Annotated in this window: 36 protein-coding genes and 5 tRNA genes (1 of these 41 running past the window's edge); 16 read left to right on the plus strand and 25 right to left on the minus strand. The window is 70.4% G+C overall.

What is annotated here, in order from left to right:
* Positions 1-458, minus strand: partial view of an HIT family protein gene (locus ACIRL2_RS31935; protein ID WP_395872018.1) — the 5' portion only. The gene continues 103 nt to the left of window position 1, outside the view; 458 of the gene's 561 nt are visible here — the first part of the coding sequence; its start codon is at positions 456-458; its stop codon lies off the left edge, out of view.
* A 79-nt stretch (positions 459-537) separates the two neighbouring features.
* Positions 538-2,517, minus strand: coding sequence for a threonine--tRNA ligase (gene thrS, locus ACIRL2_RS31940; protein ID WP_395872020.1), 1,980 nt, complete (start codon positions 2,515-2,517; stop codon positions 538-540).
* Between the two features lie 250 nt (positions 2,518-2,767).
* Here thrS and ACIRL2_RS31945 point away from each other — a divergent pair, with 250 nt between their 5' ends.
* The 3 genes from ACIRL2_RS31945 to ACIRL2_RS31955 all read left to right on the plus strand — a co-directional run bounded on the left by ACIRL2_RS31945 (position 2,768) and on the right by ACIRL2_RS31955 (position 4,651).
* On the plus strand, positions 2,768-3,178 hold the full coding sequence (locus tag ACIRL2_RS31945) for a hypothetical protein (RefSeq protein WP_395872022.1): 411 nt from the start codon (positions 2,768-2,770) through the stop codon (positions 3,176-3,178).
* 61 nt (positions 3,179-3,239) lie between these two features.
* Positions 3,240-3,962, plus strand: a complete 723-nt coding sequence (locus tag ACIRL2_RS31950; protein ID WP_395872024.1) for a DUF3105 domain-containing protein — start codon at positions 3,240-3,242, stop codon at positions 3,960-3,962.
* Between the two features lie 20 nt (positions 3,963-3,982).
* Positions 3,983-4,651, plus strand: a complete 669-nt coding sequence (locus ACIRL2_RS31955; RefSeq protein ID WP_402236655.1) for a DUF305 domain-containing protein — start codon at positions 3,983-3,985, stop codon at positions 4,649-4,651.
* A gap of 117 nt (positions 4,652-4,768) precedes the next feature.
* Here ACIRL2_RS31955 and ACIRL2_RS31960 read toward each other — a convergent pair whose 3' ends face one another.
* From ACIRL2_RS31960 to ACIRL2_RS32000, 9 genes are all read right to left on the minus strand, one after another.
* Complete coding sequence (locus ACIRL2_RS31960; protein WP_395872028.1) at positions 4,769-5,398, minus strand: DedA family protein; 630 nt, start codon at positions 5,396-5,398, stop codon at positions 4,769-4,771.
* 400 nt (positions 5,399-5,798) lie between these two features.
* Positions 5,799-6,827, minus strand: coding sequence for a LacI family DNA-binding transcriptional regulator (locus tag ACIRL2_RS31965; protein WP_395872030.1), 1,029 nt, complete (start codon positions 6,825-6,827; stop codon positions 5,799-5,801).
* A complete protein-coding gene (locus tag ACIRL2_RS31970; protein WP_402236658.1) occupies positions 6,814-8,319 on the minus strand; it encodes a glycoside hydrolase family 1 protein in 1,506 nt (501 codons plus the stop codon). Before ACIRL2_RS31970 ends, ACIRL2_RS31965 begins: the two co-directional genes overlap by 14 nt.
* A 111-nt stretch (positions 8,320-8,430) precedes the next feature.
* Positions 8,431-9,369, minus strand: coding sequence for a carbohydrate ABC transporter permease (locus ACIRL2_RS31975; RefSeq protein ID WP_402236661.1), 939 nt, complete (start codon positions 9,367-9,369; stop codon positions 8,431-8,433).
* A 1-nt stretch (position 9,370) separates the two neighbouring features.
* Complete coding sequence (locus ACIRL2_RS31980; RefSeq protein ID WP_402236663.1) at positions 9,371-10,420, minus strand: carbohydrate ABC transporter permease; 1,050 nt, start codon at positions 10,418-10,420, stop codon at positions 9,371-9,373.
* Positions 10,421-10,759: 339 nt separating this feature from the next.
* Complete coding sequence (locus ACIRL2_RS31985) at positions 10,760-12,064, minus strand: extracellular solute-binding protein (RefSeq protein ID WP_395872038.1); 1,305 nt, start codon at positions 12,062-12,064, stop codon at positions 10,760-10,762.
* A gap of 336 nt (positions 12,065-12,400) precedes the next feature.
* Positions 12,401-12,580 carry a hypothetical protein gene (locus ACIRL2_RS31990; protein WP_402236666.1) on the minus strand — a complete coding sequence of 60 codons (180 nt, stop codon included), beginning with the start codon at positions 12,578-12,580 and terminating at the stop codon, positions 12,401-12,403.
* Between the two features lie 21 nt (positions 12,581-12,601).
* Positions 12,602-12,673: transfer RNA gene (locus ACIRL2_RS31995), tRNA-Val, on the minus strand.
* A gap of 113 nt (positions 12,674-12,786) precedes the next feature.
* Complete coding sequence (locus ACIRL2_RS32000) at positions 12,787-13,239, minus strand: TIGR02611 family protein (RefSeq protein WP_395872040.1); 453 nt, start codon at positions 13,237-13,239, stop codon at positions 12,787-12,789.
* Positions 13,240-13,584: 345 nt separating this feature from the next.
* Between ACIRL2_RS32000 and ACIRL2_RS32005 the strand changes: the two genes are divergently transcribed.
* The gene (locus ACIRL2_RS32005; protein ID WP_161356292.1) at positions 13,585-13,998 is read left to right on the plus strand and encodes an SsgA family sporulation/cell division regulator; all 414 of its coding nucleotides are present in this window, start codon (positions 13,585-13,587) and stop codon (positions 13,996-13,998) included.
* A gap of 421 nt (positions 13,999-14,419) precedes the next feature.
* Here the strand turns inward: ACIRL2_RS32005 and ACIRL2_RS32010 are convergent, their stop codons facing one another.
* From ACIRL2_RS32010 to ACIRL2_RS32025, 4 genes are all read right to left on the minus strand, one after another.
* On the minus strand, positions 14,420-14,917 hold the full coding sequence (locus ACIRL2_RS32010) for a hypothetical protein (RefSeq protein WP_395872042.1): 498 nt from the start codon (positions 14,915-14,917) through the stop codon (positions 14,420-14,422).
* Between the two features lie 232 nt (positions 14,918-15,149).
* The gene (locus ACIRL2_RS32015) at positions 15,150-15,878 is read right to left on the minus strand and encodes a GNAT family N-acetyltransferase (protein ID WP_402236670.1); all 729 of its coding nucleotides are present in this window, start codon (positions 15,876-15,878) and stop codon (positions 15,150-15,152) included.
* Between the two features lie 93 nt (positions 15,879-15,971).
* Complete coding sequence (locus ACIRL2_RS32020; RefSeq protein ID WP_395872046.1) at positions 15,972-16,796, minus strand: aminotransferase class IV; 825 nt, start codon at positions 16,794-16,796, stop codon at positions 15,972-15,974.
* A gap of 99 nt (positions 16,797-16,895) precedes the next feature.
* Positions 16,896-17,954: a chorismate-binding protein gene (locus ACIRL2_RS32025; RefSeq protein ID WP_402236673.1), complete on the minus strand. Its 1,059-nt coding sequence runs from the start codon at positions 17,952-17,954 to the stop codon at positions 16,896-16,898.
* Between the two features lie 450 nt (positions 17,955-18,404).
* Between ACIRL2_RS32025 and ACIRL2_RS32030 the strand changes: the two genes are divergently transcribed.
* From ACIRL2_RS32030 to ACIRL2_RS32050, 5 genes are all read left to right on the plus strand, one after another.
* Positions 18,405-20,339 carry a DUF4328 domain-containing protein gene (locus tag ACIRL2_RS32030; protein ID WP_402236675.1) on the plus strand — a complete coding sequence of 645 codons (1,935 nt, stop codon included), beginning with the start codon at positions 18,405-18,407 and terminating at the stop codon, positions 20,337-20,339.
* A 344-nt stretch (positions 20,340-20,683) separates the two neighbouring features.
* Positions 20,684-20,756: transfer RNA gene (locus tag ACIRL2_RS32035), tRNA-Gly, on the plus strand.
* A gap of 49 nt (positions 20,757-20,805) precedes the next feature.
* Positions 20,806-20,879: transfer RNA gene (locus ACIRL2_RS32040), tRNA-Cys, on the plus strand.
* A 37-nt stretch (positions 20,880-20,916) separates the two neighbouring features.
* Positions 20,917-20,988 (plus strand) — tRNA-Val (locus ACIRL2_RS32045).
* A gap of 59 nt (positions 20,989-21,047) precedes the next feature.
* Positions 21,048-21,122, plus strand: a tRNA-Val gene (locus tag ACIRL2_RS32050).
* A 68-nt stretch (positions 21,123-21,190) separates the two neighbouring features.
* On the opposite strand, the gene ACIRL2_RS32055 is transcribed toward ACIRL2_RS32050, so the two are convergent.
* The 4 genes from ACIRL2_RS32055 to ACIRL2_RS32070 form a co-directional block, all read right to left on the minus strand.
* The gene (locus tag ACIRL2_RS32055; protein WP_402236677.1) at positions 21,191-22,234 is read right to left on the minus strand and encodes a helix-turn-helix transcriptional regulator; all 1,044 of its coding nucleotides are present in this window, start codon (positions 22,232-22,234) and stop codon (positions 21,191-21,193) included.
* A 360-nt stretch (positions 22,235-22,594) separates the two neighbouring features.
* Entirely contained in the window at positions 22,595-24,556 is a 1,962-nt protein-coding gene (locus ACIRL2_RS32060) for an MDR family MFS transporter (protein ID WP_395872057.1), read from the minus strand.
* Entirely contained in the window at positions 24,553-24,993 is a 441-nt protein-coding gene (locus tag ACIRL2_RS32065; RefSeq protein ID WP_395872059.1) for a MarR family winged helix-turn-helix transcriptional regulator, read from the minus strand. The genes ACIRL2_RS32060 and ACIRL2_RS32065 overlap by 4 nt, the downstream gene beginning before the upstream one ends.
* Positions 24,994-25,385: 392 nt before the next feature.
* Entirely contained in the window at positions 25,386-26,120 is a 735-nt protein-coding gene (locus ACIRL2_RS32070; protein WP_402236680.1) for a hypothetical protein, read from the minus strand.
* Between the two features lie 344 nt (positions 26,121-26,464).
* Here ACIRL2_RS32070 and ACIRL2_RS32075 point away from each other — a divergent pair, with 344 nt between their 5' ends.
* The 4 genes from ACIRL2_RS32075 to ACIRL2_RS32090 all read left to right on the plus strand — a co-directional run bounded on the left by ACIRL2_RS32075 (position 26,465) and on the right by ACIRL2_RS32090 (position 32,358).
* The gene (locus ACIRL2_RS32075; RefSeq protein ID WP_402236683.1) at positions 26,465-27,721 is read left to right on the plus strand and encodes a CaiB/BaiF CoA transferase family protein; all 1,257 of its coding nucleotides are present in this window, start codon (positions 26,465-26,467) and stop codon (positions 27,719-27,721) included.
* Between the two features lie 104 nt (positions 27,722-27,825).
* Entirely contained in the window at positions 27,826-29,331 is a 1,506-nt protein-coding gene (locus ACIRL2_RS32080) for a hydroxymethylglutaryl-CoA synthase (protein WP_402236686.1), read from the plus strand.
* 2 nt (positions 29,332-29,333) lie between these two features.
* Positions 29,334-30,527, plus strand: a complete 1,194-nt coding sequence (locus ACIRL2_RS32085) for an acetyl-CoA acetyltransferase (protein WP_395872066.1) — start codon at positions 29,334-29,336, stop codon at positions 30,525-30,527.
* 235 nt (positions 30,528-30,762) lie between these two features.
* Positions 30,763-32,358, plus strand: a complete 1,596-nt coding sequence (locus ACIRL2_RS32090; protein WP_402236688.1) for a PP2C family protein-serine/threonine phosphatase — start codon at positions 30,763-30,765, stop codon at positions 32,356-32,358.
* A 51-nt stretch (positions 32,359-32,409) separates the two neighbouring features.
* On the opposite strand, the gene ACIRL2_RS32095 is transcribed toward ACIRL2_RS32090, so the two are convergent.
* A complete protein-coding gene (locus ACIRL2_RS32095) occupies positions 32,410-33,828 on the minus strand; it encodes a hypothetical protein (protein ID WP_395872072.1) in 1,419 nt (472 codons plus the stop codon).
* Positions 33,829-34,060: 232 nt separating this feature from the next.
* Positions 34,061-34,279, minus strand: coding sequence for a hypothetical protein (locus tag ACIRL2_RS32100; RefSeq protein ID WP_395872074.1), 219 nt, complete (start codon positions 34,277-34,279; stop codon positions 34,061-34,063).
* Here ACIRL2_RS32100 and ACIRL2_RS32105 point away from each other — a divergent pair.
* On the plus strand, positions 34,278-35,165 hold the full coding sequence (locus tag ACIRL2_RS32105; RefSeq protein ID WP_402236692.1) for a phosphotransferase: 888 nt from the start codon (positions 34,278-34,280) through the stop codon (positions 35,163-35,165). The two genes, ACIRL2_RS32100 and ACIRL2_RS32105, sit on opposite strands and share 2 nt — an antisense overlap.
* 889 nt (positions 35,166-36,054) lie before the next feature.
* On the opposite strand, the gene ACIRL2_RS32110 is transcribed toward ACIRL2_RS32105, so the two are convergent.
* The gene (locus ACIRL2_RS32110; RefSeq protein WP_402236695.1) at positions 36,055-36,537 is read right to left on the minus strand and encodes a hypothetical protein; all 483 of its coding nucleotides are present in this window, start codon (positions 36,535-36,537) and stop codon (positions 36,055-36,057) included.
* A 290-nt stretch (positions 36,538-36,827) separates the two neighbouring features.
* Positions 36,828-37,031: a cold-shock protein gene (locus ACIRL2_RS32115; RefSeq protein ID WP_020557813.1), complete on the minus strand. Its 204-nt coding sequence runs from the start codon at positions 37,029-37,031 to the stop codon at positions 36,828-36,830.
* Between the two features lie 684 nt (positions 37,032-37,715).
* Here ACIRL2_RS32115 and ACIRL2_RS32120 point away from each other — a divergent pair.
* Together ACIRL2_RS32120 and ACIRL2_RS32125 are read left to right on the plus strand one after the other, a co-directional pair.
* Positions 37,716-39,104 (plus strand): hypothetical protein, encoded by a 1,389-nt coding sequence (locus ACIRL2_RS32120; protein WP_402236698.1) that lies wholly within the window; start codon positions 37,716-37,718, stop codon positions 39,102-39,104.
* A 187-nt stretch (positions 39,105-39,291) separates the two neighbouring features.
* The gene (locus tag ACIRL2_RS32125) at positions 39,292-40,959 is read left to right on the plus strand and encodes an acyl-CoA synthetase (protein ID WP_395872083.1); all 1,668 of its coding nucleotides are present in this window, start codon (positions 39,292-39,294) and stop codon (positions 40,957-40,959) included.
* 90 nt (positions 40,960-41,049) lie between these two features.
* On the opposite strand, the gene ACIRL2_RS32130 is transcribed toward ACIRL2_RS32125, so the two are convergent.
* A complete protein-coding gene (locus ACIRL2_RS32130) occupies positions 41,050-42,591 on the minus strand; it encodes an acyl-CoA synthetase (protein WP_402236701.1) in 1,542 nt (513 codons plus the stop codon).
* Between the two features lie 87 nt (positions 42,592-42,678).
* Positions 42,679-43,665 carry an oxygenase MpaB family protein gene (locus ACIRL2_RS32135; RefSeq protein WP_402236704.1) on the minus strand — a complete coding sequence of 329 codons (987 nt, stop codon included), beginning with the start codon at positions 43,663-43,665 and terminating at the stop codon, positions 42,679-42,681.
* Between the last annotated feature and the right edge of the window lie 1,373 nt (positions 43,666-45,038).

The following is a 45,038-nucleotide window of genomic DNA, read 5'->3' on the forward strand; positions in this document are numbered from 1 at the left end:
CCCCAGCGCGGCACCAGGTGCTGGTGCAGGTGCGCGGCGATCCCGGCCCCGGCGACGTGGCCCTGGTTCATCCCGATGTTGAACCCCTGCGCGCCGGACACCTTGCGCAGCGTGGCCATCGCGAGCTTGGTGAACCGGGCGAGTTCGATGGTCTCCGCGTCGTCCAGGTCGGTGTAGTCCGCGACGTGCCGATAGGGCACCACCATCAGGTGACCACCGTTGTACGGGTACAGGTTCAGCACCGCGTAGACCTGCTCGCCCCGCGCGACGACGAGCCCGTCGACATCGCTCAGCGCCGGAATCCGGCAGAACGGGCACCCGTCGTCGGGGGTCGGCCCCGACGGCTTGTTCTCACCCTTGATGTACGCCATCCGATGGGGAGTCCACAGCCGGGCAAAGGCATCCGGCCCCCCAACCCCATCCTGGATCTCGGGCTCGCTCGTCATGCCAGGAAGCATATGCCGTGGGCCGGGAAGGGCCGCGACCCGGTAACCGCGCGCTGTCGCACGGTCCCGGGCCGCGGTCGGTGACACCACGTCAGATCTGGATGCGGTCCTGGACGGCCTTGACGATCTCGGCCACCGCGTCGTCGATCGCGACACCGTTGTTCTGCTCGCCGCTGCGGTAGCGGAAGCTCACCGCGCCGGCCTGCACGTCCTCGTCGCCCGCCAGGAGCATGTACGGGATCTTGAACTTGTTGGCGTTGCGGATCTTCTTCTGCATGCGGTCCGCCGAGTCGTCGATCTCGACCCGGATGCCGTGCGCCTTGAGCTTGGCCGCGACCTCTTCGAGGTAGGGCACGTGCTCCTCGGTGATCGGGATGCCGACCACCTGGACCGGCGCGAGCCACGGCGGCATCTTGCCCGCGTAGTGCTCGAGCAGCACCGCGAAGAAGCGCTCGATCGAGCCGAACAGCGCGCGGTGGATCATCACCGGCTGCTGCCGGGTGCCGTCGGAGGCGGTGTATTCGAGGTCGAACCTCTGCGGCAGATTGAAGTCGACCTGGATGGTCGACATCTGCCAGGTGCGGCCGATCGCGTCCTTGGTCTGGACCGAGATCTTCGGGCCGTAGAACGCGGCGCCGCCCGGGTCGTCGACGAGCTCCAGACCCTGCTTCTGCGCGGCCTGGCGCAGCGTCTCGGTGGCCTCGGTCCAGTTCTCATCGGTGCCGATCGACTTCTCCGGATCCCTGGTGGACAGCTCCAGGTAGAAGTCGTCGAGGCCGTAGTCGCGCAGCAGGTTCAGCACGAAGGTCAGCAGCGAGTCCAGCTCGTCCGCCATCTGCTCGCGCGTGCAGTAGATGTGCGCGTCGTCCTGGGTGAAGCCGCGTGCGCGGGTCAGCCCGTGCACCACGCCGGACTTCTCGTAGCGGTAGACCGTGCCGAACTCGAACAGCCGCAGCGGGAACTCGCGGTACGAGCGCCCCCGGGCCCGGTAGATCAGGTTGTGCATCGGGCAGTTCATCGGCTTGAGGTAGTAGCTCTGGCCCTCGTCCAGCTCCATCGGCGGGTACATGCCGTCGGCGTACCAGTCCAGGTGGCCGGACAGCTCGAAGAGCTTCCCCTTGGTCGCGTGCGGCGTGTAGACGAACTCGTAGCCCGCCTCCTCGTGCCGCCGCCGCGAGTAGTCCTCCATGGTGCGGCGGATGATGCCGCCCTTGGGGTGGAAGACGGCCAGGCCCGAGCCGATCTCCTCGGGGATGGAGAACAGGTCCAGCTCGGCGCCGAGCTTGCGGTGGTCGCGCTTCTCGGCCTCCTCGAGGAAGGTCGTGTAGGCCTTGAGCTCGTCCTTGCTCGGCCACGCGGTGCCGTAGATGCGCTGGAGCTGCTTGTTCTTCTCGCTGCCGCGCCAGTAGGCGGCGGCCGAGCGCATCAGCTTGAACGCGGGGATGTTTCGGGTGGTGGGCAGGTGCGGGCCTCGGCAGAGGTCCTTCCAGCACAGCTCGCCGGTCTTCGCGTTCAGGTTGTCGTAGATGGTCAGCTCGCCGGCGCCGACCTCGGCGGAGGCACCTTCGGCGGCCTCGGCGGCGGAGCCCTTGAGCCCGATCAGCTCCAGCTTGTACGGCTCGTCGGCCAGTTCGGCGCGCGCGTCCTCGTCGGTGGTGACCCGGCGGGCGAAGCGCTGCCCCTGCTTGATGATCTCCTGCATCTTCTTCTCGATGCGCTTGAGATCGTCCGGGTGGAACGGCGTCTCGACGTCGAAGTCGTAGTAGAAGCCGTCCTTGATCGGCGGACCGATGCCGAGCTTGGCTTCGGGGAACAGTTCCTGGACCGCCTGGGCCATCACGTGCGCGGCCGAGTGGCGCAGGATGTTCAGACCGTCCTCGGAGCCGATCTCGACCGGTTCGATCTCGTCGCCGTCGACCACGACGTACGCCAGGTCCACGAGCCGGCCGGCCACGCGCGCGGCGACCACCGAGCGGTCGCCTTCGAAGAGGTCGGCAGCCGTAGTGCCCGTGGTCACCACCCGCTCGTCCCGGTCCGGGTCGCGGCTGATGGTCACTCGGGCTTCGGACACCGTTCGTCTCCTGACGTGTGGTTGGCGTGTGCTGCAAGGCGAGCCGGCATCGCTCGCACACCGATGCTATCGAGCCGGGAGCGGGAACCTTGCCTCGGTTTCCCGCCCCCGGGCGGGACCCGGCCCGGGCCCGGCGCGCGTCGGTACGGCCGCCGGTGGAGACACCTGCACAGTCACGGCCCAGTCACGACGACGAAAGATCGCGCCCCGACTTCCCACAGGGTCACTCCTTCAGGTGACAATAGGGCCCGTGACGCAACGGATGGCCTCGCTGGCAGTCCCGCTGCGGCCGGTGATCCGGCTGTTGGCCGGGGCTGCTCTGGCGTGCGCCGCGCTGCTCGGCAGCGCGTTCCCGATCCACGCCGAGTCGGTGCCCTCGACCGCCACGATCCCGACGGTGTGCCCGTTCCACCACACCGCGCACCAGGACCGGGACAGTGGCGGTCCGGACGACAAGGGCGACGGCTCGGGGCAATGCGGCGACCGCACGCACGCGTGCGTACCCGCCACCGTTCCGCCGCTGCCGCCGGTGGTCGCGCCCGCGCCCAGTTCGATGCTCCCGCCGTGGTTGGCCGAACCGGACGCCCTCGGTATCGCGCTCGCGCCGACGCCCGCCAAGGACGCCCCCGATCTGACGGTGCTCTGCGTCAGTCGTACGTGATCCGCGCGGCACACCCTCGCACGGTCCACAAACGAATCCGGAATCGGAATAAGGCGGAGCCATGGGGCAACAGTCCCCCAACACCTCGAAGAAGCAGAGCAAGGCGCAGCGGTCCGCCCGGATGGCGGCGACCCGTGAGCGGGTGGCCGCTCAGCGCGAGCAGGAGCGCAAGGCCGCCAAGCGCCGCTCGGCGATCATCTTCACCGCGTCGGGCCTCGCGGTCATCGCCCTGGTGGCGGGGCTGACCGCCGTGGTCATGTCCTCCAGCGACGACGACGGCGACAAGTCGAGCGCTTCGAACGTCATCGCCGACGTCAAGCCGGACCCCAGCGTCAAGAGCGACATCGTCGGGGTCAGCGCGTACACGGCGTCGCAGGGGCACATCGCCAAGCCCAAGGACGTCACCTACAAGCAGATCCCGCCGGTCGGCGGCGAACACGACCCGGTCTGGCAGAACTGCGGGATCTACGACTCGCCGATACCGAACCGCAACGGCGTGCACTCGCTCGAGCACGGCACCGTGTGGCTCACCTACCAGTCCAACCTGCCCGCGGACCAGCTCGAGATCCTGAAGTCCAAGGTCAAGGGCAAGACGTACATGATGCTGAGCCCGTACGAGGGCCTGGACAAGCCGGTCGTCGCCTCGGCGTGGGGTCTGCAGCTCAAGCTGGACAACGCGAGCGACCCGCGTCTGGACCAGTTCATCAAGGCGTACAAGGAAGGCAAGCAGACCCCGGAGCCCGGCTCGCCGTGCACGGGTGGGGTCGGGAAGCCGACCTCGTGAGGCCCCGAGCACGGGTCGCGATGATCGTCGCGACCGGTCTGCTCGCGGTGCCGGCGCTGGCCGCGTGTTCGTCGGACGACTCGAACAAGCCTGCCACGGCGACCACGCCCACCCGATCCCTCGGTCCGGCGCCGGCCGCCGTGCCGAACCCGCCCGCCGACGACTCCGTCGACGCCGGGTTCGCGCGTGACATGCGCACGCACCACGCGCAGGCCGTGCAGATGGCGATGATGATCCGCGACCTGACGCAGGACGACGCGACGCGAAAGCTCGCGTACGACATCGCGCTGACCCAGCAGGAGCAGATCGGCCGGATGGCGTCCTGGCTCCAGATGTGGGGCCTGACACTCGGTTCGACCCGGCCGGTCATGCAATGGATGACGCCGGGCTCGATGCCGAACCACTCGGGGCACGGTACGCCGGCGGCCGGCGCGGACACCCAGTTGATGCCGGGCATGGCCACGCAGGCGCAGTTGGACCGGCTGGCGACGTTGCACGGCAAGGACGCCGAGGTGATGTTCCTCCAGCTGATGATCGCGCACCACGAGGCGGGAGTGGCGATGGCCCGCGAGGGTCAGACCCGCGCGCAGGTGCAGCAGGTCCGGGATCTGGCGAACACGATGGTGATGGGCCAGAGCTCGGAGATCGACCTGATGCGCTCGATGCTCACGGAGCGCGGGGCGGGGTAGTTCGAGCCGGGACGGTCGGGGCGGGACGGTCGCGGTGGAGCGAACCGGCCCCGAGACGAGTGGGGCGCGGGATCGATGGTGATCCCGCGCCCCGCTGTCGCTCGTCCCGCCGGCTTCTCAGACCTCGACGGTGGCGGCGGTCGTCTCGCCGGCGTGCCGCCGGCGGCGGAGCTCACGCACGACACGTGCCGGCACGCCCACGATCACCGGTACGGAGGCGCCCAACGCCATCCCGCCGAGGGCCACGAACAGCGGGCTGTCCTGGACGATGCGGCCGGCCAGCGTGCCGACGGTCATCGCGTACGACACCGAGATGGTCGCCCCGACCAGAGTCGCCGCGCGGAACTGCGGGCGCGGGTAGCCCAGTCGGCCGGCGAGCATGTTCACCGCGGTCCGCCCGCCGGGCAGGAAGCGGGCCGCGATCAGCGCGGACATCCCGCCCTTGGCCAGCGCGCTGCGGGCCAGATCCATCGCCTTCTGCCGGCGCGGCCCCAGCACGGCGTCGCCCCCGCGACGCAGCCGTGCGCGGCCCACCGCGTAGGCGCATTGATCCCCGATGAACGCGCCGACCCCGGCGGTCAGCAGTACCAGGACGATGTACCGGAGGTCACCGTCCGCGACCGCCGCGGCGGCCATCACGAGTTCGTCACCGGGCACGATCGGAAGCACGGCGTCGATGGAAACGATCAGCGGCATCGCCAGCCAAAGCCAGGGAGAGAACAGCAGTCCGGTCCCGGCGCCGGTCACTGGTGTACCCCCGTGCACGCGCAGCGGATCGGTAGACAGGTATCGGTCACCGGGAGATCATCGCGCGATCCCCCATCCGGCGGAACATCGGGTCCTGGTCACCACCGGTCACGTGACGTGATAAGACCTGAAAAAACACCCATCTCAGAGCCCATCCACCCGAAAATCTCACCCATCACCGTGTCGACTTCCCGACATCGACACCACACATTCGGCCCACACCCCAGCCAACCCCCAACTCGGCCCGGCCTGCCCACAACGCCAAAATCAGCCCGGCCGGCACTCGAGGCCAACCCAGCCCGGCCGGCGCTTGAGGCCACCCCAAGCCCACCAACACCCAAGCCCAGCCAAGAATCCAACCAGCCTGGCCGGCGCTTGAGGCCACCCCACCCGCGACGCTTCACGAGGAGCACCGCTCAACCAACGTCGTCGGCAACACCACAGACGCCGCGCCCACCCCACCCCCGATCCGATCCAGCAACAGCCGCGTCATCAACCGCCCTTGCTTCGCCACGTGTTGCCGCACCGTGGTCAGCGAAGGCTCCGCCCACCCCGCAACGTCCGCGTCATCGAATCCGACGACCGCCACGTCCTCCGGAATTCGCCGACCCGCCTCCCCCAACACCGCCATCGCCCCGACCGCCATCAGATCCGACGCCGCGAACACCGCGTCCAGGTCCGGATCCTCGGCCAACAGCGTGCGCATCGCCGCCGCCCCGCCCGCCCGACTGAAGTCGCCATGCGCCACGAGCGGGCGCCCCGGTACCGCGTCCAGGTAGCCGCGCAGCCGGTCCACCCCCGCACACATGTCCTGTGGTCCGGCAATGGTCGCGATCCGCCGCCGTCCACGCACGCTCAAATGCTCGATCGCCGCACGCGCACCGCCCACATTGTCCGCGTCGACGTAGACGAAGTCGGCGTCCGAACCCAACGGCCGCCCACCCACCACCACCGGCATCCCGGCACCGTGCAGCCGCCCCGCCAGCGAGTCGTCGCCGTGCAACGACACCAGCAGCGCCCCGTCCACGTGCCCGCCACGCAGGTACCGCTCCAGCCGATCCTGCTGCTCGATGGTGCGCACCATCATGAGCACCAACTGATGGTCCGTATCCGCCAGTTCCGCACCCACCGAACGCACGATCGCCGACAGGTACGGATCGCCGAACAACCGCGTCTCCGGCTCCTGGACGACCAGCGCCACCGAGTCGGTGCGCCGAGTGACCAGCGTGCGAGCCGCCCGGTTGGGCACGTATCCGGTCCGCGCGATCGCCGCCTCGACCACCTCGCGCACCCGCGGGCTGACCTTGGGCGAGCTGTTGATCACCCGCGAGACGGTGGCGCGGGACACCCCGGCCACCGCCGCCACCGTCTCCAGGGTCGGCGGCTCGGCCGCCGAGGCGGCCTTGCTCCGACCGTCAGTCCTGGTCAATGCTCCCCATTCCGTCCGAGGCCGGATCGGCCCCGAGCACCCGATTGTCGGCGATCACCGCCGCGTACCAGCGTGCGCTGCGCTTGGGTGTACGCCGACCGGTCGCGAAGTCCACGTGCACGATGCCGAAGCGCTTCGCGTATCCGTACGCCCACTCGAAATTGTCCAACAGGGACCACACGAAATAGCCCCGAACATCCACCCCGTCGTCGATCGCCCGGCCCACCTCCGCGACGTGCGCCGCGATGTAGGCCGTGCGTTCGACGTCCTCGATCGCGCCCGTCGCGTCCACCCGGTCCTCGTACGCCGCGCCGTTCTCGGTCACCATCAGCGGCAGCCCCGGCGCCTCGGCCCGCAAGCGGGTCAGCACGTCGTACAGCCCGCTCGGGTCGATCCCCCAGCCCATCGCGGTGCGTTCGCCCGGCGCCTGCGCGAACCGCACGTCCGCGCACGCGGGCCACGGTGAGTACGCGCTCGCGCCGTGGCCGTCGTCGCGAGGCGCGGCGGCTCGGCCGGCCTCGGTGGCACCGTCCTCGGCTCCGCCCACCAGCAGCGGCGTGTAGTAGTTCACCCCGAGCATGTCGATCGGCCGGGCGATCTCGGCGAGGTCGCCGTCCCGGACGAACGCCCAGTCGGTCACCGAGGCGGTGTCCCGAAGCACGTCCGTCGGATACTCGCCGCGCAGCAGCGGGCCGACCTGGATCCGGTTGGCCAGGCCGTCCACCCGGCGCACGGCGTCCAAGTCCGCCGGCCGGTCCGAAAGAGGCCGTACCGCCGCCGGGTTGAGGGTGATCCCGATCCGATGCCCGGTCGGCAGTTCGGCCCGCAGCGCCCCGACGCCGAGCCCGTGCGCGAGCAACAGGTGATGGTTCGCGCGCAGGGACAACTCCTGGTCGGTCGACCCCGGCGCGTGTACGCCCGATCCGTATCCCAGGAACGCGGAGCACCAGGGCTCGTTGAGCGTGGTCCAGTCGCGCACTCGGTCACCGAGCCGCGCCGCCACCACCCGCGCGTACTCGGCGAATCGGGCCGAGGTGTCACGCGCGCCCCACCCGCCCGTGTCCTGGAGCGCCTGGGGCAGGTCCCAGTGATAGAGCGTCGCGTACGGATCCACGCCGTGCGCGAGGAGTTCGTCCACGAGCCGGTCGTAGAAGTCCAGCCCGGCCGCGTTGGCCGGGCCGCTCCCGGTGGGCAGAACCCGAGCCCAGGCGATGGAGAACCGGTAGGCGCCCAGGCCGAGTTCGGCCATCAGGGCGACGTCCTCGCGATAGCGGTGATAGTGATCGGTGGCCACGTCGCCGGTGTCGCCGGCGTGTACCCGGCCGGGGATCCGGCTGAAGGTGTCCCAGATCGACGGTGCTCGACCGTCCTCGGCCGCGGCCCCCTCGATCTGATAGGCGGCGGTGGCGGCACCCCAGACGAATCCGGGTGGAAAGCCGCCGTCAAGGCGGGTCGACAGCGCCGGTCGGGCGGTCAGGGCGTGGTCGGTCATGATGGGAATTCCTTTCCTGATGGCTTCGTCGGCTCGATGGCTTCGTCGGCTCGACGGCCTCGTCGGCCCGACGGCCTCGTCGGCCCGGGGCCTCGATGGCGTCGGCTGTGGTCAGCCCTTGACCGCGCCCTGCATGATGCCGCCGACGATCTGCCGGCCGAGCAGGCCGAAGACCACCAGGACGGGCAGCGTTCCCAGCAACGTTCCGGCGAGGATGATCGACTGGTCGTGCACGTAACCCCCGCCGAGCGAGTTGATCGCGACCTGCACGGTCGGATTGCTCGACGACAACGCGATGATCGGCCAGAAGAAGTCGTTCCACGTGGTCATGAAGGTGAGCAGGCCGAGCACCGCCATCGCCGGGCGGGCGATCGGCACGACGATCGACCAGAAGATTCGCGCGTAGGACGCGCCGTCCACCCGGCCGGCCTCGATCAGTTCGTCGGGCAGCGCCTCCAGCAGGTACTGCCGCATGAAGAACACGCCGAACGCGGTAACCAACGTGGGCAGAATGACGGCTTGCAACTGGTTCACCCACTGCAACTTCGCCATGATCATGAACAGCGGAATCAGCCCGAGTTGCGGCGGGATCATCATCGTCGCGACCGTGATCCCGAGCAGGATGCCGCGCCCCCGGAACCGCAGCTTGGCGAAGGCGAATCCGGCCAGCGTCGAACACAGCACGGTGCCGGCGGCGACGGTGGCCGACACGATCGTCGAATTGATCAACGCCTGGACGATGTCGGCCTCGTCGAGCGCCTTGTCGAAGTTGGAGAGCAGGTTGCCACCCGGCGTGAGGGGCGGCGGTACGTGGTTGATGTCGGCATTACTGCGAGTGGCGGCGACGATCGACCAGTAGAAGGGGAACACCGAAAGCAGGGTCGCGAAGCCCAGGATCACGTACACGAGGGGCCCGCCGTGGAGCTGACGGGAGTGCTTGGATCGGCGAGTGCGGCCCCGCCCCGTCCGCGGCGCCGGCGTCGATGGACCGTCGGATTGCCGGCCGGTGGGGTGCGAGGGGGCGACGGGTGTACCTGTCGTACCTGCCATGTCAGCGGCCCTCCCGGGTCTCGCGGCGCGAACGACTCCTGGAGACGAGCGCGTTGACCCCGATGACCAGAAGAATGATCAGGAACGTCGTCCACGCGATCGCGGATGCCTTGCCGAGCGCGTAGTTGCTCCACCCGGTCTCGTACATGTAGAGCCCGATGGTCTGGTACTGGTGGGAGGCCCCACCGCGTACACCGATCGGTCCACCCTGAAGCAGCAACGGCTCGGCGAAGATCTGCATCGCGCCGATCGTCGAGACCACGACGGTGAACACGATCGTCGGCCGCAGTCCGGGAATGGTCACGTGCCGGAACTGGTGCCAGGACTTCGCCCCGTCCAGCGCGGCCGCCTCGTAACGATCGTGCGGAATGGCCTGCATCGCGGCGAGATAGATCAGCGTGTTGTAGCCGACCCAACGCCAGGTGACGATGGTGGAGATGGCGATCTGTGAGGTCCAAGTGCCGTTGTACCAGTCGACGTTGTCGACGCCGAACGGGCCGAGGAACCAGTTGACCATGCCGTAGTCACGCCCGAACAGGCCACCGAACACCAGCGTCGCGGCGGCTACGGACGTCGCGTAGGGCATCAAAATCGCGACCCGGAAGAAGGTCCGCCCGCGCAGCCGCCGGTTGAGCAGATGCGCCAGGCCGAGCGCCATGCACAGCTGCGGCACGGTCGAGATCACGCCGATGGTGAAGGTATTGCGCAGCGCCTTCCAGAAGAACCGGTCGTGCCAGAGGTTGGTGTAGTTCTCCAGGCCGAGCCAGGTCATCTCGTCCGGGTTCTGCAGGCGAACGCGGTGCAGCGAGATATAGCCCGTGTAGAGGAGCGGGAACAGCCCGAAGGCGATGAACAGGACGAAGAAGGGCGCGACGAAGGCGTAGGGCGACGCGGTGTTGGCGCGTCGTCGCCACATTTGACGGGGAGTCAGGAGGGAAGTGGGCGTTTGGGGAAGGGAGTCGGGCCGGGGGTCGGATGGGGGCTCGGGTCGGGATCGGGCCCTGGATCGAAGTCGGGATCGGGCTTCACGAGCGGGGGGTGGTGCCGCCATCGGGATCACTCCGGGCCGGGTGAGGTGGGTGGGCGGGCGTGGGGGTGACCCGACCGAGGAGGGACGGTCGGGCCACCGAAAGGGGCGGCCCGGAGGGGCGGGTCCGATACGGCGTCACGGACGCCGGCTGCCCTGCTGCCGGCACGGACCTTGGTGCGGACCTTGGTGCGGGCCGTGGCATGAGCCGTGGTGCGGGCCGTGGTGCGGTCCCGGGCCTGGTGCGTGGTTCGGCGCCCCGAGCGGGCGCCGCGGACCGTGGCCGGCGCGGCGCCGGAGGGCGTGCCCGGCACGGCGCCGGAGTCCGTAGCCGGCTGTCGGCTTCGTCGCGGGTGGTCGCCGTCAGCTTGCGAGGGCGTTCTTGACCGCGTCGCGCGCCTGCTTCCACGCATCGTCCGGCTTGACTCCCTGTGCCTCCACGGAAGTCAGCGCGGTGGTGATGTTCTCCTTGATGTCGTTGTGCCGAACTCCGGTGACCTGCACGGGCATCCGCTCCGCGGCCGTGCTGAAGATCGCGCCGATCGGCGCATTGTTGAAGTAGGGATCCGTGGTCGCCTTGACGCTCTCGATCGCGCCGGTCTTGGACGGGAAGTTCCCCTGCTTCTGGAACATCTTGGTCTGCTGCTCGGGCGCGGTGAGCCAGGCGACCAGTTCAGCGGCTTCCTTGTGGTGCTTGCCGCCCTTGGGAATGGCGAGGTACGAGCCACCCCAGTTGCCGGTGCCACCGGGGCCGGGAGCGACATCCCACTTGCCCTTGCCCGCGTCACCGGCCTGAGTCTTGATGTACCCGATCATCCATGCCGGGCAGGAGAGCGACGCGAAGCCGTCGGCCGCGAACGCCTGGTTCCAGTCGCTCTGGAACTGCTGCAACGTGGCGGACAGTTTGCCGTCGGCAGCCTGGGTGGCCAGGTCCCACGCATGCTTCACGGTCGGGTTGGTGTCGTAGATCGGCTTGCCGGCCTGATCGTAGTAGGACTCCTGCTGCTGCCCGATGATCGCGTTGTACAACCCGGTCACACTGTCCAGGTAATGCGTCTTCTTCGGGGCGTTCGCCTGGAACTGCCGCCCCAGTTCGACGTATCCCTCCCACGTGGACCAGCGCCGCGCCAACTCGTCCCGATCGGTGGGCAGTCCGGCCGCCTTGAACAGGTCGCTGCGGTAGCAGATCGCCATCGGACCGGTATCGGTCCCGGCCCCCAACACCTTCCCGTCGGCGGTGGTCGCCGCCTTGCTCTTCCACGGCAGGTACTGGGCGTTGCCGGCGGACAGGCCCAGCGAGTTCAGATCCACCCACTTGTCGGCCTGGTTCTTCACGACGTCGGCGATCCGCCCGACCTCGATGCCCTGAATGTCGTCGATCCCACCCCCACCGGCAAGCCGAGTCTGCACGGTACGCCAGTAGTCCTCCTCCTTCTCGGTGTCGTGCTGAACGATCTTGATGCCCGGATGCGTCTGCTGATACTCGGCATACAGCCCGGCCTCCTCGAAGCCGAACGTCCCGAACAGCCCGACATTCAACGTGACTTTGCCATCCCCCGAGCCGGACCCCCCACCATCCCCACACCCGGCGAGCCCACCCCCGACCAACAACACGGCACACAGCGCCGCCACCGCCCTGACCCGACCACGAACGTGACGCGTACGCATGAACGACCTCCTGAAGACGTGCATCCAAAAAGCAAGATCTCCACCCCCACCGCCCCGAACGCGATGGCGAAGGAGCACAACCCATGGCGGTGCGGCGGTGCGGCGGTGCGGCGGAACGAATCACGGGCAGCACAAGTCACGCAGTATCGGAGCGCCGAAACCTGAACGGTGAGAGCGCTCTCACGACATGCACAGGAGCCTGTCCTCCCCAAGCATCCCTGTCAATACTTCAACCCCTGAACCCACCACCCCGACAACCCGCCCCCCACCTAAAACTCCTGAACCCCCACCCCGCCCACCGCCCGACGCCCGCTCACCTCAAGAGGTGCCGAAGCGTCACGTGCCGGAGCCGCGTTGTGGAATGCCCGTGACACGCATCGCCGGGCCATCGACCTTCGTTGCGATGCTCCACCGGAGCAGGACAAGGTTGTCCACCTCGCCCATCGGGGTATCCGCAAATTCGGTTCCGAAGCGGATGTGGTGTGTGAGCGCGGCAGAGCCCCGGATCATTTTCATGATCCGGGGCTCTGACCTGTGTGGGCGATACTGGGATCGAACCAGTGACCTCTTCGGTGTGAACGAAGCGCTCTCCCGCTGAGCTAATCGCCCGGGCGCAGGGAGAACATTACCGCATGGGTGGGGGAGGTCGCGCCCACCCTCCTCCGGGCGCGTGCGGCCGGGCGCCGGGCACCTCGTGGTGGTGGCCCGGCGGCCGGGCGGGGTCAGAAGGGGAGGGCCATTCCGTACTTCCACAGGTACAGGGCCACGGCTGCGGCGATCAGGATGAGGCCGATCGCGAGCATGATCATGTTGCGGCGGCGCGTCTTGGGGTCCAGGGCTCGGTTGGCGGCCTTGGTGACCTTGTCCTTGGTCCACAGGAGGGTGCGTTGGGCCCAGACGAACTCGGTGCCCAGGACGGCCAGGCCGAGGAAGATGACCGCCCAGCCGGGGCCCGGGAGCGGGAGCATGATGATGCCGCCGACGATGATCGCGAAGCCGATGACGGCGACGCCGATCTGCCAGGTCATGTGCAGTGGCTTCGAGCGCTTGATGAATGCGGGAGCGCGGGAGCCGAATGGTTTCGCCTGCTTGCCGGCCGGATCGCTCGGGGCGTCCTGGTCGGCGGCGGGTTCCCGTGTGGCGTGCGCGCTGTTCTCCGCGACCCCCGTGTCCATCGTTGGCCTTCCTCTCTCGTCGTACCGGCCGTCGTTCACCGGGCACCTCCGTCTGGCCTGCGGCCGGAGCCGACCATGGCTCGGCCTGGCTTGACAACGCTACAAGGGGGCAGACGTTCGGTGCAGGCCCGAGGGTGCGGAGCGGGTCCGCTCGTGGCATGAACTGAACGCCTGTTCCCTTCCGGAAATCATGCGGGCGAACGTTACACCTCCGCATCGCTCTTAAGGAGTACCCAGACGCCCGTATATCGGGCAGAGACGTTTACAAGAGGTCCGCAGGTGGGATGTTGCGAACGCCGACGTGCGAATCCCCGAGCGCACACTGAGCGAAAGGCCATGGCGCTTATGAACACCACGGTCAGCTGTGAGCTGCACCTGCGCCTCGTCGTCTCGAGCGAGTCTTCATTGCCAGTCCCCGCGGGACTGCGCTATGACTCGTCGGACCCGTACGCCGTGCATGCGACCTTCCACACGGGTGCCGATGAGACGGTCGATTGGGTCTTCGCCCGCGACCTTCTCGCGGACGGGCTGCGTCAGCCCTCTGGCACCGGCGACGTTCGTGTGTGGCCCTCCCGGAGCCACGGACAGAGCATCGTCTGCATCGCCCTCAGTTCGCCGGAGGGTGAAGCCCTGCTCGAAGCGCCCGCTCGGGCGCTGGAGTCGTTCCTGAAGCGTACGAACGCTGCCGTCACCCCCGGCAACGAGCATCGCTTCTTCGACCTCGACCGGGAACTTTCGCAGATCCTCGCCGAGAACTGAGCTCCCGGAACGGCGGGCACGCCCCTGTCCGCAGCGCCGGGTACGTACGTCACCGCTCCGCCGCACCCACCGTCCACAAGGTGGGGGCGGCGGAGCGTTTTCACGTCCTGTTACGGGACGTCCGTCCACCCCTCCCCCGCCCGCCGCGACCGCCCGCTTCCGCCCGCGACCGCCGGACGAGTGAATCGAACACACCGAGCGATCGGTCGGTCCGAATACGTACACGATCCGCACATGGTGCAAACAAAGCGCGCAGTCGAACACATTTTCCGGCATCGGCATCGGCCATCGACAACGCGCGTGGGAATGCGTTCACATTCACCACCCCGGGGCGTGGCCTGTTGTGCACAGCGCGTGTTTCCCGGTTCATCCGGTAACCCACGTCAACCGGCGGTAATCGGCAAATCGGGATTCCCCGACTTCAGATCCCGCGTTTGCGCAACAGTTCCTCGATCTCCGCGAACTCGTCGTCGACCGCACCGCGCGCCGCGCGCCGCGAGCGTGGAGCGGCGGCCGGCTTGGGCTGTTGGCTGCGGGGCAGGGCGCCACCCGCGCCGGTCCCGCCGGTGAGCGCGGACAGGTCCGAAGAGCCCGCCGTGCCGGTCGAGTCCGGGTTCTTTCGACCGCCGATCATCCGGGCGATCATCAGCAGCATCACGGCGAACGCGAGGATCGCGACGCCGCCCCACGCCTTGATCCCGAAGGCGAGGTCCGTCGCCCAGTCGGCGGCGGCGCTGCCCACCCGGCGGCTCAGTGTGGCCAGGCCGGTCAGGTACAGGCCGATCGGGAACAGCGCCGCGGCGGTCCACCGCGTCGCTGTCAGGAAACGTCGTTGGCGAGCCTTCTGTACCGCGATGACCAGGCCGAGACCCGTCAGCGCCATGCACAAGGCGCCGGTCACCACATCTGCGCCGGACATGCGCTCGGCCTCCTCGTTCGCAGCTTGTTCGCAGCTTCGTTCACGGCGTTCGACTTTCGAGGCGTTCGACTTTCGAGGTGTTCGAAGCCTCGAGGCATCGGTCCTCCCCCCATCGTCGCCGCCTCCGCCCCCGGACGCCACGATCGGCGGTCGGTTCAGTACTCGGGGAGGACACCGACCGCTCCATCTCCTCCCCGTGGAGTACATCCAGGATCAGGGATGTACCCCACCCTCACAGGATGGGTTTCCCCCAATAACGCGTGCGCGGCGCGAATCCCGCCGCTGTGCAGGCCTTCATGTGGGTGTCGTCGGAGAGGTCGATGGCCATCTCGTGCAGGCCCTGGCTCGCCGTCACGTGGCCGGCCGCGCGGAGCAGCGTCGCGGTGGCCTCCGGGTTCGGCGCCGTCAGCGCCAGGATGACGCCGTGCGCCACCCACACGGCCGCGCCGTCGCCGAGTGTGTACGGCGCGGGCGCGGTGGGGTGGTCCAACCGGGCCTGCGCCCGGGCCTGCGCGGCGGGGGCGGCCCAGCCCGCCGCGCGCAGGCTCTCCGCGTAGCGGTGCAACTCCGCGGCGCACCACTCCTCGCGTTCGTCGGTGTCCATCATCCGCACACCGGAGGGCAGGCCGGTGGCGCGTACGCCGGCCGCGAGTCGGCGACTGTCGGGGGCGTAGCCCAGCGCCTGCACGAGGCCGGTCGCCGCCCGGTTGCCCTCGGGGACGGCCGCTGCCATCCGGGTGCACCGCCGGCCGCGCATGACCTCCTCGGCCGCGAGCATCGCGACGCACGCGTGGCCGCGGCGGCGGCGGGACGGCAGCACCTGGATGTGCAGGATCCATCCGGTGCCGACACCCCACGGGCCCAATGGGGTCAGGTGCACGCCGCCGATGGCTCGGCCGTTGGCACAGATCGAGTACACGCCGTCACGGCCGGGTCCGGCCGGTCGCAAAGTGGTCGTCATCGGGTGCCCCCGCCTTCCCGGGCGCAGCGCCCCGTTACCGGCAGTGCTGCCCGCGCGCGGACCCGGCCAACCTGGCCGGGCCGCGCGGGGTGATCACGGGTCGATGTCGGCGGCGGCGCGGGCCGCGAAGATCTCCATCGCCTTGCGGGTGAGCGGTCCGGGGGCGTCCGGCGTGTGCTCGTCGATCCGGTGTACGGCCTGGATGTCGCGCAGCGACGAGGTCAGGAACACCTCCTCGGCGTCGGCGAGCACGGCCAGTGGTACGTCGATCTCCTCGGCCCCGACCCACTCCAGCACCAACGCGCGCGATACGCCCGCCAGGCAGCCGGCCGACAGCGGCGGGGTGACCACGTGGCCGTCGAGTACGACGAACACGTTCGAACCGGTGCCCTCGCACAGGTTGCCCGCCGTGTTCGCGAACAGCGCCTCGCTCGCGCCGCGTTCGGCGGCGTACGCGAGCATCACCACGTTGTCGGCGTAGCTCGTGGTCTTGAGCCCGGTGGTCGGCGCGTGCTCGTTGCGGGTCCACGGGACGGTGACCACGGCCGTACTCTTGCCGCGGGTCTTGGCCGCGGCCAGGGCCACCACCAGGGTCGGCTCGGCGTCGCCGCGCTCGGAGCCCAGCGGCGACCGGCCGCCCGTGTAGGTGATCCGCAGTCGGCCGATCCCCGGCAGCGGGTTGGCCGCCAGCACCTCGGCACACGCACGGCGGATCAGGTCCGGGTCCGGCGCGGGCAGCCCGAGACCGCGCGCGGAGCGGGCCAACCGGTCCAGGTGCCGGGTGACGGCGAAGGCCCGCCCTCCGCTCGCCTTCATCGTCTCGAAGACGCCGTCGCCCACGGTCAGGCCGTGGTCGTCCACCCGAACCACCGCGTGCTCGTCGTCGACGAGGCGATCGTTCAGCCAAATCCTGCTCATGCGCCCTCCGAGGCGTCGCGCGGGCCGTGCACATCGTTCTTGTCGTACGAGGTCATACGGGTTGTACGGGTTGTACGGGTTGTACGGGTCGTACGGGTGCTACTCCGGTCCCGGCGGGTCCTCCCACCCGGGAAGGTGATCCCGCGCGCCCGGAACCTGATCCCGCGCCGCCACCGCGAGCAGGTTGCGGGCCTTGAGCTCGGTCTCGTCCCACTCGCGCTGCGGGTCCGAGTCGTACGTGATGCCCGCGCCCGTGCCGAAGTGCAGTCGGCCGTCCCGGACGAAGAAGCTGCGTATGCCCACCGCGAGCGAGCCGTCGCGGCGGTCCGCGTCGACCCAGCCGATCGCGCCGCAGTACGGGCCGCGCGGAACCGGTTCGAGTTCCTCGATGATCCGCAACGCGCTGCTCTTGGGCGCGCCGCTGACCGAACCGGGCGGGAAGGTCGCGGCGAACAGCTCCGGCCAGCCCACCCCCGGGGCCAACGTGCCCGCGACGGTGGAGACGAGGTGGACCAGGCCCGGGTGCTTCTCGACCACGCACAGGTCGGGCACGGTGACGGAGCCGATCGCGCTCGCCCGGCCGAGGTCGTTGCGCACCAGGTCCACGATCATCACGTTCTCGGCGTAGTCCTTGGGCAGCAGGTCGGCCTCGGTACGGCCGGTGCCCTTGATCGGGCCGGACCAGACCCGGTCGCCGGCCCGGTGCAGGTAGAGCTCGGGAGACGCGCACGCGACGTGCACATCGTGGTCGGGCAGCCGGATCACTCCCGCGTACGGCGCCGGGTTGCCGTGCGCGAGCAGGCCCGCGAGGCCGACGATGTCGGCGCCCTCGGGCAGCGGCGCGCCGAGCAGGCGACACAGGTTGACCTGGTAGACGTCGCCCGCGGCGATGTACTCGCGGATCCGGCGCACCCCGGCACGGTACGCCTCGGCGCCGAGCGAGTCGGTCCAGGTGTGGGCGGGCGGGCCGATCCACGGCGCGGGCGGCAGCGGGGCCGGTCGTACCTCGTCGAAGCGTGCGCACAGCAGGTCGCCCTCGAAGTCGGCGACGACGGCCCAGAACCCGTGCGAGTCCAGCGCGGCCGGGTCCCGCGTGACATCACGCAGGCCGGTGGCCAAGCGCCCGCCGAGGTGGGCGAGAGGGGGTGGCTGACTCACTGGTTCGTTCCGGGGGTCGCGACCGCGGCACCTGTGGAGGATCGGCGCGCGGATCAGATCGTCCATTGTAGAAGGCCGTCCCGGCGTCCGTGGTGGGCCGTCCCGAGGCTCCGAGCCGCCCGCGCGCGGCGGCCGGAAAGGGCCCGCCCGCCCGCATCGGACGCGGCCGGAACTGCCCCGAAACGATTCCGCGTTCCCGCGTGCCGGTCGGGCACGGCATGATGCGGCACGGTGGGTAGGAACCCGGCAGCCCCGAGTCCGGCGACCGCACCTCCCCGGTCGGTTCGCCCCGACCCGTCGAAGTCTCCACAGCACCACGCGATCGAAGGACGTTCATCCGTGCACTGTTCCGCCTGCGACACCTGGTCTACGCGGGCCGACCGCTGTTCGTACTGCGGCGCCGTCCCGGCCGCTGCCGCATCGCAGCAGCCCGGCGCCGGGTCGGCCCCCGTGGGCACCGGGCCCGCCGCGGCTCCCGCGGCGCCCATCCCGCTGGATCCGTACGCCGCGCCGGCGCCCGCTCCCGCTCCGACCGGCGTGTACACCGGTGTCTATCCGCACGCGCCCGGACAGTTCGCGCCGCAGGCCCCCTACGGCATGCCGGGAACGTATCCGGTCTCGCCGTACGCCGGCTGGCTGCCGCAGCCGTTTCGCGCCTTGCGCGGCATCGCCGTGACGTTGTACATCCTGCTGCCGCTGTCGGCGGTGTTCGCCGGGCTGTGCGCGGCGGCGTTCCTCCATCGTGCGGACGTCCTGCGGCAGATCGCCGACGCCGGTGAGCTCGGTATGACGGACGCGCTGCGGACGAAGGCCGAGGACTCGGACTCGCTCGTGGCCGCGGCGACCACGTTCCTCGTGTTGTCGATGATCGCGACCGCGGTGCTGTTCATCATCTGGATGTACCGGGCCCGCGCCAACGTGGACCTGTTCGGCCCCTCGAAGCAGCACCTTTCCACCGGATGGGCGATCGGCGGCTGGCTGGTACCGGTGGTCAGCCTGTGGTTCCCCAAGCTGATCCTGCACGACGTGTGGCGCGCGAGCGACCTGCGGACCGCCGAGCGCGGCGGCCGGACTCCCGGCCGCCTGCCGCTGCTGTGGGCGTGGTGGCTGTTGTTGGTCGCGTCCGGTGTGCTGTTCTTCGCGAGCCGGCTGTCCTACCCGCTCGACGAGGACATCGAGCTGTCCGACGCCGACCGGCTGCGCACCATCGACATCCTGTCCGGCGTCGCGGACCTCGTGCTGGTCCTGGCCGCCGTCGCGGCGATCTTCGTGGTCCGGAAGATCACCACCTTCCAGCACGAGCGCGAGGCGCTGGCTTTCGCGTCGGGTCTGACCCCCGGCGGCGTTCCGGGCGGGATGCCGGGGATGCCCGGGATGGCGGCCGGGTTCCCGACCGGGGCGCCCACGCCGTGGGCGGCCTATCCGGCGCAGGCGCCGACCGGCCGATACTTCGCGCCGCCGGTGCCGCCGGCTCCCGGGATGCCGGGCGTTCCGCCGGTACCGCAGGCGCCTTATGCGGTGGCCTCGGGTCCGGAGGCTCCGGCCGCGACTCCGGCCGCTGCCGCACCTGCCGCTTCGGAGACTCTGATTGCTCCGGTCGTACCGGTCACTCCCGACGCTCCGGTCTCGTCCGACGCTTCGGTCTCATCCGACGCTCCGGCTTCGTCTGGTACCGGTACCCCGGCTTCGTCCGATGCTCCGGACTCGGCCGACGCGACGACGGTCCTGCCGGTCGACGACGTACCACCGGCCGCGCCGGCCAAGCGCACGCCGCCGCCCCGGCCCGCCGCGGCGCCGACGGCCGGGATGGGGGTACCGGTCGAGGCACCCACCGTCGCCGCACCGGAGGAGCAGGTGTCCCTGACCAAGCCGGTCCAGGCTGCGGAGGACGCTGCCGCCGAGAGGACGGGCGTACCTGCTGCCGAGGGCGGGAGCGAAGGCGAGGCCGAGGCCGCGAGCAGGACCGAGAACACCGAGGACGAGGCGGAGAGCGAGGCCGAGCCCGGAGCCCAAGCCCCGGCGGAGCCCGAGGCCGAGCCGGCCTCGTCTCCGGAAGCCGCAGCCGACGGCGAAGAACCCCAAGCCGAAGCCGAACCCGTCGCTGAAGCCACGCCGACCACACCGCCCGTCGCCGACTCCACACCGGACGCCGGCGACGAACGGGGCGAAACCGACCGGGTTCCGCCCGTCGCTCCGACCGCCGAACTCCCCCAGGTGCCCGCCCAGGCCCCGGCCCCGGCCCCGGCCGACCGCGTCCAGGACGCGCCGTCGGCGGCACCGACCGACGAAACCGAGAACTCCGAGAGCGCAAAGAACTCCGAAGGCTCCGAGGACACCGTGGACGCGGCAGCCGAGCCGGCCCCCTCCGGCGAGCGCCGCGGCTGACCTGAGCACACCTGTCGCGGGCCCGTCGCAAGCCCGTCGCGAAGGGTCGACAATCCGTCAAGTGCCCGTCAAGCGCCCGTCGGAGATCATCGCAAGAACATCGGGAGACCGTCGAGGAGACGTCCGGGACATCCCGGCAGCTCCTCGACAGCCCCTCGACGGCCCACCCGAAGCCGCGCCGAAGGCCGGTTCGAACCCTGGTGGTTCGGGCCGGCCTCGGTCGTTTTCGCAGGTTGCGCGGGTCGCGCGGTGAGGTCCGCGGGGAATCGGTTTTTGTGATGGCCCTCGGATCCGCTAAAGTTCTCAACGTCGCCGGGACGCGGAAACGCAGCCCGGGCCGACAGGCGGACGTGGCTCAGTTGGTAGAGCATCACCTTGCCAAGGTGAGGGTCGCGAGTTCGAATCTCGTCGTCCGCTCGGAAGAAGTAGAGGAATGTAGTGGGTAACCACTATGGTTCCTTCACTTGGTGGAGTGGCCGAGAGGCGAGGCAACGGCCTGCAAAGCCGTCTACACGGGTTCAAATCCCGTCTCCACCTCCAAGAGACCCCGAGGCTCCGTGCCGAGGGTGAACTTCCCGCGCGATTAGCTCAGCGGGAGAGCGCTTCCCTGACACGGAAGAGGTCACTGGTTCAATCCCAGTATCGCGCACGCCGCACAACCGAACACGTACCACGCACCACGGGTCACCCGCAGTACGCAGTACCCTCGCGCGATTAGCTCAGCGGGAGAGCGCTTCCCTGACACGGAAGAGGTCACTGGTTCAATCCCAGTATCGCGCACCAGCAGTATCGAAGGGCCGGAAGATCTCGATCTTCCGGCCCTTCGACGTTGGTGACCGCGATGGTGTGGATCACACCCCCGGATGCTCATGCGGCGGGCTGGGTACGAAGTCGGGCGCGGCGAGTCGGGCCAGCGTGGCGCGCGACTCCTCGTCCTGCGGCACGTAGACGTTCAGCCGCTGCCCCGGGAACGCGGTCAGCTCCGACGAGATCGCACGTACACGCAGCACACCGACGTCCAGGTTTCGGAAGAGCTTGACCCGGGTGCGGGTGAGCGAGATCGGGTGGGCGGCCCAGGCCTTGGCGAACTCGGGGCTGGCCTCGATCAGTTCGTCGATGAACGCGGTCCAGACCGGATCGCCGACGTTGCGGGCGTAGGTGCCGCGCAGGACGCCGACCACGCCCTGGCACTCCCGGCTCCACTCGTGGAACGGGTTGCAGCACTCGGGCCGGGTGAACAGCTCCCAGATCATGTTGCGTCGTACTCGCCGCGTCACCGTCAGGGCCGGGAAGACCTTCGCGAACAGCTCGTTGAAGGCCGGCACGTCGTAGCGCCCGTTCAGCACGACCGCGGGCAGCGTCGCGAAGTCGTCGAGCAGGGCCTGGGTGTCCGCGTCCACCTCGTCCTCGGCGCGCAGCGTCGCCGTGCTCGGTACGCAGGCCAACCGCTTGACGTGCTCCACCTCGACGCCGTCCAGGCGCAGCGTGCGGGCGATGCCGGAGATCACCTGCGCGCTGACGTTGATCGGGCGGCCCTGTTCGAGCCAGGTGTACCAGGTGACGCCCACGCCGGAGAGCTGCGCGACCTCCTCGCGGCGCAGGCCCGGGGTACGACGTCGGCGGCCGACGGGCAGGCCGACCTGCTCCGGGGTGATCCGCTCCCGGCGGCTGCGCAGGAACGCGCCGAGCTCGGCGCGCGACGCGGCGCGGGCGGGTCGGACGTACTGCGGTGTGGGCCGGTCGGGCTCGGCCGGTCGGGGCGGGTCGACCCGACGGCGGCGGGCCCTTCCGGGGTGGTCCGGCTCTCTTTGGTCACCCTCATGCAGGTCGGCGCGGTGTTGGGGGTGGCCACGTACGGCACCACCTTCCTGTCCGCGACGGGCGTGGGTGCCCATGCCTCGGCACACGCCGCGGTGGTGACGTTCGTGGCGCTGGCCGCGGTGAACCTGTGCGCGGCGGTGTGGGCGTGGCGCGTGGTCGCGCGGCGCCGGGTCACCCGGGTCGCCTGATCGGATGGGAGGCCGAGCGGACGGGCGAACGGGCCTGCGGGCGGCGCGGTGCGATCCGCCCCGGCGCCGGGGCGCCGCCCGGCCGATCCCGGACCCCGCGCACGCACGCATGTGTGCACCCCCACCGGCCGGGCGGGCGGTTGGTCCCGTTCGGCCGGTGCGGGTCGCGCTTTCGCGGGTAGCCCCAAGACCCCGCGTCGGGTGGGGTCCTCGCGTTGGTTCGCGCGGGTGGTCGGCTCCGCGAGGTCAGTCCCGTTCGGGCCAGCGGCGGCCCGCCGCGCGCCGCGCGTCCTGCTCCGGCGAACGGCTCGGCCGCGAGCCCGATCCGGCTCCGTTGCCGCTTCCGGCCCCGGTTCCGACACCCGAGCCGGACGAGCCCGGATCCGCTCCCGCGGCCACACTCGAACCCACCTCGGATCCCGCGTGCGCACCGGCTCCCGACCCGGCGCCGGCCCGCTGCAAGAGCTCGCCGTCCCGAGCGGGGTCGACGGATGCCGCCGCCGATGCCTGCGCGTCGGCGAGTTCCTCCGCCTCCGCCGCGGCCTTCGCCTGGAGGCCGGACATCGTGCGCAGCGGCACCTCCTTGATGAAGAAGACCAGTACGAACGCGACCGCCATGACGCATGCGGCGATCAGGAACACCAACTGCATCGCCTCGGAGAAGCCTTCCTTGAACGGCGCGGCCAGGCGCGGGTCCAGGTGCTGGATGAAGGACGAGTCGCTGAGCACGCCGGAACCCTGCGCGCCGCCGGGGTTCGGATTGCGGACCATCTCGATCACCGGCCCGTTGGCCGGGTCGGCGAGCACCGAGGGATCGGCCAACGCCGCCTGGAACTCGGGCGTACGGGCGTCCCGGGTGAACGCCTTGGCGATCTCCCCGGAGACGTTGCTGAACAGCACGGACAGGAACACCGCGGTACCGGCGGTGGCGCCCATCTGCCGGAAGAAGGTCGCGGCCGAGGTGGCCACGCCCATGTCCCGGGCCGGGACCGCGTTCTGCACCACCAGGATCAGCGTCTGCATGCACTGGCCGAGGCCGATGCCGAGCAGGACCATGAACAGGCTCGTGGTCACCAGCGACGTCTCGGTGTCGACGTACAGCGCGAACAGGGCCATCGCGATCGCCGCGATGCCGGTGCCCAGGATCGGGAAGATCTTGTAGCGGCCGGTCTTGGAGGTGATCTGCCCGGACAGGATGGACGAGCCCATCATCCCGGCCATCACCGGGATCATCAGCAGGCCGGCCTCGGTGGGTCCGGCGCCCTTGACGATCTGGAAGTACTGCGGGATCAGCATGAACCCGCCGAACATGGCCATCCCGAAGATCACGCCGATCAGCGACGCGAGGCTGAAGATCCGGTCGGCGAACAGGCGCATCGGGATCAGCGCGTCCTCGCCCATCCGGCGCTCGACCAGGATCCAGGTGATCACGCCGATGCTGCCGATCAGGTAGCAGGCGATCGAGGTGCCCGAGCCCCAGCCCCATTCGCGGCCCTGTTCGGCGACGATCAGCAGCGGCACGACGCCGAGGGTCAGGGTGATCGCGCCGAACCAGTCGATCCGGTGCGGGCGGCGGGTGTGCGGGATGTGCAGCACCTTGGCGACGACCAGCAGGGCGAGCACGCCGACCGGCACGTTGACCAGGAACACCCAGCGCCAGCCCGCGATGCCGAGGATCTCGCCCTGCCCGGCGAAGAACCCGCCGACCAGCGGGCCCAGCACGCTCGAGGTGCCGAAGACGGCCAGGAAGTAGCCCTGGTAGCGGGCGCGTTCGCGTGGCGGGACGACGTCGCCGATGATCGCGAAGGCGAGCGACATCAGACCGCCCGCGCCCAGGCCCTGGAGGGCGCGGAACCCGGCGAGTTCGTACATCGACGTGGAGAACGTGCACGCCGCGGATCCGACCACGAAGATCGTGATGGCCGCGAGGTAGAACGGGCGGCGACCGTACAGGTCGGACAGCTTGCCGTACAGCGGCGTGGCGATGGTCGACGTGATGAGGTACGCCGTGGTCGCCCACGCCTGTTGGCTGAGGCCGTGCAGGTCGTCGGAGATGGTCCGGATCGCGGTCGAGACGATCGTCTGGTCCAGCGCGGCCAGGAACATGCCGGCCATCAGGCCGTACAGGATCGTCATGATCTGACGGTGGCTCAGGGCGCCTTCGCTCACGGCCTGTTGCGGGCCGGACTGCGGTTGCGGCTCGGTCATGCGGTAGTGCCTTCCGGGGCACCGGGCGCGGCGTCGCGCGTGGGTGCCTGGTCGCGTTCGAGATCGTCGTTGAAGCGGCCGAGGAGGTGCACGAGCGTTCGGCGCTCCTCGGCGGACCAGTCGCGGGTGACCCGGTCCAGTTCGGTCTGCCGGCGGGCGCGGTAGATCTCGAACGCCTGGTTGCCGGCGTCGGTCACCGCGAGCAGGGTGCCGCGACCGTCGTTGGGGTCCGGGCGGCGTTCGACCAGCCCGCGCTGGACCAGAGAGGCGATCTGCCGGCTGACCGTGGACACGTCCAGGTAGGTCATCGCGGCCAGGTCGGTCACCCGGCGGGGTCCCTCGAGGGCGAGGTAGGCCAGCAGCAGCCGGTCTCCCCCGTCGGGCACGGGGCCGCCCTCGGCGCGGTTGCGCGCCTTGGCGGCGGCCGAGAGCCGCATGAGACGCGCGAGTTCGCGTCCCAGTTCGTCGGGTGCGCGGCCGGCTGTCGGCCCGTCACACGGTGTCGTCGCGGTATCGATGACCGCCCCCCTTGTCGCTCGCCACGCGTTAACTGCATGGCTCAACCAACAATAGCGCCCTTCACCACCGCGCCCGATTCGCGCCTCAGCGGCCGAGGCCCGACCAACGCCCGGGCAAGGCCGCGGCCCAGGGGATCTCGGGAGCACGTCCCGTGGCCCCGGGGATTCTCGGGAGCGCGTCCCGTCGAACCGGCCATCCCCGCTCGACCATCCCCGCTCGACGATCGCGGCCCTGTCGCCTCCGAAGCGGGCAGACCAACGGGCCGTCGCCCGGGACGGCGGCAACCGGGCGGGGCCGCCCGGCGGACCCGCTATCGGGCGACGGCCGCCTCGGCGGGTGCCGCGTCGGGCCGGTCGGCCGACCGCTCGATGGTCTCGGCGGCCGGCGCGGACGGCTGAGCGCCGGGACCGACTGCCGGTGTCACGCCCGCCTTCGGCCCCGAACGCGGCCCGGGCTGCGGCACCGGCGACGCGCCGGGGCGTGCCGCGGCGGAGGGGTCGAGCGCACCCTCCCCGCCCGGACCGACGCCCGAATCCACACCCGCGTGCACATCCGCGCCCCCACCCGCGCCCGGCGTGGGCGCACCGTCCGCGCCGAGCAGCCCCTCGGGCATGCACTCCGCACCCGCCTCCGCGAGGTGCGCGTCATCGACCGCATCGGCGACGTCGGCCGCACCACGACTCACAGCAGCCGCATCCGACTCGTCCGGGCCCGCGCTTCCGCCCGCCTCGCCCGTACCCGTGCCGACGTCCGCCCGACCCGCCACCGGAGTGGCCCCGCCGGCCCGCTTCGGCCCGGCCTTCTTGGCCCCCGGACGCTTGTCCGGCTCGCGGTAGCCCAACTTGCGCAGTTCATCCGGCGTCCAGCCACCCGCCAACACGTCCGCCCACGCCTTGAGCGCGCGCTGTTCGCCCTCGGCGGCGGCCTTGAGCAGCGGTTCCAACTCGGCCGCCGACGTGGCCAGTTCGCGGATCAGTTCGATGCGCCGGTCAAGGAGGGCACGGGCGGCCACCTCCGCGTCACGAATCAATGCGTCATCGGTCATGCACGCACCGTAATGGACATGTCGGTGCGCCGGAAAATCGACAAGCCGATGACTCGCCCGCCCATCACCCTTCGAACGACCCCGCCCCCTCCCGCGAAAGCCCTCCCGATCCGCCCCCACCCCCATCTCCCGGCCCGCGTGACGAGCGGCACGGAACTGGACCCATGCTCATCTGACTGTCCGTCAGCTATGGTGACGAGGTGCCTGTCTCGCGACTATTGGGCGCTCGTGCGAGGTACCCGACGGGTGTCCCGCCGGGTCCCGGGCATCACGGCTGCAGCAGGTTCGGCCGGCCGGTCGACCGCGCGGCACACGTACGACCGCACAACAGGGAGTGAGTGACCATGCGCGTGGGAGAGGTGGCAGGCGCGGACCTGCAACGCTTCGGAAAGCCGCTCGACGGGATCCGGGTCCTTGCCATCGAACAGATGCAGGCGCTCCCCTACGCCACGCAGATGCTCGCCCGACTGGGCGCGGAGGTCATCAAGATCGAGTCGCCGGGCGTCGGCGAGTCCGGGCGCGCCGCGCTGCCGATGATGACCGACCCGCTCGGCCGCCGCGTCGGCGTCACCTTCCTGCGCAACAACCTCGGCAAGCGCAGCGTCACGGTCGACCTGAAGCACCCCGAGGGCCGCGAGATAGTGCTGCGCCTGGCCGAGAAGGCGGACATCGTCTGCGAGAACTTCAAGCCCGGTACGGCCGGCCGGCTCGGCCTGGGCTTCGAGGACATCGCCGCCGTCAACCCGCGCGCGATCTACCTCTCCGTGTCCGGCTTCGGCAACACCACCGAGTCGCCGTACGCGTCCTGGCCCGCGTACGCCCCGGTCGCCGAGGGCATGGCCGGTCTGTACGACTTCAAGCGCGACCCGAACACCGCGCCGGTGGTGTCCCCGCTCGGCGCGCTCGGCGATTCGGGCTCGGCGCTGTTCGCGGTGATCGGCGTATTGGCCGCGCTGCGCCATCGGGACGCCACCGGCGTCGGTCAGTACGTGGACATCTCCATGTTCGACGCCATGGTCGCGCTCAACGACGCGGGGATCAGCTACTGGTCGATGGGACTGAAGGACCCCGGCCTCGCGCCGCTGATCAACCACTCGTTCCGGGCCTTCGACGGCTACTTCCTGATCCAGTGCGCGCGCCCGCACATGTTCGAGGCGCTCGCCGACCTGGTCGGCAAGCCGGAGTGGAAGAGCGATCCGCGTCTGAGCGGCCCGCAGGAGTGGTTCGACCACATCGAGGACATCCTGCGCCCGGGCATCGAGGAATGGGCGGCGGACAAGTCCCGGTTGCAGGCGTGTGCGGCGCTGAGCGGAGTGGGCGTCGCGTCCGGCCCGGTCTACAACCCCGGCGACGTGATCGAGGACGAGCACGTGCGCAATCGCAACATGATCGTCGAGATGGAGCGCACCGACGGCGACCCGGCGCCGGTCCTGTCGCCGGGCAACCCGGTCAAGCTCTCCCGGGTCGCCGAGGGCCCCGAGACCCGGGTGCCCTGGGTCGGCGAGCACACCGCCGAGGTGCTCGGGGCCGAACTGGGCCTGTCCCGCGCGGAGATAGACCGCCTCGCGGCCGACGGCGCGATCGGCTTGGAGACCCCCTAGCCGAGCACGTACTCCCCCAACCCATCCCGCACGGCGGCCCGCAGCGACGGGCAGCCACGCGACAACGCGACGAACCCCAAGTGGAACGAGGCGGAAGCGGAGAAATGACGACTGACGGAACCGCAGTTTCGACGGGACGCGGCATCCTCGGGTACGGGGCCTATCTCCCCTACCGGCGCCTCGACCGCAAGAGCATCGCCGCCGTGGCCGGCACCGGCGGCGGCAAGGGCACCCGCACGGTCGCCTCCTTCGACGAGGACACCACCACGCTGGGCGTCGAGGCCGCCCGCAACACGCTGCGCGCGACGCCCGGGATCCGCCCGCGCGCGCTGCTGTTCGCCACGGTGGCACCCGCGTACGCGGACCGCACCAACGCGACCGTGATGCACGCCGCGCTGCGCCTGGACGGTTCGGTGCCCGCGATGGACGCCACCGGCTCGGTGCGCTCGGCGGCCGGTCTGCTCCGGCTCGCGCTGGACGGCGCCGGCAGCTCGCTCGTGGTCGGTGCCGACATCCGGGTCGGCCTGCCCGGCAGCGGCGACGAGGCGGCCGGCGGCGACGGTGCGGCCGCGCTGCTGGTCGGCTCCCCCGCCGACGGCCCGGTGCTGGCCGAGTATCTCGGCGGCGCGTCCGCCACGGCCGAGTTCGTCGACCGCTGGCGCACTCCGGGCGATGTGCGTTCGAAGTTGTGGGAGGAGAAGTTCGGCGAGAACAACTACCTCGCCGCCGGTCGGCAGGCCTGGACCGACGCGCTCAAGGCGACCGGGCTGACCGCCGACCAGGTCGACCACGCGGTGATCGCCGGCCTGCACGGCCGCGCGGTCGCCGGGCTGGGCCGCAGGCTCGGGGTGCGCGAGGGTGTCCTGGGCGACGACCTCGCGAGCACCGTGGGCAACACCGGCGCGGCGCACCCGGGACTGCTGCTGAGCGCGACGCTGGAGCGCTCCGAGCCGGGCGCGGTCGTCGCGCTGGTCGTGCTGTCCGACGGCGCCGACGTGTTCCTGTTCCGCACCACCGACGCGCTCGCGGCCTACCGGCCCACCCGCACGGTCGCCGAGCAGATCGCCGGCGGCGCGCCGCTGCCGTACGGCAAGTACCTCGCGTGGCGCGGGCTGCTCCCGGTCGAACCGCCGCGCCGACCCGAGCCCGCCCGCACCTCGTCCTCGGCCGCCGTGCGCTCGGTGGAGTGGAAGTACGGCTTCGTCGGCTCGCGCGATCGCGAGAGCGGCGCCGTACACCTGCCGCCGCAACGGGTGTCGATGACCGGTGGCAACGTGGACGACATGGAGCCGGTGCCCACCGCCGACGTGCTCGGCACGGTCAAGACGTTCACCGTGGACCGGATGGCCTACTCGCCCAGCCCGCCGGTGGTGTTCGCGGTCGTGGACTTCGACGACCCCGCGGGGGGCGAAACGACGTCCGACGAGGGTGGTGGGCGACGGGTGGGCGGCCGGTTGCCGATCGAGCTGACCGACATGGACGCGACCGAGGTGGCCATCGGCGACCGGGTCGAGCCGACCTTCCGCCGGCTGGGCACCGCCGACGGCATCCACAACTACTTCTGGAAGGCCCGCCCCGTGCGGACCGCCCGAGCCGCCGAGGAGGCATAGGCATGGGATCGCACGGCATCAAGGACCGCGTCGCCATCATCGGGATGGGTTGCACCCCCTTCGTCGAGCACTGGGACAAGGGCACCGACGACCTGTTGATCGAGGCGACCACCGAGGCGTTCGCGAACGCCGGCGTGGCGCAGGAACAGGTCGACGCGTACTGGCTGGGCACCGCGCAGTCGGGCATGTCCGGACTGACCCTGGCCAAGCCGCTGCAACTGCAGGGCAAGCCGGTCACCCGCGTGGAGAACATGTGCGCGACCGGGTCCGACGCGCTGCGCCAGGCCGCGTACGCGGTCGCGTCCGGCGCGTACGACATGGCCATGGCGGTCGGCGTGGAGAAGGTCAAGGACGGCGGCTTCCAGGGGCTGAACGCGTTCCCGATCCCCGGCGACGGGACCGCCCGCACGCTCACCGCGGCGGCGATGTTCTCGATGGTGGTGCCCGCGTACGGCGACAAGTACGGCGTGTCCGAGGCGGAGATGCGCGACGTGCTGTCGCACATCGCGTCGAAGAACCACTACAACGGCGCGCGCAATCCGCGCGCGCAGTTCCGCAAGGAGATCGCGCCGGAGAAGATCTCCGCGATGCCCAAACTCGCGGGCCAACTCGGCGTGTTCGACTGCGCGGGCGTCGCCGACGGCGCGGCGGCGGCGATCGTGGTCCGGGCCGAGGACGCACACCTGTACACGGACAAGCCGCTGTACATCAAGGCGCTGTCGCTGGTGGCGGGCAACGGCTCGGGGGTGATCGACCCGGAGTACGACTACACCACGTTCCGGGAGATCGCCGCGTGCGCGCAGGACGCGTACCGTCAGGCCGGCGTGGGCAACCCGCGCGAGGAGCTCGCGATGGCCGAGGTGCACGACTGTTTCACGCCGACCGAACTGGTGCTGATGGAGGATCTGCAGTTCGCCGATCGCGGGACCGCGTGGAAGGACGTCCTGGCAGGTGCCTTCGATCTGGACGGCCGGTTGCCGGTCAACCCGGACGGCGGGCTGAAGAGCTTCGGTCACCCGGTCGGCGCATCCGGACTGCGGATGATGTTCGAGGCCTGGCTACAACTGCGCGGCGAGGCACCGGCGGATCGACGGATCCCGGCGGACGGTCGCAAGCTCGCGCTGACCCACAACCTCGGCGGCTATCCGGGCGAGATGGTCTCCTTCATCTCCATCCTGGGCAACGAACTCGGCTGACCGCCGTTCCCCCACGCGTTGTTCGAAGACCGTCGAACCGCGTCGGGTTTTGCTCGTCAAAGCTGGTGAGGGGCTCGATCGCGGTCGCGATCGAGCCCCTTTCGCCATCTCCGGACACCGGAAATGGGCAATCTGCCACAAGCATCATGGTTACCGTGGTTTCATCCGCGTCCGGGCCTTTGATGTGCGACAGTCATTGCACCCTGCCTCGTCATGTCCGGAGGAGCGCGAGCGGATGCGCGAACGGCCCGAACACCCCGTGGACGCACCCCTCGTGGTGGACCCGGCGCAATGGCTCGCGCACATCGACCGAATGCGGGCCGAACTCGAGGCTCTGCGCGGTGGTTTCGACCCGCGCCCGGGTGCTGCCGGCGGCGGTTCGGGCGAGGACGCGGCGGCGATCGAGGACGCGCACCGCCGGGGCATGGTGTGCGATCTGCTCGCGGGCAGCCTCGGTCGGACGGCGGAGTATCTGGCCCGATTGAGCCTGGACACCGACGATCCCGAGCACCGCCAGGCCGACGATCCGGGCCTGGCGGCCAGCACTCCGGCGCGCAGCTCGGTCCGGCCGCCGGACGTCGGGCCCACCGCGCCGTTCGCGCTCGGTGACGTCGAGGACGCGGTACTGCCGTGGCGGCACCTGCGCCGGTTGTTCGTCGAGCCGGACCCGCACGGGCTGTTGCCCGAGCAGCGCCGCACGGCCGTGCCGCCGGCGCCGGGTTCGGGACCGGTGGCCAGCGCCGAGTGGCATCTCGATCGCGACGACGTGCGCTGGTCCGACGAGATGTACGCGCTCTTCGGCCGAGACCGCGCGCTCGGCCCGCTGCCGCTGGCCGAGTTGCCCGACCACGCGGCGGCCGAGGATCGGGCGTTCGTCACGGACCTGCTGCGCGAACTGCTCGAACAGGCGAACGGCACCGAGGGCGAGTTCCGGATCGTGCGCGCCGACGGCAGCCGGGTGTCGGTCCAGTTCGTCGGCGAACCGGTGCTCGGCGCGGACGGAACCCCATATGCGGTCTGGGTGTTGCTCCGCGATATCACCGAACTGCGGCGCACCCAGGAGGCGTTGACGGAGGCCCGGGCGCAGTTGCTGGCCCAGCGCCGACTGGTGCGCTCCGAGCACCGGATCGCCGCCGAGTTGCAGCGCGTGGTGATGCCGTGGTGGACCCGGCCGATCAGCCTGCCCGGCATCGAGGTGGCCACCCGGTACTTCCCGGCCGAGCAGGACTCGAAGGTCGGCGGCGACTGGTACGACGCGCTCGCGCTGCCGAGCGGCGACGTGTTGCTCGCGGTCGGCGACATGTCCGGGCACGGGGTCGCCGCGGCGTCCGGGATGACCACACTGCGCGGGGCGTTGCAGGGGGTGGCGATGACGGGGGCCGGGCCCGCCGCGATGCTGACCGCGCTGAACCGGATCGTGGTGCACACCCTGCCGGCGGACAAGGTGGCGACCGCGGTGTGCGCGCGATTCGACCCGGAACGGCGAGTGTTGACCTGGGCCCAGGGCGGCCACCCGCCGCCGCTGCTGTACCGCGACGGCGTGGGACGGGCACTGTCGGCACCCTTCGGCGTGTTGCTGGGTGCGCTCGACGAGCCCGAGTTCGTCGAGGACCGGGTCGAACTACTCCCCGGCGACGTGCTGTTGATCTTCACCGACGGCTTGGTCGAGCGACGCGGGCGCGGCACCGAGGAGGCGGTCCGCGCCCTCCTCGGCCTGGGCCCCCGAGTACTCGGCGCGGACGCCAGGACATGCGTGGACGTGGTGCTGAGCCGCCTGGGCCACACCCGCTACGAGGACGACGCGTGCGTGATGGCGGTGTGCGTGCGGTAGCGCTGCGCTTGGGCTCGGGGTTTTGTGCCCACCCATTGCGGATCCCGGGCGTCAGGAGCCTTCGGCGAGTTCCTCGCGGAAGACACGCACCTCCGGCACGTCCCGATACCGGTCCGTGAGTCTGCGCAGTACCTCCAGGCGGTCCCACGTGCGTTTCGAGCTGACCTCGCCGGCGGCGTGGACCGCGAGACGCGCCTGGTGGGCACCCCGGTCGGGTTGGCCATCCAACAAACAGGCGGAGGCCAGCGAGATCAAATCGAAGGTCTTGGAGCGTTCGTGCCCGCGAGCACGCAACTCCAGTGCCCGCTCCGCGTGTTCCTGGGCACGACCGGCCGCGGTGGGATCCACCTCGGCGAGCGTGCGGTACACCAGCGCCTGCATGCCGTGCAGATCGGCCGAGTCGAAGAAGGCCACCCAGTCCGGATCCTCGTCCGGGCGCGACCGGCCGAACTCGGCCTCGGCCCGACCCAGGGTGCGCCGGCAGTCCGCGGCCCGCCCGAGCGCCGCCTGCGCCCACGCCTCCACGGTGTGGAACATCGCGCGTGTGGTCGCTCCCGCCCGATCGCCCGCCGTACGCTGCGCCAACTCGATCAGCGCGAGCGCGTCCGCCGGGCGCTCCAGGTGCACCATCTGCCGGGCCGCGCGGGAGAGCGCCTCGGCCGCCCGCGGCAGGTCGCCCGCCTCCCGGGCCGCGTGCGCCGCGATCACGAAGTAGTTCTGCGCGGTCGGATCCAGCCCGACGTCGTGCGACATCCAGCCGGCCAGCGCGGCCAGGTTGGCCGCCACGTTCCACAGCCGACGGGTGACCGGCAGCGGATTGGGATAGGTCAGCAGATTGCCGACCTCGTTCAACTGCCCGATCACCGCCTTGCGTTGCAGACCACCTCCGCGATCGGCGTCCCAGGTCCGGAACACCGTGACCGCGTTCTCCAGCGCGGTCACCTCCTCGGCCCCGATCGGACCCGCGTCGGCGAGCCCGTACGAGACCGGGTCGGCCGGCGCGCCGCGCGGGTGGGGCAGGCCCGGTCCGGGGGTGAGCCAGCGATCGAAATTGGCCACCAGGGCCGGCCCCGCGACGAGTGCGAACCCGCTGCCGGCGAAGCCGTGCCGGTTGAGCATCAGGTCCATGCCGGTGAACTCGGTCAGCGCGGTCACCGTGCGCTCGGTGCTCCACGGCAGGTCCTCCTGGACCACCTGCGCGTTGTGCCGGGGGCGACCGGTCAGGCCGAGGTCCTCGGAGGTGACGACACGCCCGAGCCGCTCGGTGAACAGGGCCGCCAGAACCCGGGGCACCGGATCCCTCGGGCGCTCACCGTCCTCCAGCCAGCGCCGGACCCTGGAGGTGTCCGTGGCAAGCTGGGGATGGCCCATCGCGGCGGCCCGGCGGTTGACCAGTCGGGCGAGTTCGCCCTTGGACCACCCGGTCAGGGCGAAGAGGTCGACCAGTTTGGTATTGGGTTCCCGGCGCATTGCAAACCGCCCGTTGATGTGGGGACCGTGGCTCGAAAAGCGTCCTGTACGAGGTCGCCTGCCGGACCGAGGCTAGCCCGGTCCGGAGCAGCCGGCTCCGATTCGCCATGGTTCGCCAGGGTCCGCCACGTGGATCACCACCCGGTTCTCGGAGTATTGTGGATGGTGGATCCGGCACGTGGGCCCCCACCCGTCGCGCGGCCGGATCCGCCCCTCGGCAGCGCAGGAAGGTTTACATGTCATCCACGACGTCCACCACCCCCGGCCGCCCGACCACGCCCGGTTCCGCGACCTCCCGGCCGGTCACCCCCGGTCCGAACAGGCGTTCCCCATCCGGTGGTTCGGCGCCCGGCACGGTGGCGTCGACGAACACCGTGGTCGCGGCCAACGCCGCGGTCGCGACCGGCACGGCCGGGGCCGCCGGTGGAGCGGGCCCGGGAGCATCTCGCATGGCGCAACAGGTTCCGGGTCCGGAGGCGGTGGCCACGATCGCGGCCCGAGTCTGTCCCGGCTTCACCGCGGGCGCGGTGTTGCGGAGAACACCGCGCTCCCTGCTCCTGTCCGGCTCGGTCGGTCGCGGCCCGGTGGTGGTGAAGTACCTGACCGACCCCTCGCCGCACTGGCTCCAGCGATTCCGACACGAGGTCAACGCGTACCGCACCTTCACCCGCCAACGACCGCCCGTGCGGGTCCCCCGCCTGATCGCCGCCGACCCCGAGCGCCGCATCCTGGTGATGGAACACGTGGCCGGCCGACCGGCCGCCAACGAACGCCACCCGGGCACCGCGATGGCCCGCGCCGACGTCCGCGCGGTCCTCAACGCGTTCACCACGCTCAACCGATGGAAGCCCCCGCCCGGGTCCTTCCCGCTCGCCTTCGACTACCCGGCCCGCGTCGACCGCTACCACAAACTCGGCCTGCTCACCGACCGCGACGCCGGCGACCTGGCCCAACTCCTGCGCGGCCTCAGCCGGGTGCCCGCGCAGTTCTGCCACGGCGACGCGGTCCTGTCCAACATCCTGCTCACCGCCCAGGGCGCGGCGCTGGTCGACTGGGAGTCCTCCGGCTACCACCTGCCCGGCTACGACCTGGCCGTCCTGTGGACCCTCCTGGCCCGCGACCCGATGACCCGCCGCCAGATCATCCAGACCGCCCAACAATCCGGCTCCCTCTCCCGCGACGCGTTCCTGGTCAACCTCATGCTGGTCCTCGTCCGCGAAATCCGCCTCAACGACGTGGGCCCCGTCGCCGAAGACCAACGCCGCCTCCTCCGCCGCCTCCACGACGATTGCGGCATGGTCCGCCGAGCGGTCCGAGCCGCAATCGGCACCCGCTGACCATGCTCGCGGCCACATGGCCCTGATGGGACCACCCGACCCACGTTCACCGGCTGCGCTCACAAAGCACTCGGCTTGGTAGTGGTGCCCACCCGCCCGCCCGTTGCGTGTGCGAGTGAGGGCTGCGGGTCTTTGGGGGTCGGTGGGGCTGGTCTGGCCCGGTGAGCATGTTCTGTGGTTTGGCGGGGTTGGGTGTGGTGGGGTGCGGTTGTCTGGTGGGTTGCGTTGGGTTGTGTACCCACCCGCTCCACCCGTTGCCTCTGGGGCGGGGGTTGGGGTTTTAGGGGCGGCGGTGTGACCTGGTCTGGCCCCGCGGCCCTCCTCGGGGTGGTCGGCCGCTGCGGCGGGGTGGGGGGTTGGGGTCTTTCCCTGCGGCTCTTGTGGTCCCGACCCTCGGGGTGGATGCCTGAGGTTGCGCGGGGGTGGGGTTTCAGGGCGACGCGAGGGGTCCGGTCTGAATGTTGCGGTCCCCGGTGTGGCTGCCTGCCGGTGGGTGGGTTGGCTGCGGGAAGGGGTGGGCTTTCCCTGGGCCGCCGAGCTTGGCTGCGCTTTGGCGCGTCAGCGCCCACGACTCCGGTGAGACCTCGTGATCGACGCGCGAAGCGCGGAGAGCGGCGGAGCCGCAGAACTTGGGCTTCGTGGCCCGGAGCGAAGCGGAGGGACACGAAGCCCCGAGCGAGGGGCCGCTTTTTTGCGGAGGAGCGTAGCGGGGGAGCAAAAAAGTGGTCCCTCGCGAGCCGGCGACGAAGTCGCCCAACAAGCAGCAACGCCGCCGAACACGACTCTGGCCACCCCGACACGCTCCACCCGCGACCCCGGCTCAGCCCGCTCCACGCGCGACTCGGGCCACCCCGACGGGCCCCACCCGCGACTCAGCCCACCCCGACCCTCATCCCCCGAACGAGTCCGAAGGGAGCGGCTTCAGCAACTGAAAAACGTCATCCGTGATCGGCCGATCCCACGTCACGATTCGCACCAGGACGTTGTCGCTGCGGTCGAACTCCACACACGCGAGGCGACCCTCGGCGTACTTGACCTTGCGGATGATCAGCAGGTCGTCGCCGAGCATGATCGGGGTGTCCTCGGTGGACAGCTCCTCGGGCATCTCTTCGTGGCCCAGGGCCGCGACCAACTGCTGGGCCTCGATCCGGCCGACACCTTCCTCACGCGCGGGCGAACCCGGGGGCAGGTTGCCGATCAGCATCGCGGGGCCGCGGTTGGCCAGCAGGTCGTACCGGACGAAGATCCCCTGGCAACTGCCGTCCTCCCCCGGCAACATGGCCACGATCACGGAGCCGGGCCAGTCGGTGAACGGGATGGCGAGAACGTCGAAATCCGGCCCGGACGGGGGGCGGCGGCGCAGGAAACCCATACAGACATGCTAGTGGCCCCTCGCGATGCGGCCGGCCACCCACCGGGGACCCCCACCGCAGGACCCCGAACCCAAGCTCGGCCAAAGCCTGGCCAAAACCGGAAGCCAGAACCCGAGACTCCAAGTCCGCAACCCCAAGCCCGGAAGCCACAGCCGGAAGCCAAAGCCCGAAAAGCCGAACCCCAGCCCCCACTCACCCAAACAAACCCAAAAACGCCCCAAGGCCCGCACCCTGCACGGGCGCGGGCCTTGCTAGGTCTGCGGTCCGTTGCCGGAGCCGCGGGACCGATTCAGAGCGGGCGAACCATCTCGGCCTGCGGGCCCTTCTGACCCTGCGTGACCTCGAACTCCACGCGCTGGTTCTCCTCCAACGAACGGTAGCCGTTCGTCTGAATGGCGGAGAAGTGGACGAAGACGTCAGCGCCGCCGTCGTCCTGCGAGATGAAGCCGTAGCCCTTGTCGGCGTTGAACCACTTGACCGTACCGGTGGCCATGTCTTGATTCCTTCACGTAACCCACAGACACCACACCTCGTGATGCCCGGGTCGCGAACCGTCGAGTGGTCCCACTCCCCGCGTTACCCCGGGATGCCCTCGCTGTGAGGAGCGAAAAACGCCCACGGCTGTTGATGTCCGCAGGCGTTGGACGTGCGAGGGAACTACATCTACTGCTGCAACCGCGGACAACGCTACATGCCAACGACTGCTCCGCAACAGCCCTTCGCAGCGCGAATCCGACCGTCACCAAAGCGGTTAACGGGGGGCATAGCCGGCACACGCCGCACGGTTCATCCGCGTGGGTGACACAACTGGGCGCAACCAAGGGCTGACCAAGCGTCAGTCGAGACCGCTACTCGATCACCCTCCGACCAACCTCCGACCACCCTCCGAACCCACCCGCTCGCTCCTCGATCACCTTCCGAACCGCCCCCACCCCACCCTCAAACCAGCTCCGCACCACCCCAAACCGGCTCCGCACCATCCCCAGAGCCCCCCGAACCACCCCCAACCCCTCCGCACCTCTCCGAACCATCCCGCACCCTCTGAACCACCCGATGAACCACCCCAACCCTCCAAACCACCCCAACCCCCTTCGACCGCAAGGATGTTCACTCCCCCTTCGCACCCGCGCCACCGATTGATGGCCGGCCCTTCGCGCCGCCTGCCTACCGTTTCGGTATGGCCGCCCCGACCGCCCTACCCGCGCCCCCGAAGCCCGCGCACGTGCCATCACCGTCGCGGGTCGTGCCGGGTGCGCCCGGCGCGCCGGTCGTGCCGGCTCCGGACCGGACGCCCCGAGTACGGCTGCGGCACCTGCGCCACGTGGGCGCGGTCCCGGCCCGGGTGTACGGGTTCGTCGCGCTGGTCCTGGTCGGCATCATCGCCCTGGCCGCGGTGATCGCGGTCGGCGCCGGCAACGCCCGGTCCGGGCTCGGCGAGGTCGCGGACACCTCGGCTCCGCGCGCCGCGGCCGCCGCGGACCTGTACTTCGCGCTCGCCGACCTCGATGCCCAGGTCGCCAACGTCCTCCTGGTCGGCTCGGACGAGACGATCGGCAACCGACAGTTGGCGCTGCGCCAGATGCGCGAGCGGCGTGCCCGGATCACCGTCGACATCCAAGCGCTCTCCTCCGGCGGCGCGCCCACCGCGACCGTCGGCGCGCTGATCAACGGACTCGGCCGCTACGACGCGTACGTCGCACAGGCACGGCTGGCCGACGAGCAGGTCCAGGACCGTCCGGCCGGGCGCCCGCCGATACTCGCGCTCAACTACTTCGCGAGCGCGACCACGCTCCTGCACGACGACCTGCTGCCCGCCGCCGACGCGCTCGGTCGCGGAGCCGAGGAGAAGCTCGCCTCCGACGCGGACTCGGACGGCACGCACGCGCGTTGGGCCGCACTGGCGGTCGGGCTGGTCGGCCTCGCTCTGGTGGTCTGCCTGATCATCGGCCAGGTCTGGTGGGCCCGCCGGTTCCACCGCATCCTCGTGCCGGGGTTGGCCGCGGTGACCATCGCGGTGGCCGCGCTCACCGGCACCGCCGCCGTCCTGTTCACCGACCACGCGTCCCGCCTGCGCGACGCGCAGACGCAGGCGTTCGATCCGTTCCTGTCGCTGGCCCGGGCCCGGGCGACCGCCTCGGACGCGAACGCGGACGAGAGCCGGTTCGTGATCCTGCCCGACCGCGCCCGGGCGTACGCCGAGAGCTTCGCCGCCAAGTCCGCTCAACTCGAGCGCGTCGTGCCCAACGAGCGCGTCGCCACCCGGCTGGAAGCCTTCCGGCGGGACGACCGCACGCTGCGCGCGGCGGTTGCCGAGGGCCGGCTGGATGTCGCCGTCGGCCTGGCCACCAAGGTGGGTCGAGGCAACCTCGCGTTCGACTTCTACGACTACCAGACTTCACTCGCCCAGGTCGCGAACGCGAATCTGGCCGATTTCGAGCGCCGCACCGACAGTGCCGACGACGCGCTCAGCGGCTGGCCGTGGGTCCCGATCGCGATCCTCGGGGTGTGCGTGGTCCTCGTCCTGGCAAGCGCCCGCCCGCGTCTGCGGGAGTACGCGCAGCGCTGACCGCGCCCGTGTCGAGGCCGGCCCCCGAGCCATCGCGGCAGGCCCGCCGGGCCCGTCGGGCCACCCCCACCGCATATCTTTGCCCCAGTCAAGTGTTCCCGACGGTCGACAGCGTCACAGTTTCCGAAGGGCCTCCAAACGATATTGCCTCTGGAATATCGCCGGGCCCACGCCTTACGCTCCGCCCATGGAATTCAACCTTGCCGACCTCTTCGAGCGCGCGGCCGGGGAATACCCCGAACGCGAGGCGATCGTCGCGAACGGTGAACGCCGTACATATGCCCTTCTGGAGGAGCGGGCGAATCGCCTCGCCCATCACCTTCGGGACTCCGGTGTGCAGCCGGGTGACCATGTCGCGGTCTACGCCTTCAACATCATCGAATGGGCGGAGGCGATGCTCGCGATCTACAAGATCCGAGCCGTCTGCATCAATGTGAATTTCCGCTATGTCGCGGATGAGCTGGCCTATCTGCTGGACCAGGCCAAGCCCGTCGCGATGGTCTTCCAGCGGCAGTTCACCGACCGGGTCGCCGAGGTCGCGCCCAAGGTCGCCTCGCTGCGCCACCTGCTGGTGGTCGAGGACGACACCGAACCGGCGGCCGAGGGCACGGTCACCGCCGAGTCGCTGGGCGCGGTGCGGTACGAGGACGCGATGGCGGCGGGCTCACCGGAGCGCGACTTCGAGCCGCGGTCGGCCGACGACCTGTACCTGCTGTTCACCGGCGGGACCACCGGCCTGCCCAAGGGCGTCGTGTGGCGCCAGGAGGACGTGATCTTCGCCCTCGGCGGCGGCATCGACCCCACCAACGGCGAGCGCATATCCCGGCCCGAGGAGATGGTCGAGAAGGGCCGCAACGGCCAGATGACCACCTTCCCGATCGCGCCTCTGATGCACGGCGCAACCCAGTGGGGGGTGCTCCAGAACCTGGCCAAGGGCCACCGCGTGGTGCTGATCGACAAGTTCGACGCGCACGGCGTGTGGGAGACGGTGGTCGCCGAGCGGATCAACGTCGTCCTGATCACCGGTGACGCGATGGCCCGCCCGCTGCTGGAGTCGCTCGACGAACCCCGCGACGGTCGCGAGTCCTACGACCTGTCCTCGCTGTTCGCCCTCTCCTCCAGCGCGGCGCTGTTCTCGCCGTCGCTGAAGGAGGAGTTCATGGAGCGCCTGGGGATCGTGGTCAGCGACGCCATCGGGGCCTCCGAGTCGGGCGCCAACGGCGTGGGCGTCGCGGTGAAGGGCCAGACCGAGCAGCAGAGCGGGATCACCGTGAAGGCGGTGCCCGACTCGGTCGTGCTGGACGAGGACCTCAACCCGCTGCCCGCCGGGGTGGTGGGCCGCCTCGGCCGCAAGGGCAACATCCCGCTGGGCTACCTGGGCGACCCGATCAAGACCGCCGAGGTCTTCCGGACCGGCCCGGACGGCACCCGCTATGTGGTGCCCGGCGACTACGCCCGCCTGGAGGGCGACGGCCGGATCACCCTGCTGGGCCGGGGCTCGGCGACGATCAACTCCGGCGGCGAGAAGATCTTCACCGAGGAGGTCGAGGGCGCGGTCAAGGCCCACCCCGAGGTCTACGACGCGATCGTGGTCGGCGTCCCGCACCCGCGCTGGGGCCAGACGGTCGCGGTGGTCGTGCAGCCGCGCGAGGGCCGCTCGCCGAACCTCGCGGACATCCAGGAACACTGCCGCACCAAGATCGCCGGATACAAGGTGCCCCGGGTCCTGCGCATCGTCGAGCGGACGCAGCGCACGCCCACCGGAAAGCCGGACCTGCAATGGGCACTCGCGGTGGCCTCCGCCCCGGAAACCGCATCCGGCGATACGACGGAAGCCGCGCCGGAATCCGTCTGACGAAACACGGTTCGAAAAGATTCGTCACCCGCGAGAAGAATGCCGAATACACCGCCCGGGACTTCCCGGGCGGTGTATTCGTATATCGCCTCAGACCGCCCGCTCGCGCCCCTCCCAGTAGGGATCGCGCAACCGCCGCTTCTGCAACTTCCCATTCGGGTCGCGCGGCATCGCGTCCACGAAATCGATGGTGCGCGGGCGCTTATACGTGGCGAGCTGCTCCGTGCAGAACGCGAGCAATTCCGCGGCCAGATCCGGCCCTGCCGCGAAGCCCTCGTTCGCCTCGACGACCGCCTTGACCTCCTCGCCCCAGTCCTCGTGCGGGATGCCGAACACCGCGACGTCGCCGACCGCGTCATGCCGCAGCAGCGCGCTCTCGATCTCGGCGGGGTAGATGTTCTGGCCACCAGAGATGATCATGTCGATCTTGCGGTCGCGCAGGTACAGGTAGCCGTCCTCGTCGAGCAGGCCCACGTCGCCGACGGTGAACCAGTCACCGATCCGGCCCTTGCGGGTCTTCTCCTCGTCCTTGTGGTACTTGAACTTCCCGGCCCGCATCAGCATGTACACGGTGCCGATCTCGCCCGCCGGCAGCCGATTGTCGTCGTCGTCGAAGATGCCGATCTCGCTGATCGGCCAGGCCTTGCCCACCGTGCCGGGCCGATCCAGCCACTCCTGCGCGGAGCAGAACGTACCGCCGCCCTCGCTGGCGGCGTAGTACTCCTCGACACACAACCCCCACCACTCGATCATCCGCCGCTTGACGTGATCGGGGCAGGGCGCGGCGCCGTGCACGGCGTGCCGCATCGACGACACGTCGTACTTGGCCTTGATCTCCTCGGGCAGTTGCAGGAGTCGGTGGAACTGGGTCGGCACCATGTGCGTGTGGGTGACCTTGTAGCGGTCGATCACCCGCAACATCTCCTCGGGCCGCCACTTGTCCATCAGCACCACGGTGTGCCCGATGTGCAGCGACTGCTGGGCGTGCTGAAGCACGGCCGTGTGGTACAGCGGCGAGCCGACCAGGTGCACGTTGTCGTCGTGCGGCTTGACACCGTAGATCAGCAACGTGCCGCCGTACCGGGCGTCTTCGGGCAGGCCCGCGGACAACGGCCGACGCACGCCGCGCGGGCGACCGGTGGTGCCCGAGGTGTAGTTCATCGTCATGCCCACGCCGCGCTCGGCGGGTAGCTCCGCCGACTGTCCGTCGGTCAGCTCGACGAACGGCCGGAAGCCGGGCATCGCGCCGACCGCGAACCGCGCCGCCGCGGGGAGCTTCGCCTCGTCCGCGGCGGCCACGATCGTGTCCGCGAACCGCTCGTGGCCGATCACCACCTTCGACTCGCTGTCCGCGAGAATCCAGGCGATCTCGGGGCCGACCAGGTGGTGGTTGACCGGGACCATGTACATGCCGGCCTGCGCCGCGGCCATGTACGCCACGATGTACTCGGCGCAGTTCGGCAGGATCACGCTGAAGACGTCGCCCGCGCCGAGCCCTGCCGCCCGCAGACCGTGCACGAGCCGGTTCGACGCGGCGAACAACTCCCCCGCGGTCCACTCGGCGCCATCGGGGTCGACCAGCGCCAGCCGGTCCGGATTGGCCTGCGCATGGGCCCAGAAGCCGTTCGCCACGTGCGGTTCCCTTCGAGCTGACCGGTTACTTGACAATGTCGTACATTGTGGCGGCAGCACGCGCAGAAAGAAAGGGGACCTTACTTATTACCGACCGCTCTCCCTTGTGGCCTCCGCGACAGCGCCGACAGCGCCGACAACGTCGGCAGAACCGGCAGTGCAGGCAGCCTCGAGGCGGGGCAGCCGGGAGACCGACGGCTCGACCTCCGGCCCCAGTCGCTCCATCGCGCCGCGGATGTGCGGCGACGGGTACACGGCGCGAATCACCGGCGTGGCCGCTCCCACCGCCCGACGCAACACATTGAGTCCGGGCCGGGCCACCACCGACGGCAGCCCGCGGTACCCGTACAGATCCTTGGCCCACCGCGGCAGCGCGGCATACGCGGACTCGGCCACCTGGCGCCACAACACCTCGCGCCCGAGCACGAGTACGAACGGCACCGGCGGTCGACGCAGGAAGTCGAAGACACCGCGGGCCTCGTCCGACATGGCCAGCGCCGGTCGGATCTCCTCGAAGTAGCGCTCCAACTCGGCCACGGAGCCCGGGACTTCCTCACGCCCGAGCCCGACCAACTCGGCCGAGCGGCGCTGTTCGGCCAGATACAGATCGGCGAGCTCGTCCGTCAGCGGGAACCCGGCCTGCCGGGCGACCGAGAGATACGACCCGACCTCGGCACAGTGGATCCAGCGCAGCAACTCCGGCTCGTCTATTCGATACGGCTGCTCCGTAACCGGGTCGACCGCCTTGATCACGGAATGGATCCGCCGCACCCGCGCCCCCGCCCGCTCGGCATCCGTCCGCGTCCCGTAGGTCGTGACCCCGACGAAGTCGGCGGTCCGCATCAGCCGCCCCCACGGGTCCTTGCGGAAGTCGGAGTTCTGCACGACCCCGCGCACCGCCCGCGGATGCAGCGCCTGGAGATAGAGCGCCCGGACACCGGCCACCCACATCACCGGGTCGGCGTGCAACTGCCACGTCACCGAATCGGGCCCGAACAGCCCGATCTCGTCACTCTCGCGGTTCTCCTGGCTCTCCCGACTCTCCCGACTCTCCTGTGGAACGCCCACCGGCACACCTTCCCGAACACGAATCCCGCCTGGGACTACGAGCGTACGTCCCTCACAGAACGGGCTGGGGCACCGACGATACGAGGCCATCGCCCCAGCGGGGATGGGGCCCATCGGGCCTGCTCCACGTCGGGACGGTGGTGTTGGTGTTGAGCAGTTGGTAATCGGATTGGTGCGGTGGGCATCGGCGGCGTCCGTTCGCGATGCCTGGCGGGTGGGCGTGGGTGGGTGTCGATGGGCCCGGTCCCGGTGTCGCCCACGGTCGGGGCCTTGGGATTTCCGGCGAGAGGTGGGCTTTGGTCGGCAGAAAAAGCATCCAGGGGCGGTGGCGGGGGGAGGGGGTCGGGTTGCGTATGCCGAAGTGACGTTTCCGGGTGGGTGGGTTTTCGGGCGGGGGCGGTGCCGTGAGGTACTTCGGCGGGCGTTTCCGAAGGGGGCGGCGGGGCGCTTGGTCGTCACGATCCGGATCCCGAGGACCGCTTCGCGTACCTCGCTCCGCGCTGACCTGGGGTTTTGCGGTTACGAGGCGATGAGAGTGGGTGTCGAAGGCCCGTTTGCGTCTCGGGGAGGTGGAGCCCGGCCCCTTGGAGGTGCTTTCTGGCCGCCCGGGTGTACTGGGTCGGGACTTTCGCCTGGGGCGGCGTCGTGGGGTCCTTCGGGGGGCGGCGGATCGGGGCGTTTTGGCGTGCGGTGGGTGCGAGTTCAAAGGACGTGCAGCCTCGGGTGCGGGTCTTGGCCTCCGCGAGACGCGAACCCGCCCTCGACACCCGCTCTCACCGGCTCGTGACGCCAAAACCCCAGGTCAGCAGCGATGGCTCGCGTCTGGAGTCGTCCCGGGACCCGGGTGGTGACCTCCCAAACGCACCGAAGGTGCGCCACCCGGCCCCGGCCCCGTCGGAAACGCTCGCCGAATGCGGACCTTGGCCTCCCCGAGACGCGAACCCGCCCTCGACACCCGCTTTCGCCCTGCCCACGATGCAAAACCCCAGGTCAGCAGCGATGGCTCGCGTCTGAAGTCGTCCCGGGATCCGGGTGGTGACCTCCCAAACGCACCGAAGGTGCGCCACCCGGGCCCGGCCCCTTCGGAAACGCCCGCCGAAGAGCCTCACGGCACCGCCCCCGCCCGAGAACCCCACCCACCCGCAAACGTCACTTCGGCATACGGAACCCGACCCCCTCCCCCCGCCACCGCCCCTGGATGCTTTTTCTGCCGACAAAAGCCCACCTCTCGCCGGAAATCCCAAGGCCCCGACCGTGGGCGACACCGGGATCGGGCCCATGACCCCCACCCACGCCCACCCGCCAGGCATCGCGAACGGACGCCGCCGCAACCCTCCGCCGACAGCACCCGCCGCCGAAGCCGACCACCGACACCGACC

This window comes from Embleya sp. NPDC127516, assembly GCF_044765325.1.
Classification (GTDB): Bacteria; Actinomycetota; Actinomycetes; order Streptomycetales; family Streptomycetaceae; genus Embleya.

Excerpts from the sequence above, each read along its gene's own strand:
- ACIRL2_RS31950 (WP_395872024.1), top strand. The coding sequence starts at position 3,240 with ATGGGGCAACAGTCCCCCAACACCTCGAAGAAGCAGAGCAAGGCGCAG.
- ACIRL2_RS31955 (WP_402236655.1), top strand. The coding sequence starts at position 3,983 with ATGATCGTCGCGACCGGTCTGCTCGCGGTGCCGGCGCTGGCCGCGTGT.
- ACIRL2_RS31970 (WP_402236658.1), bottom strand. The coding sequence starts at position 8,319 with ATGACCGACCACGCCCTGACCGCCCGACCGGCGCTGTCGACCCGCCTT.
- ACIRL2_RS31975 (WP_402236661.1), bottom strand. The coding sequence starts at position 9,369 with ATGGCAGGTACGACAGGTACACCCGTCGCCCCCTCGCACCCCACCGGC.
- ACIRL2_RS31980 (WP_402236663.1), bottom strand. The coding sequence starts at position 10,420 with ATGGCGGCACCACCCCCCGCTCGTGAAGCCCGATCCCGACTTCGATCC.
- ACIRL2_RS31985 (WP_395872038.1), bottom strand. The coding sequence starts at position 12,064 with ATGCGTACGCGTCACGTTCGTGGTCGGGTCAGGGCGGTGGCGGCGCTG.
- ACIRL2_RS31990 (WP_402236666.1), bottom strand. The coding sequence starts at position 12,580 with ATGAAAATGATCCGGGGCTCTGCCGCGCTCACACACCACATCCGCTTC.
- ACIRL2_RS32000 (WP_395872040.1), bottom strand. The coding sequence starts at position 13,239 with ATGGACACGGGGGTCGCGGAGAACAGCGCGCACGCCACACGGGAACCC.
- ACIRL2_RS32005 (WP_161356292.1), top strand. The coding sequence starts at position 13,585 with ATGAACACCACGGTCAGCTGTGAGCTGCACCTGCGCCTCGTCGTCTCG.
- ACIRL2_RS32010 (WP_395872042.1), bottom strand. The coding sequence starts at position 14,917 with ATGTCCGGCGCAGATGTGGTGACCGGCGCCTTGTGCATGGCGCTGACG.
- ACIRL2_RS32015 (WP_402236670.1), bottom strand. The coding sequence starts at position 15,878 with ATGACGACCACTTTGCGACCGGCCGGACCCGGCCGTGACGGCGTGTAC.
- ACIRL2_RS32020 (WP_395872046.1), bottom strand. The coding sequence starts at position 16,796 with ATGAGCAGGATTTGGCTGAACGATCGCCTCGTCGACGACGAGCACGCG.
- ACIRL2_RS32055 (WP_402236677.1), bottom strand. The coding sequence starts at position 22,234 with ATGGGCACCCACGCCCGTCGCGGACAGGAAGGTGGTGCCGTACGTGGC.
- ACIRL2_RS32060 (WP_395872057.1), bottom strand. The coding sequence starts at position 24,556 with ATGACCGAGCCGCAACCGCAGTCCGGCCCGCAACAGGCCGTGAGCGAA.
- ACIRL2_RS32065 (WP_395872059.1), bottom strand. The coding sequence starts at position 24,993 with ATGCGGCTCTCGGCCGCCGCCAAGGCGCGCAACCGCGCCGAGGGCGGC.
- ACIRL2_RS32070 (WP_402236680.1), bottom strand. The coding sequence starts at position 26,120 with ATGACCGATGACGCATTGATTCGTGACGCGGAGGTGGCCGCCCGTGCC.
- ACIRL2_RS32075 (WP_402236683.1), top strand. The coding sequence starts at position 26,465 with ATGCGCGTGGGAGAGGTGGCAGGCGCGGACCTGCAACGCTTCGGAAAG.
- ACIRL2_RS32080 (WP_402236686.1), top strand. The coding sequence starts at position 27,826 with ATGACGACTGACGGAACCGCAGTTTCGACGGGACGCGGCATCCTCGGG.
- ACIRL2_RS32085 (WP_395872066.1), top strand. The coding sequence starts at position 29,334 with ATGGGATCGCACGGCATCAAGGACCGCGTCGCCATCATCGGGATGGGT.
- ACIRL2_RS32090 (WP_402236688.1), top strand. The coding sequence starts at position 30,763 with ATGCGCGAACGGCCCGAACACCCCGTGGACGCACCCCTCGTGGTGGAC.
- ACIRL2_RS32095 (WP_395872072.1), bottom strand. The coding sequence starts at position 33,828 with ATGCGCCGGGAACCCAATACCAAACTGGTCGACCTCTTCGCCCTGACC.
- ACIRL2_RS32105 (WP_402236692.1), top strand. The coding sequence starts at position 34,278 with ATGGCGCAACAGGTTCCGGGTCCGGAGGCGGTGGCCACGATCGCGGCC.
- ACIRL2_RS32100 (WP_395872074.1), bottom strand. The coding sequence starts at position 34,279 with ATGCGAGATGCTCCCGGGCCCGCTCCACCGGCGGCCCCGGCCGTGCCG.
- ACIRL2_RS32110 (WP_402236695.1), bottom strand. The coding sequence starts at position 36,537 with ATGGGTTTCCTGCGCCGCCGCCCCCCGTCCGGGCCGGATTTCGACGTT.
- ACIRL2_RS32115 (WP_020557813.1), bottom strand. The coding sequence starts at position 37,031 with ATGGCCACCGGTACGGTCAAGTGGTTCAACGCCGACAAGGGCTACGGC.
- ACIRL2_RS32120 (WP_402236698.1), top strand. The coding sequence starts at position 37,716 with ATGGCCGCCCCGACCGCCCTACCCGCGCCCCCGAAGCCCGCGCACGTG.
- ACIRL2_RS32125 (WP_395872083.1), top strand. The coding sequence starts at position 39,292 with ATGGAATTCAACCTTGCCGACCTCTTCGAGCGCGCGGCCGGGGAATAC.